Genomic DNA, 55,938 nt, shown 5'->3' with positions numbered 1-55,938 from the left:
GTAAAAACCCGTGCGGATTCGCTGCCAGCGGAATACCGCCTACATTCATGCCAAAAAATCCCGCCACAATATTAATTGGCAGTGCCAGAACGGTTATCACGGTTAACAGGTAGAGCGTGCGGTTACTCTGTTCCATCAGACGCGCTGCAATCTCTTCCTGCAACAGCCGGATGCGCTCCATCAGGCTGGCGAGATCGTTGAGCACCACGCTGAACTCTTCGGTAAACGCCCGCAGCTCGCGGAGCGTGTCGTGGTTGAGCCAGGCCGGAGGTCGGTTGAGCAAGCGAAACAGCGCCGCCGGTTCAGGTGCCAGGAGGCGCTGAATCCGCAACAGCATGCGCCGATAGTGCCCCAGCTCGCTGCGATTAGCTTTAATGGCGGGGCTTAAGAGGCGCTCTTCAATGTTATCGACCACCTGACTGATGCGCCGCACGACCTGTTCCAGTTGCGACTCCTGCTCACCAAGCAGATAAAGCAACAAAGCCTCTGCACTGGGAAAGCTATGCCGGGCTAACCTCTGCTGCATCTTTTCAATCATCACTGACGGGCGATAACGTGCGCTGACCACCAGGTTACGCCGGCACCATATCCACAGCGTCGCATTTTGCGTACTGCGGTTCTCCTGGTTAAGCGTGACGTCGTTGAGTACCGCCAGCAACGCGCTACTTTGCTCCGCCAGCCGGGTTCGCGGCGAGGCCGAGTGAATTTCATCGAAGAAGTCATCATCCACCTGAAAATGACTCTGCACCCAGTGCTGCGCGCGGGCATGGTTCAGATTGATATGCAGCCAGAGAAAGCCGTCATCAGGAAGATGCTCACCGAGTTTAACTGCTTCACGGGCATTCAGGCGAACAGGAAGGGCATCGGGAGAAAAGAGATAACCATGAATGAGTCCTGCCACATCATCATCAAAATCACGTTTTTGTGGGGTAAGAACAACGTCTGTCGCCATGGCTATCCTGTCAGCATCATTAATAAAGAGGTTCAGCCTGCTGAAGTTTTGTTACAGCAAAATGACCTCTCACGGCGCAGATCATTTTTTTGTCACAAAAAGCGGGTATCACACAGCGTGAAACAGATGTAAATCCGCATCTGCATCCGCTATGAGGTTTTGCATGAGCGAAAACAGTTTACCCTCTTCAGGCCCGACTCATGGACGACCCGATTTCAATGGCAAAGGTAGCCGCTTCACAAAACCGATTTTCTTTCTTCTGCTGATCGCCGGTCTGGCCTTTGCCGGATTTAACCTGTTTCATGACGTAGAAAAAACCAACACGCCGGTCACCAGTTACTTACCCTTCTTTTTATTGGGCCTCGCGCTGCTGATTGCGCTGGGCTTTGAGTTTGTAAACGGTTTTCACGATACCGCAAATGCGGTCGCGACGGTCATCTATACACACTCTCTGACGCCCGGTGTTGCCGTGGTCTGGTCGGGATTCTGCAATTTCCTTGGCGTGATGCTCTCCAGCGGTGTGGTGGCGTTTGGGATTATTTCGTTGCTGCCCGTCGAACTGATATTGCAGGCCAGCAGCGGCAACGGTTTTGCCATGATTTATGCCCTGCTCTTCTCGGCCATTATCTGGAACCTGGGCACCTGGTATCTTGGCCTGCCCTCTTCCTCCTCGCACACCTTGATTGGCTCGATCATCGGAGTGGGCGTTGCCAATGCCATGCTGCACGGCCGCAGCGGGCTGAGCGGTGTGGACTGGGAGCAGGCGCTCAAAGTCGGTTATGCCCTTCTGCTGTCGCCGGTGGTGGGGTTTGTCTGCGCCGCCCTGCTACTGTGGACGATGAAGCTGTTTATTCGTAACCGTCAGCTTTATCAGGCCCCGCAGAGCAACGAGCCGCCGCCCGTCTGGATCCGTGGACTGCTGATTCTGACCTGTACCGGCGTCTCTTTTGCCCATGGATCGAATGACGGACAAAAAGGCATGGGGCTCATCATGCTGATCCTGGTCGGCACCATGCCGATCGCCTATGCCCTGAACCGTTCCCTGCCGCCCGATCAGATCCCGCGCGTGGCCGCCCTGACCGACGTCACGGCGCGCCAGCTCCTGCACATTCAGCCTGCCACCACGCCCGCACCGGCCCCACGGGACGTGTTAACCGCGTTTGTCAGCAGCGAAAAAATGAATGCCAACGTGCTGCCGGCCCTGGCGATGACGCTGCACGACGTGGGCGAACAGATCCGCCGCTACGGCTCGATGGAAAATATCCCGGCGCAATCCGTGAGCAACACGCGCAATCAAATGTACCTCGCGTCGGAGTCCATTAAACATTTGCAAAGCGCCCACGTTGCCCTGCCGGACGACACTGAACGCAATTTAACCGCCGTGAAAACCGAGCTGGACAGCGCTACGCGCTTTATTCCTGTCTGGGTGAAGGTGGTCGTGGCGATTGCACTGGGGCTGGGCACAATGGTGGGCTGGCGTCGCATTGTGGTCACCGTGGGGGAACGTATCGGTAAAACCCATCTGACCTATGCGCAGGGTGCCAGCGCCGAACTGGTGGCGATGGTGACCATCGGTGCGGCCGACGCATTCGGTTTGCCTGTGTCCACCACGCACGTTCTCTCCTCCGGTGTGGCAGGCACCATGGCGGCGAACCGATCGGGCCTGCAAATGTCCACGCTGCGGAATCTGGCAGTGGCCTGGATATTGACGCTGCCGGTTTCAGTCTTACTTTCTGCCCTGCTCTACGGGCTGTTTATCCACATCTGACCAGGTGATTCGTTATGGCAACACACGATAACAGCTTCAACCGGGATACATTTAATCAGCGTCTGTTACAGGAGTTCTACGACAGCTACGATGAAGAACTGGAGATGGAACTCGACGACCTGCGTTTTGGCGAGACCACGCCTGACGGGAATGATGAGAAGGCCTGGCGTCGTCGCTATTTTCGCGAACTGCTGCACCTGCAGGGCGAACTGGTTAAGCTTCAGGACTGGGTGATGCGCACCGGCCATCGGCTGGTCATTCTGTTCGAAGGCCGCGACGCCGCCGGTAAAGGCGGTGTTATCAAACGCATCACGCAACGCCTTAACCCGCGCACCTGCCGGGTTGCCGCCCTGCCAGCGCCTAACGACCGCGAAAAAACCCAGTGGTATTTCCAGCGTTACATTGCTCATCTGCCCGCCGCCGGGGAAATGGTGCTGTTCGACCGGAGCTGGTACAACCGGGCGGGCGTGGAACGGGTGATGGGCTTTTGCAGTGAGGCTGACGTCGAGGAGTTCTATCGTAGCGTGCCGGAATTTGAAAAAATGCTGACCCGTAGCGGTATTCAAATCGTCAAATACTGGTTTTCCATTACGGACGAGGAGCAGGAACTGCGCTTTTTGAGCCGTATTCACGATCCGCTGAAGCAGTGGAAACTCAGCCCGATGGACCTGGAAAGTCGCCGCCGCTGGGAAGATTATACCGAAGCCAAAGAAGAGATGCTGAGCCGGACCCATATCCCGGATGCGCCCTGGTGGGTCGTTCAGGGCGTGGATAAAAAGCGTGCGCGACTGAACTGCATCAGCCACCTCTTGCAACAGGTGCCTTATGAAGACGCTACGCATGATGAAATTATTTTGCCACCGCGTGAACGGTCGCAGGATTACCGCCGTAATGACGTGCCGGACACGATGATCGTGCCTGAAAAGTATTAATGGCAAGCCAAGCGCGGCAGGACGCTGCGCTAACTTGTTTTCACCACACTGAAGGCTTCAGAGCTGGCCTGCTCTTGCAACCGGGCATAACGGTCGATGGCCGTGGCGATATCCTGGGATGATTTTAACGCGCGAATTTCACCGAACAGCTCACCGGCTTCAACGTAGGCTTTACGTAAATACCCGAGCCACTGTTTGATACGGGCAACATGGTACATGCCGGTATCGCCCTGTTTTTCCAGCCGGGTATATTTCTGCAACAGCGCCACCACCTCCGGCCAGGACATGGGCGCGTCATTGTATTTGATGACCCGACTCAGGTTAGGCACGTTAAGCGCGCCTCGGCCAATCATCACGGCATCACAACCGGTGGTCCGCAGGCAGTCCTGGGCCGTTTGCCAGTCCCAGATCTCGCCATTCGCGATAACCGGAATACGCAGGCGCTGACGGATGTCGCCGATGGCCTGCCAGTTGATCGCCTCGGCACGATAACCGTCTTCTTTGGTTCGACCATGCACCACCAGCTCGCTGGCGCCGGCCTGCTGTACCGCATCCGCAATTTCCATACTGCGCGCGCTGGAATCCCATCCCAGCCGCACCTTCACCGTGACGGGCAACGAAGCCGGTACCGCTGCCCGCATGGCTTTTGCCGCGCGATAGATTAAATCGGGATCTTTTAACAGCGTGGCACCGCCGCCGCTGCCGTTGACCAGCTTTGATGGACAACCACAGTTCAGATCAACGCCCCAGGAGCCCAGAGTAACCGCTCGTGCGGCGTTTTCCGCCAGCCAGTCCGGATGCTGCCCCAGCAGTTGCAGCCGGACCAGCGTACCCGAGGGCGTGCGGCTGGCATGGTGCAGTTCAGGGCAGAGTCGATAAAAGGATTTTACCGGCAAGAGTTGATCCACGACGCGCAAAAATTCTGTAATGCACAGATCGTAGTCGTTGACCTCCGTTAACAGCTGGCGCACCAGAGAATCCAGTACGCCTTCCATCGGTGCCAGTAAAACCCGCATTGTCAGGCGTTTCCGCTACGCTTAGGCGCTGGGCGACGTGGACGCGCGGCTGGCTTGTCAGACGGGCCCGCTGCCGGTCCCTGACGACGGGGCTGTGAACGCTTGTCCCCTTGCGGACGCGCAGCGCCTGCACCCTGTCCGCCCTGGCTGCGACCACGGCCGCGTGGCTGCTGTGACTGACGGCCATTCACGATAGGTTCCGCTTTGATGCTTGGATCCGGCTCATAGCCCGGTACGGCCAGACGCGGAATTTCACGCTTAAGCAGACGTTCAATATCGCGCAGCAGTTTGTGTTCATCCACGCACACCAGTGACAGTGCGACGCCGGTTGCCGCCGCACGGCCGGTACGACCAATACGATGCACATAGTCTTCCGCTACGTTTGGCAGCTCATAGTTTACGACGTGTGGGAGTTCTTCAATATCCAGGCCACGGGCCGCGATATCGGTGGCCACCAGCACGCGAATTGCGCCGGATTTAAAATCAGCCAGTGCGCGCGTACGTGCACCCTGACTCTTATTGCCGTGAATCGCCGCAGCGGTAATACCGTCTTTACCCAACTGTTCTGCAAGGTGGTTAGCCCCATGCTTGGTTCGGGTAAACACCAGCACCTGCTGCCAGTTACCTTCGCCGATCAGCTGCGACAGCAGTTCCCGTTTGCGTTTCTTATCAACAAAATGCACCTGTTGAGAAACCTGCTCCGAAGCGGTGTTGCGGCGTGCCACTTCCACCTGCTCCGGGTTATGCAGCAGTTTTTCTGCCAGGGTTTTAATCTCGTCCGAGAAGGTGGCAGAGAACAGCAGGTTCTGACGTTTGGCAGGCAGTTTTGCCAGCACACGGCGAATATCGTGGATGAAGCCCATATCGAGCATACGATCGGCCTCATCCAGAACCAGCACTTCCACCTGAGAGAGGTCAACGGCGTTCTGATGGACCAGGTCCAGTAAACGGCCCGGTGTTGCCACCAGAATATCGACCCCGCCGCGCAGCTTCATCATCTGCGGGTTAATGCTGACACCACCAAACACCACCAGCGAACGAAGCGGTAAATACTTACTGTATTCAACAACGTTTTCCCCGACCTGAGCGGCCAGTTCACGGGTAGGCGTGAGGATCAGCGCACGCACCGGACGACGTCCACGTACTGCGCCGGTATTCGCCGACAGCTTCTGTAGTAAAGGCAGCGTGAATCCGGCCGTTTTGCCGGTGCCGGTCTGCGCACTTGCCAGCAGATCGCGGCCGGACAGCACCACAGGAATCGCCTGGCGCTGGATAGGAGTCGGTTCGCTGTAGCCTTGCTCAGCAACCGCACGCAAAATATCGGCACTCAGGCCGAGAGAGTCAAAAGACATGACGAGTATTACTCCGGTCCACTCTGACCGTGTTTCACGGTGTAGTTTTCAGAGGGATAGTGACGCCAGCTGACGCTGACGCGTGAAAAGGGTGCAAACTACGATGCATAAGCGGCGGAGTGTAACAGCTTTAACGTTCCTGTGCGAGATAGCTCACAATTGATTACAAACGGCCTAAACAACAAAGCCACCTTACGGTGGCTTTGGTTATCGGACGGTTCAGTTAACTGCGTTTTTTCTCAATGCGTCGTGCAGGCTCTTTGGCCAGCAGAGAAACCAGTGCCGGGCCCAGTAGCATAACCATGCCCAGGCTGGCCAGCAGCAGATTGTTGTGGAAAATGCGAGAGACCAGGAACAGCGTCATCATCGCAGCGCCGAAGTAGTAGGTGGTCGTCGCCTCTTCGAGGTAATCACCGAGGGTACGCAAACGGGCACTACGCTGCGTGATCAGCATGGCGATAAACACCCCTGCATACGTCACCACCAGGGTACTGCACACTTCGACCAGTGCTTTGTGTTTCCAGCCCCATACCAGCGCGGCAATCACCAGCAGGTGCATAGCGATATGGGCCCAGGTTTGACCGGTAATAATTTGAAAGCGATTAGACAATTTCATTTTTTCTCCTGCAGACCTGGCGGGTTGCCTGAATGCAACCGGATCCGGCCAGGGACGGTTTCATCAATGTAAAGCAAATATCAGATAACGCCTTATTTATTCCTCTTCTTCACCCTCCATTTGTGACAAAGACTACACTTTGTGGTTGATGAAGATGAAAAGGAGCGCGTCGCGAGTATGCCACAAATCCAGCAAGGATTTTCATTTAAAGTCCTGACGATCAATACCCATAAAGGTTTTGCCCCGTTTAACCGACGCTTCATCTTGCCAGAATTGCGCGAAGCCGTACGCGCAACGTCGGCAGATATCGTCTTGTTGCAGGAGGTGATGGGAACACATGACATCCATCCTCTGCAACATGAAAACTGGCCCAATACCTCACATTACGAGTTTCTGGCTGACACCATGTGGAATGATTTTGCCTATGGGCGTAACGCAGTCTATCCGGAAGGACACCACGGCAATGCCGTGCTGTCGCGCTTTCCCATTGCCGAATATCAGAACCGCGATGTCTCGGTGGCCGGTAGTGAAAACCGGGGCATGCTGCACTGCCAGATTACGCTCCCCGCGCCCTACGGTACGCTGCACGTTATCTGCGTTCACCTGGGTCTGAAAGCGGCCCACCGTCGCGCCCAAATGGCAATGCTGAACGAGATGGTGCTGGCCCTGCCGCCGGATGCGCCCGTGGTGGTGGCTGGCGATTTTAACGACTGGCAGGGACGCGCCAATAAAATCCTGCAAAAAGGGGCCGGGCTAAAAGAGGTATTCAGCATCAAACATGGGCGACCGGCACGCACCTTCCCGGCCCGCTTTCCTCTTCTAAGACTGGATCGTATTTATGTTCGCAACGCCACGGTGAGTCATCCCTGGGCGCTGCCGCGTAAACCCTGGTCACACCTTTCCGATCACGCGCCGCTGGCGGTGGAGATCCATCTATGAATTTTGACTGGCAAAACGGCAATAAACTGCGCCTGCTGGAAAATGGGGATACGTTTTTCCCCCGGGTTTTTGGCGCAATTCAGCGTGCCGAGCGCAGTGTGCTGTTGGAAACCTTTATCCTGTTTGAAGACGATGTCGGTAACGCTTTACACCGCGAGTTGCTGGCCGCAGCACAGCGCGGCGTCAAGGTTGAAATGATGGTGGATGGTTACGGATCGTCGGAGCTGTCAGACGACTTTGTGAACAGCCTTACCCAGGCGGGCGTCCGTTTTATTTACTACGATCCGCGTCCGCTGGTGATGGGCATGCGTACCAACGTCTTTCGCCGCCTGCATCGCAAAACCGTGGTGGTTGACGGGGTTATCGCCTTTGTCGGCGGGATTAATTTCTCCGCCGAGCACTACACCGACTATGGCCCTGAAGCCAAACAGGATTACACCGTTGAGGTGAAAGGACCGGTAGTGGCGGATATTACCCGCTACCTGCAAGAGGCAATCGGCAGTCAGGCCACCACCCGCCGCTGGTGGGGACAGCGTTCACATCGTCCGGCTAAGAACGCCCTGCCCGGCGACGCGCAGGTGCTCTTCGTGTATCGCGATAATGATGATCACCGGGACGATATTGAACAGCACTATCTGGATATGCTGCGCAGTGCCAAACAGGACGTGATTATCGCGAATGCCTATTTTTTCCCCGGCTACCGACTGTTGCGGGAAATGCGCAATGCGGCACAGCGCGGGGTTCGGGTGCGTTTGATTGTGCAGGGCGAGCCCGATATGCCGATTGTGAAAGTGGGCGCAGAGCTGCTCTATAACTATCTGGTGGATGCTGGCGTGGAGGTCTACGAATACTGCCGTCGTCCGCTGCACGGTAAAGTGGCGGTGAAAGATCAGCAGTGGGCGACGGTCGGCTCCAGCAACCTCGATCCCTTAAGTTTATCGCTAAACCTCGAAGCGAACCTGATCATTCACGATCGCCACTTTAATGAGACATTACGCGACAATCTTGAGCATTTACTGGCAGAAGATTGCCAGCGCGTTCAGGAGGATAAACTGCCGCCGCGTAACTGGTGGCAGTTGTCGAAAAGCGTCGTAGTGTTCCACTTCCTGCGCCACTTTCCTGCAATCGCCGGCTGGCTGCCGGCACACACGCCAAAACTGGCCCAGGTTGACCCGCCCGTGCAGCCTGAAATGGAGACGCAAGATCGCGTCGAAGCCAACAATGAAGGAGCGAAATCCTGATGGCAAACACGCATCCGCGCTGGAAACTGGCAAAAAAAATACTCACCGGCCTGTTCTTCGTGGCCGTCATTGTGCTGCTGGTCATCTATGCACGCATGGTGAACTGGGATGACGTCTATAAAGTTATCGTCAACTACAACCGTTTTGTGGTGCTGACCGCCGCAGGCCTGGTGATCGTCAGTTACCTCGTGTATGGCTGTTACGACCTGATCGGTCGCGCCTACTGCGGTCATAAACTGGCCAGGCGCCAGGTGATGCTGGTGTCGTTTATCTGCTATGCCTTTAACCTCACCCTCAGTACCTGGGTTGGCGGCGTGGCTATGCGCTATCGGCTGTACTCACGCCTTGGCCTGGACAGCGGTACCATTACGCGCATTTTCTCACTCAGCATTGCCACCAACTGGCTGGGCTATATCCTGCTGGCGGGCGTCGTTTTCAGCGCGGGCATGGTTTCCATTCCCAGCGGCTGGTTTATTGGCGAAACCACGCTACGGCTGATCGGGGTTGTCTTGCTGGTGCTGGTCGCCTTCTACCTCTGGTCCTGTGCCTTTTCAAAACGTCGCCGCTGGACGGTCAAAGGCCAGACGTTACAGCTGCCTTCATTACGTATGGCGCTGTTTCAGTTTGCCGTTTCCTGTGCCAACTGGATGGTGATGGGCACCATTATCTGGTTGCTACTGGGCCGGGATGTGGGCTATCCGATGGTGCTGGGGGTTTTATTGATCAGCAGTATCGCTGGCGTGATTATTCATATTCCGGCGGGGATTGGCGTGCTTGAGGCGGTGTTTTTAGCGCTGTTGAGCGGCGAAGATCTTTCTCACGGTACCATTATTGCCGCCCTGCTGGCCTACCGGGTGCTCTACTTTATTTTGCCCCTGCTGCTGGCGCTGGTGCTGTACCTGGGGCTGGAGAGTCGCGCTAAGCATATGCGGCATAAAAACGAACAGAAACTGCAGAAGTCGTAACCGGGGAGCGGCTGCTCTGGCAAACCAGAGCAGCCCGTTTTTTAGCGGCGATTGCCGAAAATACGCAGCAGCATCAGGAACAGGTTGATGAAGTCAAGGTAGAGCGTCAGCGCGCCCATGATCGAGTAGCGACGCAGGTTTTCCGTGTCGCGCGCATCAATCTGCTCGCCAATGTTTTTCAGTTTCTGCGTGTCATAGGCCGTCAGGCCCACAAACACCACCACGCCAATGTAGGTAATCGCCCACATCAACGCCGGGCTTTTCAGCCAGAAGTTCACCAGCGATGCCAGCAGAATACCGATCAGCGCCATAAACAGCAGGCTGCCCAGGCGGCTCAGATCGCGCTTGGTGGTGTAGCCATAGAAGCTCATGGCACCAAACATCCCCGCCGTGACAAAGAACGTACTGGCAATGGAGGAATAGGTGTACACCAGGAAGATGCTGGCCATGGTTAACCCGGTCAGGGCCGAATAGAGCATAAATAACCCTGTCGCTACGGCACCGCTCAGGCGATGGACCATGCCAGAGAGGAAGAACACCAGCGCCAGCTGCACAATAATCAGGCCGAAGAAGGTAATGCGGTTTGCAAACACCAGCTCCATCACCGCCGGCGTGCGGGCGGCAAACCAGGAGACAAACGCGGTGAGTAATAAACCACAGGTCATCCAGCCATAAACCTGTGCCATGTAAGCCTGCAACCCGCGAGATGCAGGCTGAACTATTGAATCATTCTGTGGATATCGGTCCATGATGCACCTCTTGTTGAACAAATGGGTTATTCCCCTGACAGGGGAGCCTGGTTAAGTGTGGCACAGCTCTGTTCAACTGCGCCACAACGCCGTGCTTATTGACGTGACATGCACTGCTGATAACGACCGTCCACGCGCTGAGCAAACCACGCGGTGGTTAAATTGCGGGTGATTTTAGGACTTTCAAGCTTAATGCCCGGCAACATTTCACGGGGCAGGCGCCGTCCGGCCATTTTATCTGCCAGCGCAAAGACCTGCTTCCACACGTCGCTGTTACTGAATTCGGCCTTTTCGCCCTGCTCAAGATCGTCGCGAATTTCGCTGTTGCTCATATCCAGGCGTTTCGCCAGGGTGCGCACCGCCAGCTCCGTCGATCCCGCCTTGTCTGAGCCGTACTGAATGAGATCGCCATCCAGCGCCAGTTTCATGCCTGTCGCACGAGAGACTGCCGCCTGGAAAGCGGCATTGCGGCTGGCGTACCAGCCCGCGTTATAGTCCGCAAAGCGGTAAAGTGGCTTGCTGTAATCGGTGGGATAACCGAGCAGGTGCATCGTGCCGAAATAAACGCCGCCATGGCGGGTGAAAACCTCACGGCGGATGGAGCCGTCAACCGGCCATGGGTAGCCTTTGGCATGGGCTTCGGCAAACGCGATGCTCACCTGCATCGGCCCGCCGGTATGCACAGGGTTAAGGTTGCCAAACAACGTCTGCCCCATGGGCACCATCTCGATAAAGTCATCGAAAATATCGCTCAGATCTTTTTCACTTTTGGCTTTATCCAGCCGCGCGGCATAGCTTTCGCCGTTGCTGGATTTGATGAGCAGCGCTGTGCGCACTAAAAACGCCGGCACGTGAACCTTCGCCGCGCGGCGGTCGATCTCGTCCCAGGCAATTTTTGACATGCCGGGCACGTTACCGCTGGCGTCAAAACCCGACTCCTGTCCCGCTACGGCAATGACCGCGCACAGGTTGCTGTCGCTGGCCTCAAGCCCCTGGGTGCGGAATGAGGTATAGATATCCTCCGCCCAGCCTGATTTGTTACTGACGTTGGCAGGCAGCAGGCGTTGGATCTGCGCTTTGACATCCTCAGGCTGCTTTGCAGGCGCTTCCGGCGTTTTTTTACTGCTACAGCCCGCCAGGATCAGCACGGCAAGCAGCGTCAGGCGTTTGGGTAAAGAAGTGAATGACATACCTGTCCTCTGAGGGGAAAAAGAGTAGCTTAACACTGCCCCGCTTCGCAGAGCAGGGTGGATTATCTGAACTCAGGTTATCGCTTTTCGCGCAACTGGCGGAAAAGGGATCTGTGATGTCAACGCGCTGGACGGTGACGTGATGCCGTTGCAACGCGACGAGGGCGGCGGCGAGCACGCGTAGGGAAAGATCCGGTTTGCCCCCGCAGCGCAACGCTCGCCCCTAATCCCAGCGCTGAGCGGCCTCATGATCGCTGTTGCGCGCATCCACCCAGCGGTCGCCCTGTTCGGTGGTTTCACGTTTCCAGAACGGAGCACGGGTTTTCAGGTAGTCCATAATAAACTCCGCGGCGGCAAACGCGCTGCTGCGGTGTGCGCTGGTGACGCCAACAAACACAATTTCATCGCCGGGGAAGAGTTCACCAATGCGGTGAATCACGGAAACCCGCTGCAGCGGCCAGCGCTGGCGTGCGTCATCAATGATTTCCTGCAGCGCCTTTTCCGTCATGCCGGGATAATGCTCCAGCGTCAGGGCCGCCACATCATCTCCCAGATTATGATTGCGCACTTTGCCGGTAAAGGTCACCACAGCGCCGTCTTCTGGACATCCTGCCAGCCACTGGTACTCCTGAGCCATATCAAAGGCAGCCGGGCCCACCCGAATTTGCGTGTCCATTTATCCTCCCGTCACCGGCGGAAAAAAGGCCACTTCATCGCCGTCCTGCAGGGGATGATGCAGTGCGGTGAGCGTCTGGTTAACTGCGGCGAGTAAACGTTCGCTGTCCAAGGCCAACGCCCAGCGTTCGCCCCGCTGCGCCAGAGCAGCCCGCAGCGCCGCCACATCGGGGTAATCCGGAGCCAGGGTGAGCGAATCGGTGCCCACCAGTTCCCGCACCTGAGCAAAAAACAGCACCTTAATCATGGGCAACCGCCTGAAAATCGCCGCTTTTGCCGCCGCTTTTGTGCAGCAGGCGCAGTTGGTCGATGACAATGTCTTTTTGTACCGCCTTGCACATGTCATAGATGGTCAGCGCGGCTACGGAGGCCGCCGTCAGGGCTTCCATTTCTACCCCGGTTTTCCCGGTGAGCCGACACAGTGACGTAATGCGCACCCGGTTCCACGCTGGCTCAGCCACCAGCGCGACTTCCACTTTGCTCAGCATCAGCGGATGGCAAAGGGGGATCAGCTCCCACGTGCGTTTTGCCGCCTGAATACCGGCGATGCGCGCCGTCGCGAACACGTCACCTTTGTGGTGACTGCCCTCAATAATCATCTGTAAGGTTTCCGGCTTCATCAGCACCAGCACTTCAGCCTGTGCCTCGCGCACGGTGTCGTTTTTAGCGGAAACATCCACCATATGGGCTTCGCCAGCGGCGTTAATGTGGGTAAGTTGTGACATGCTCAAAGCTTCTTTAAATGAGTAACAAAGTTGCAGGGACGCGTACGGGCATCCAGTTGCTCGGCGATGATGCGCTCCCAGGCGCTGGTACAGGCCGATGTCGAGCCGGGAACCGCGAAAATTAACGTCTGGTTTGCCAGACCGGCGACCGCGCGGGACTGTAACGTCGAACCGCCGATGTCTTCATAGGAAATCATGCGAAACAGCTCGCCAAAGCCTTCGATTTCCCGATCGAACAGCGGCAGGAGCGCCTCAGGGGTGCTGTTTTTCAGGTTCAAGCCGGTGCCGCCGTTGACGATAACCACCTGAACGTCTTCACTGGCAATCCAGCGTGAGACAATAGCCCGAATGCGGTAAAGATTGTCGGGCACGATGGCGTGGTCGATGACGCTGTGTCCGGCTTCGGCCGCGGCCTCACGCAGATAATCCCCGGACGTATCATTACTGGCATCACGGCTGTCTGAGACCGTCAGCGTGGCAAGCTGTAACGGTTGAAACGCGCTGGCTGGTTTACCCATATTTGCTCCTGCAATTAACCGCCAATGTAAGAAAGATTCTGTGTGATACCGGTATTCCCCTGCAACAGAAAATGCGTCTGTTTTTTCTGGCCCAGGCTGCTGGCGATGCGCGCCTGCAATTCATCTTGCTGATCGTCGGACGCCAGTAAATCACGCAGCGGAATACCGCCATCGCCAAACAGACACAGGTGCAGGTTACCCTGAGCGGAAACCCGCAGGCGGTTACAGCTGGCGCAAAAATCTTTGGAATACGGCATGATCAGTCCGATTTCACCCACGTAATCCGGATGATAAAACACCTGCGCCGGGCCATCGCTGCGGCCGCTGATACGGCGCTGCCAGCCCTGCGCGAGAAGTCGATCGCGGATCACCTCGCCCGACACGTGCTGCTCGCGAAACAGCGCACCGCCCTCACCGGTTTCCATCAGCTCAATAAAACGCAGTTGAATGGGGCGCGTACGGATCCAGTCAAGAAAGGTCGTGAGATTATGGCTGTTGACGTCGCGCATCAGCACGCTGTTCACTTTGACCTGGCTGAAGCCGGCCTCAAAGGCCGCATCGATCCCGGCCATCACCTGGTGGAATTTATCCTGACCGGTTATGGCATGAAACTGGCGTGCATCAAGGCTGTCCACGCTGACGTTCAGGGCGGTGAGTCCGGCATCGCGCCACTGCTTAACGTCACGCGCCAGCCGGTAACCATTGGTGGTGACGGCGATGTGGCGGATAGCCGCGTTTTCTCTGACCGCCGCAATGATGTCGGTAAAGTCGCGACGTAATGAGGGTTCACCGCCGGTCAGGCGCACTTTCTCCGTGCCCGCCGCCGCGAAGGCGCGCGTGACCCGACGAATTTCATCCAGCGAGAGAAAACTTTTATTGCGGATACCGTTTGGCTGATAGCCATCGGGCAGGCAATAGGTACAACGGAAGTTGCATACATCCGTGACCGACAGGCGCAAATAGTAAAATTTGCGCGCAAATGCATCAGTAAATTGTGACACCAGAACACCTTTCCAATTCGGGAGATGCAGTCATTTCTTCCTGCACCCTGGTAGCGCGTAGGCTACGGCCTGAATCCCCTATCCACCGACGTAGGCATTCAGGCTTGAGTGTACGTTAACCGGCTGGTCAACGCGGTATACAGATGGTAGCGCGATTAGTGGCGATGCGCCATCCACGGCTTTTACTCTGTGTGCTTCATAACGTTAACTTTCACCGTATTTCGCTCACAGGATAAGTTAAAATACCCGGTAAGCATTGACGTAAATTACCCCCCGTCTGCATCAACCGGGCCGCTGGCCGGCGCAGACGTGAAAAGGAGAAGTATGAATCGAACACTGGCGGACCTGGATCGCGTGGTGGCCTTAGGTGGCGGACACGGATTAGGACGCGTGATGTCGGCCCTGTCCCCTCTGGGTTCACGCCTCACAGGCATTGTGACCACGACAGACAACGGTGGCTCCACGGGCCGCATTCGTCGCGCAGAAGGTGGCATCGCCTGGGGCGACCTGCGTAACTGTATTAACCAGCTGATCACGGAGCCGAGCGTGGCCTCCGCCATGTTCGAATATCGCTTTACCGGCAACGGTGAACTGGCCGGACACAATCTGGGTAACCTGATACTGAAAGCGCTGGATCACCTTAGCGTGCGGCCGCTGGAAGTGGTCAACATCATCAGAAACCTGTTGAAAGTTGACGCCTTTTTAATCCCCATGTCAGAGCATCCGGTTGATTTAGTTGCAACCGATAGCGAGGGCAACGCGGTGTATGGGGAAACCGCTATCGACGCCATGCAGCTTCCACCGCAGGAACTGATGCTGCATCCTGCCGTGCTGCCCACCCGCGAGGCGCTCGATGCTGTTGCAGAAGCCGATCTCATTCTGATTGGACCGGGCAGCTTTTACACCAGCCTGATGCCCATTCTGCTCATGAAAGAGATGGCGCAGGCATTACGCCGGACGCCCGCTAACATGGTGTTTATCGGCAACCTGGGCCGCGAGTTGAGTCCTGCGGCGGCAACGCTTACCGTGGCCGACAAACTGGCGATGATGGAGCACTACATTGGCAAGCGGGTGATCGACGCGATCGTAGTTGGCCCGTCCACGGACGTCAGCCGGGTGGAAAACCGCCTGATTATTCGTGAACCGCTGGAGGCCGCCGATATCAAGTACCGCCACGACCGCCAACTGCTGCGCGCCGCGCTGGAGCACGCCGTTCAGGGATTTAACTGAATCAGGACACCGCAATAAACAATGTGCGCAATTCCTGCAGCTGATCGCGCAGGCCCGCCGCCTGTTCGAACTCCAGGTTTTGCGCATGTTGCTGCATCTGCCCTTCCAGCTCGTGGATCTTTTTCTGCAACGCCTGGGGGGACAACGCCAGGTAATCGGCGTCTGCCTCAGCGGCATTGCGCTTAGCGGGCTTGGCTTTACCACGCGTTTTCACCACGTTATTGCCCAGTTCCAGGATATCGGTGATTTTCTTGTTCAGGCCCTGAGGCACGATGCCGTTTTCTTCGTTATGCCGCTGCTGCTTCTCACGGCGGCGTTCCGTTTCTTCAATCGCTCTGGCCATTGAAGGCGTGATCTTGTCGCCATACAGAATCGCTTTACCGTTAATATTACGTGCCGCACGACCAATGGTTTGAATCAGCGAACGCTCCGAACGCAGGAAGCCCTCTTTGTCCGCATCCAGAATGGCCACCAGCGATACCTCAGGCATGTCCAGCCCTTCTCGCAACAGGTTGATCCCAACCAGTACGTCAAATTTGCCCAGGCGCAGGTCACGAATGATTTCCATTCTTTCCACCGTGTCGATATCCGAGTGCAGATAGCGCACCTTTTCACCGTGTTCTTCAAGGTACTCTGTCAGATCTTCCGCCATGCGTTTAGTCAGGACGGTCACCAGGACGCGCTCGTTGATCGTAACGCGCTGGCGGATCTCAGACAGTAAATCATCAACCTGCGTCGCCACGGGGCGGACCTCAAGAATCGGATCCAGCAGGCCGGTTGGACGCACCACCTGATCGATGACCTCGTCGCCGGATTTCTCCAGCTCATATTTGCCCGGCGTTGCCGACACATAGATCGTCTGAGGGGCCAGCGCTTCAAACTCTTCGAACTTCATCGGACGGTTATCAAGCGCCGAAGGCAGTCGGAAACCGTACTCTACCAACGTCTCTTTACGTGCACGGTCGCCACGATACATGCCGCCAATTTGGGGAATCGTGACGTGGGACTCATCCACCACCAGCAGGCCATCTGCGGGGAGATAGTCAAACAGCGTAGGCGGCGCCTCTCCCGGCCCACGGCCCGACAGGTAACGCGAGTAGTTTTCGATGCCGGAGCAGTAGCCCAGCTCGCCCATCATCTCCAGATCAAACTGGGTGCGCTGAGTGATGCGCTGCTCTTCCAGCAGTTTGTTGTTTTCCAGCAGGGTTTTACGCCGGTCGGCCAGTTCAACCTTGATGTCTTCCATGGCCTGCAGAATGCGCTCACGCGGCGTAACGTAGTGCGTTTTCGGATAGATGGTAAAACGCGGTACAACCGATTCAACCTGCCCGGTGAGCGGATCAAACAGGGACAGGCGCTCGACCTCTTCGTCAAATAACTCCACCCGCAGTGCCATATCATCGGACTCTGCCGGAAAAATATCGATGACCTCGCCACGCACCCGGAAGGTGCCGCGCTGAAACGCCTGGTCGTTGCGCGTGTACTGCAGCTCTGACAAGCGACGCAGAATGCTGCGCTGGTCGATGATCATACCGCGCGTCAGGTGCAGCATCATTTTCAGATAAAGATCGGGATCGCCCAGACCGTAAATGGCCGACACTGAGGCAACGACGATAACATCACGCCGCTCCAGTAATGCTTTAGTGGCGGAAAGACGCATCTGCTCGATGTGTTCGTTAACCGAGGCGTCTTTTTCGATAAAGGTGTCAGAGCTTGGGACATAGGCTTCAGGCTGGTAGTAATCGTAATAGGAGACAAAAAACTCCACCGCGTTGTCCGGGAAAAACTCCTTCATCTCACCATACAGCTGGGCCGCCAGCGTTTTGTTCGGTGCCAGCACCATGGTGGGCCGGTTAAGATCGGCGATCACGTTAGCCACGGTAAAGGTTTTACCCGATCCGGTAACGCCTAATAGCGTCTGGTGCGCCAGGCCATCTTCCAGTCCGGCTTCAAGACGACGGATCGCCTCTGGCTGATCGCCGGAAGGCTTGAAAGCGGAGTTCAGTTTAAAATCTTTACTCATGAATGCGGTTCCTGCAGATGAAAGACGGCGGGCAGCCCATTATTTTACTCTGCTATGGCGATTTTGCCAGAAAATAATACTGGATATAATAACAGTGTTGATGCACAGTAACGGCAACCACTTTACGCTTGACTCTTTGACATTATCGCGCGCGCTAACCGGATTCTGTTGCGCAAGGTTATCCCCAAGCCCGATATTGATTTAACATTTGTCAAGCATGTGTCATAAAATTGCAGTTTGATGAATCGGCCCCAATCCGGCAGGCTTGTTTTTTGCTAAGTCACTGAATTAATGTCGTTACTTTAAAAAGCCCAGATTCTCATCATCGGATTACCAGGCCCCGTATTTCCTCGCTTCCAACCTGTTTTCATTACCTAATACACAAGGTTATCCACAGGAATAGTGGATAACTAATGACAGCCCTTTGCACATCGGCTGTGTATAATTTTTTTCACTCTCCTTTGGGCGATAAAAAAATATTTTTTTTCGCTTATTTTCTGACGCTAACGGGTAGTGATTTAGCTATCAGCGCAATCCGTGCCTTGATCGGCGACAAGTGCGTCTCACTTTTCTTTTTTTCATTGCCCCATTAACGAGCAGGTGCACTTCCCGGCTTCATGAACCTGCACCAACGCTGTACCGCGTAAGCGTCCTGACATGGAATTGTTAACTTTTATTTATCTTTAAACAGGGTGATTTTCGCTGGTTAGCCCCGACTCCACTCGCCGTTGAGACTCTGGCCTGGTAATTGCATGCTCTCTCATCTGAGTGTTACAGGCAGTAGCCGCGTGAAATGCGCCGCTATCTCATTAGAGCGATTTACCAGAAATGAACGGCGAAAGCATTCAGGTTAATTATCTGGAAGGAGCGCGTCAGATGCTAAGTTTACGGTCGGTGAATCAGTTTTACGGTAAAAATCATATTCTCTGGAATGTGGATCTTGATCTGCCTCCCGGCACCTGCACCGGCATACTGGGACGCCCCGGTATGGGAAAAACCACGCTGGTGAACTGCATTATGGGCAAGCTACCGATTAACAGCGGGACGATCAGCTGGCAGCAGGATGGCTCGCCGCCGGAAGACCTGCTCTCGCAGCCTGCTGAGCTGCGGGCCCGACAGGGGATCGGGTTTGTTCCGCAGGGGCGCCACATTTTTACTCAGATGAGCGTTGAGGATAATTTACTGATTGCCTTACTGGCAGGTGCACAGGCGAATGACACTTATCGGGCGATCCCGGAAATGATCTTTGATCTGTTACCCGCGCTCTATTCGCTGCGTCAGCAGCGCAGCGGCGACCTGCCGGTCTATCAGCAGCAGCAGTTGGCACTGGCCCGTGCGCTGGTGCTGCAGCCCCGCCTGTTGATTCTGGATGAGCCCGCCGACGGCATGGCGCCCTGGCTGGAAGAAGAGATGGGGAATCTGATTCGTCGCCTTAATCGTGACTACGGCCTGACGATTCTGCTGCTTGAACAGCGCGTCTCGCTGATTCGCCGCGTGGCTGACAACTTTCTCCTGCTGCATCGCGGGCGCAATGTAGCACAGGGTAACGTCGCCCAGCTGGATGACGCGACCCTGGAGAAGTGGTTAACGGTGGCCTGATCGATCCGGCAGCGTCAGATAATGTCCACAGTTTGCCTGCTGGTCTTCCTGGGTTAGCCAGGGGATCACGCCCAGGCAAGGTGCAGGAAGCCGCTGCGTTAAGGCCGCCAGGTAGGCCTGATAACGCTGGCCGGGTGGCTGTACCGTATTGGCGATCCAGCCCGCCAGGTGCAGGCCGCGTGCGCGAATCGCATCGGCAGTCAGCATGGCATGATTGATACATCCCAGCTTGACGCCCACCACCAAAATGACCGGTAGCTGCTCCTCCTCGACCCAGTCTGCATAGGTTTGCGTCTCAGAAAGCGGCGTGTACCAGCCGCCCGCACCTTCCACCAAAATCCATTCTGCCAGCGGCTCAAGTTCCCGCAGCCCCGCCGACAGCGTGGCAAACTCAATCGGTCTGCCCTCATCCGCGCTGGCGATATGAGGTGAAGTCGGCTCCATAAACGCCAGTGGATTGACCTGTTCGTAGCGCAGCGGGACGTTGCTGTAACGCTGTAAGGTCAGCGCATCACTGTTGCGCACGCCTGCTGCGGTGAGCTCGCAGCCTGAGGCCACAGGTTTATAGCCCGCACTGCGGTAGCCTGCGGCGGTGGCAGCCTGCAGCAGCGCCGCACTGGCAACCGTTTTACCGACTTCGGTGTCGGTGCCGGTAACAAACCAGCGATTCAACATTGTGTCACTCCAAACATAAGATGGTAACTGAGGCGGAAACCCTGCTCATCCCGCGGCCAGTGGGCTTCGAGCTGAGCAAGACGCTGGCGCGTTAATACGCAGCCAGACCGTCCGGTATGCAGATGCGTTGCCCCGATGCCCTTCAGGGAGCGCATTGCACTCAGCGCATCGGGAAAATGCAGGGTAAGGGTTTGCGCATGGCAGCGCAGACGCTGTGTTTCACAGGCGGCAGCAATCTCCTGTGCAGGCAAAAAGCGGTTCGCATGGAGACGGCCATCCACCTGTGACCAGGCCTGATGCACTTCGTGCAGAGAGCCCGCGCTCAGGGTGGAAAACAGCAGGCAGCCGCCAGGCCTGAGTACCCGGTTAAACTGCATCAGCGCCGCCTGAAGATTCTCGCTCCACTGCACCACCAGATTGCTCCATACGAGGTCAACAGACTGGTCTGCCAGTGGCAGAGCATCAATATCGCCAGCCAGATAGTGATGCGCGGCCCCGTTTTGCCGGGCCTGTTGCAGCATCTGCGGGGAAAGATCCAGCGCCGTGACCTCTTTACCCCGATCGCGCCATATCCGGCTGTACCAGCCGGTTCCGCATCCGGCATCCAGCAGTTGCAAACCGCTGTGCGCTGGCACCTGCGCCAGTAGCGCGTCCCCGCTCAGCCGCTGGAGTTCAGCATAGTGATCATACTGAGATGCGGCGCGGCCAAATGCCCGTGCAACCGCGCCTTTATCAACCTGCAGCGTCATACAGCGCCTCCAGCAGGGCATCAATATCCTCTGGCTCATGGACGGCGGTAAGCGTGATGCGCAGACGGGCCGTGCCCGGCGGCACGGTCGGCGGACGGATCGCACTGACCCAGCAGCCCGCCCTGGCCAGGCGCGCAGACAGCGCCAGCGCCTCGCCGTTATCCCCGACGATTAATGGCTGAATGGCGCTGGACGACGCCATAAGTTGCCAGGGCAACGAGGCCGCGCCGTGCCGGAAATGGGCGATATTACGCGCGAGACGTTGACGGCGGTCATCACCCGCCTGCACCTGTTTCAGCGACGCTAACAGCGCACTGGCCTGGGCTGGCGGCATCGCCGTGGAGTAAATCAGATGACGGGAAAATTGCACAAAGTAATCGGCGGTCGCCTCATCACACAACAGCGCGGCCCCGCTTACGCCAAAGGCTTTGCCAAAGGTCACCACCAGCAGGTCGGGTTTCATGCCCTGTGCCCAACAGCTGCCACGTCCCTGCTCGCCCGTCACCCCTATGCCGTGCGCATCATCGACCAGCAAACAGGCACCGGCATGTTTCGCCCGGTCGGCGATCGCCTGAAGGGGCGCGCTGTCGCCGTCCATACTGAAAACCCCTTCGGTTACCACCAGCGTTTGCCCTTCGCAGGGCGCATCGAGGCGCTTAGCCAGACTGAGAGGATCGTTATGGGTAAAGCGGCGCAGCTGAGCAGGGCTTTGGCTGGCGGCCTCCAGCAGCGAAGCATGCGTCAGTTTGTCGGCCAGAATGCGGTCATTTTTCTCTGCCAGCAGGTGAATCACCGCCTGATTCGCTGCAAAGCCGGAAATAAACAGCAGCGCGCGCGAATAGCCCAGCCAGTCTGCCAGCTGTGCTTCCAGCTCGGCATGTAAACGATGAAAACCGGTTACATGGCCCGATGCACCCGCACCGGCACCGGCCTCGTCCACGCCTTGTTGCCAGCCCGCCATGACGGCGGGATGCTGGCTCAGCCCAAGATAATCGTTACTGGAGAAATGGCGAAAGGTCTGACCGGCATGGCGGATCAGGCGCGTCTGATTCTCTTCTATCACGCGCCGTTCGCGCCAGCCATCTTCAGCACGGCGCTGTATCAGCGCCTGCTGGATGCGTTGCTGCCAGCTCATTACAGCGCCGCGTTATAGAATGTTTCTGTATCGGCATGAAGCAGTTGCTCACTTAACTGCTGCTGCTGAGCATTGTCGCCGTTTGCGGTCTGCGTATGCTCAGGATTCAGCCCCAGCTTACGGAACAGCAACATATCTTTGTCTTCTTCCGGGTTCGGCGTCGTCAGCAGCTTGCAACCGTAAAAAATGGAGTTTGCCCCGGCCATAAAGCACATCGCCTGGGTTTGCTCGTTCATCTGCTCACGGCCTGCGGACAGGCGAACATGCGAGGTGGGCATCATGATGCGCGCCACGGCGATGGTGCGGATAAAGTCGAACGGTTCAACGTCATCATTGTCTGCCAGCGGCGTGCCTTTCACCTTCACCAGCATGTTGATGGGCACACTTTCAGGCGGCGTCGGCAGGTTAGCCAGCTGTACCAGCAGTCCGGCACGGTCGTTTACGGTTTCACCCAGGCCCACAATCCCGCCCGAACAGACCTTGATGCCGGCATCACGCACTTTCCCCAGCGTATCCAGTCGTTCCTGATAGCTGCGCGTGGTGATGATATTGCCGTAAAACTCCGGTGAGGTGTCCAGATTGTGATTATAGAAATCCAGTCCGGCACTGCCTAAACGCTGCGCCTGACTGTCGCTCAACGTGCCAAGCGTCATGCAGGTTTCCATGCCCATCGCTTTGACGCCTTCGACCATCTTTTCCAGGTAGGGCATATCGCGATCGCTGGGGTTTTTCCATGCCGCCCCCATGCAGAAGCGGCTGGAGCCTGCGGCTTTGGCTTTTTGCGCGGAACGCAGTACCTCATCCACTTCCATCAGTCGCTCAGATTCCAGGCCCGTCTTGTAGCGGGCGCTTTGCGGGCAATATTTGCAGTCTTCCGGGCAGGCACCGGTTTTAATCGACAGCAGTGTGCTGACCTGCACCTGACGTGGATCGAAGTGCTGGCGGTGCACCTGTTGCGCTTCAAACATCAGTTCAAGAAATGGCCGATCAAACAGCGCCTGGGCCTGAGCCAGAGTCCAACGTTGTGACATTACTTACTCCAAAAAAGGTGTCATCCCGACAGTTAACGTGGTTATACTTGTAAACTAAATCTTTTTATTTTGGTTTACAACTCCGATGTTTACTTCTCAGGACGCTGAATTTGATCGCCAGCATATCTGGCATCCCTACACCTCAATGCAGCAGCCGCTGCCCTGCTATCCGGTTGTTGCGGCACAGGATTATCATCTGCAGCTGGCAGATGGTCGTACCCTGGTGGACGGAATGTCGTCCTGGTGGGCGGCGATACATGGCTATAACCATCCGCGCCTGAATCGCGCCCTGCAACAGCAGATGGGGCAGATGTCCCACGTGATGTTTGGCGGCATTACCCATCCTGCCGCGGTGGCGTTGTGTCGTCAGCTGGTCTCGATGACGCCAGACGCGCTGGAATGTGTATTTCTGGCCGATTCCGGCTCGGTCGCCGTTGAAGTCGCGATGAAAATGGCGCTGCAATACTGGCTTGGGCGAGGCGAGACGCGTCAGCAATTTTTGACGCTCAAACGCGGTTATCACGGCGATACCTTTGCCGCGATGTCGGTATGCGATCCGGATAATTCCATGCACAGCCTGTGGCGCGGCTACCTGCCGGAACACCATTTCGCCGCGGCGCCGCAGTGCGGTTTTGATGACGAGTGGGATGCGCGTGATGCAGAGGATTTTATCCGGCTGATCCAGCAGCATCGGGGGCAGCTGGCCGCGGTGATTCTGGAACCCATCGTTCAGGGTGCCGGGGGAATGCGTTTTTACCATCCGCGCTATTTGCAGTGTGTACGAGAAGCCTGTGATCGCTACGGCATTCTGCTGATCGCCGATGAGATCGCAACCGGCTTTGGCCGCACCGGTACGCTGTTCGCCTGCGAACATGCGGCGATTTCACCGGACATCATGTGCGTAGGCAAAGCCCTGACCGGCGGCACGATGAGCCTCGCCGCTACCCTCACCACCCGTGACGTGGCCGATACCATCAGCCTCAGTCCGGCGGGCTGCTTTATGCACGGCCCCACCTTTATGGGCAATCCGCTGGCGTGCGCGGTGGCGTCAGAAAGCCTGGCGATGGTGCAGGAAGGTGACTGGCGTCAGCAGGTTGCGGCGATCGAGCGTCAGCTGCGTGGCGCGCTGCTGCCCCTGCGTCACGCGCCCGCGGTGGCTGACGTGCGCGTGCTGGGAGCCATTGGCGTGGTGGAAACGCATCAACCGGTCAATATGGCGGCGCTGCAACAGTTCTTTGTCAGTCAGGGCGTCTGGATTCGCCCTTTTGGCCGCCTGATTTATCTGATGCCGCCTTATATCATCTCCCCTGAGGCGCTGGATAAGCTGGTCAATGCGATTGGGGCGGCACTGGAGCAGCCCGCTCACTTTCTTTCTTAATGTTGCAACGGCTGGACGTAAACCGGCTTTTGGTTAAGATGAAAAGGCAGTGACCATTAACGCAAGGAGATGTAATGCGAGTTTACAGCCAGGATTTACACGACGGCGACAAGATGCCGGAGAAACACGTTTTTAACGGAATGGGTTATCAGGGCGATAATCTTTCCCCTCACCTTGCCTGGGAAGATGCGCCAGAAGGTACCAAAAGTTTTGTCATCACCTGCTTCGATCCGGATGCGCCTACCGGCTCAGGCTGGTGGCACTGGGTGGTGGCGAATATTCCGGCCGAGACCACATCGCTGCCGCAAGGTGCCGGTTCGGGTAAAGCCGCACTGCCTGCCGGGGCGCTACAAACACGCACGGATTTCGGTCAGGCCGGATACGGCGGCGCAGCACCGCCTGCCGGTGAAACCCATCGTTATATTTTCAGCGTTCATGCGCTGGATGTGGACAAAATCGACGTCGATGAGGGTGCCAGCGGCGCCATGGTCGGGTTTAACGTGCATTTTCACGTGCTAGCCAGCGCATCGCTGACCGTTCATTACGTCTGATCGCCGCATAAAAATGCCGCTTCCGGCCTGTCGAACGGTTCCGGAAGCGGCAATTTGCAGGTTATCCTGCCAGCTGATGTACCACTACCCACATAGGACCCTGTCCAACGGCGTAACGGCCCACCGGCTTCAGTAAGCCCTGTGGCTGAGTGATATTGTAGACTTCGATGTGGTGTGACTTCTGCCCCGCCGCCACCAGGAACTGACCCGCGTGATCGATATTGAATCCGCGCGGCTGCGTTTCGGTCGGCTGAAACCCTTCGACTGTCAGCACGGCACCGTCTTCGCTGACGCTAAAGACCGTTAAGGTGCTGCTGGTGCGATCGCAGGCATACAGGAAACGTCCGTCTGGCGTCAGATGAATATCGGCAGCCCAGCGGGTACCGGTAAAATCAGGCGGCATCATATCCAGCGTCTGTACCGACTCAACCTTGCCCTGCGCATTGTTCAGCGCCCAGACCTCGACCGTGCTGTTCAGCTCATTGACGCTGTAGGCGTACTGTCCGTTGGCATGAAACGCCATGTGGCGAGGCCCGGCGCCTTCCGCCGTGGTAACCTGCTCCTGTGAATGCGGGGTTAACTGACCGTCTGCGCCAAGGGTAAACAGGCAAATGCGATCCTGCTTCAGGGCAGGCACGTACAGCGTCCGATCGGCATTGTCGATATTGGCGGAGTGGCATCCCGCCAGGCCGTTAATGACCTGGCTCGGTGCCTGTGGCACGCCGTCATCCCCTATTGGGCTGATACTGACGCACGCATCGTTGTAAGAGCCGCAAAACAGGAAACGGCCGGCATGATCGGTGGAAATATGGGTCGGGCTGCCCGGCAGAAGCGCCTGTCCGGCTTCGGTCAAGGTGCCGTCTGAGGCGATGCGAAACGCCAGTACACGGAAGTCGGGGCGCACGCCTACATACAAGAAATCTTTTTTTGGACTCACCACCATAGGCTGAACCTGACCGGCGACGTCCGTAACCTGCAGGAGCGTCAAGGTGCCATCTTCATTCAACTGCCAGACATGGATTTGTTGACTCTCGGGACTGGCGGTGTAGACAACCTGCTTCATGTATTCTCCTTTTTCGCTGACTCATGTTGTTCTGAGGGTCACTGTAGCGCGTTTTTTTCTGTCTCGCTGGAATGATTTGTGCCCTGATTTTTGTTTCTGTACCACGGTCAGGTGTAGACTTACTGTTCTGCTAACCCATCCCGATGAGAGGATTAATGAGCTATCGTGTAATCGCCCTCGACCTTGACGGCACGCTGTTAACCCCGACGAAAACCATTCTGCCCCAATCCGTGGAAGCGATTACTCAAGCGCGTCAGGCTGGCGTCAAGGTGATTATCGTGACCGGCCGTCATCACTGCGCTATCCATCCTTTCTACCAGACGTTAGCCTTGGATACGCCTGCAATCTGCTGTAATGGTACCTATTTGTATGACTATCCGGCCCAAAAAGTGCTGGCCGCTGACCCGCTGGACGTCGGCAGCGCGGTGCGCGTCATTGAGATGCTGGACGAGCATCAGATTCACGGCCTGCTGTATGTAGACGATGCAATGCTGTATCAAACGCCAACCGGCCATGTGATTCGCACACTGAAGTGGAGTGAGTCGCTTCCGCCGCACCAGCGTCCTGTGTTTAAGCAGGTGGACAGCCTGGCGCAGGCGGCCAGAGAGGCCGGGTCGATCTGGAAGTTTGCCCTGTCTCATGAGAACACCACCGAACTGCAGCAGTTTGCGCAGCGCGCGGAAACCGAACTCGGGCTGGCCTGTGAATGGTCATGGCACGATCAGGTCGATGTAGCCCGCGGCGGCAACAGCAAAGGCAAGCGCCTGGCGCAGTGGGTAGAATCCGTGGGGCTGAGCCTGCAGGACGTCATTGCCTTTGGTGACAACTATAACGACCTGAGCATGCTGGAAACGGTGGGGCTGGGCGTGGCAATGGGGAATGCGGATGACGTGATTAAATCCCGGGCAAAAATGGTCACTGGCACCAACCTGGAAACCAGTATCGCCGACACGCTTTACCAGTACGTCCTGTAATCCAGCCCAACCCGGCAAGGCACACGCCAACCGGGTTCAGGCCGTCACCGACACGCTTTTAATCTGGGCATACAGCCACTGTGACGGCCGGATATTGAGCTCGTCGCGCGCCCAGGGCGAGATGCGCGCCCACAGTTCGCTTACGCCAATGCGCAACCTGACCTCAACCTGATCGCCCACCTCAATGAGTTCGACGACCTGCGCAGGCAGGATATTGCGGATAGAGCTGTGCTGAGCCGGTTGCAGCGTCAGGGAGACGTCCGCCGAGGCAATACGGATCCGCAATGCCGATTTAACGGGCAAATTCACCCGACTGACCCAAATATGTTGATCGCCCAGAGACAGCGCCGACATAGGATAATCAGGATGGTGCTCCAGCACCTGCACACGCAGCACGCTGGTCAGATCGCTGGCGGGCAGCCATGGCCGCATTGCGCTGCTGCTCCAGACGCGCTCCAGCGGGCCAAAGGCTTTAACCTTACCCTGATCCAGCACCAGCACGTTATCGGCCAGCTGCAGAATCTCCTCCAGGCTATGGGAGACGTACAACACGGGAATATCAACCTGCTTCGCCAGCTTCTGCAGATAAGGCATCAGCTCACGCTTGCGCGGTAAATCCAGCGACGCCAGCGGCTCATCCATTAACAGAATATCGGGCGCACTGAGCAGGGCGCGGCCAATAGCAACACGCTGCTTTTCTCCGCCCGACAGCGACAGCGGAAAACGATCCAGCAGCGGCTCAAGGCCCAGTAACGCCACCAGCGAATCAAACTGGCCCTTCATGCTGGCCGAGAGGCCGTAACGTAAATTCCCCCGAACCCGGTAGTGCGGAAACAGCCGTGCGTCCTGGAAAACGTAGCCGATGCGGCGCTTTTCCGGCGGCAAGGCGATCTGCTGATCGGCATCAAACAGTATTCGCTCATTCAGCTGAATGCGTCCGCGCTGAGGTTGGGTTAAGCCGCCAATGGCGTTAATCAGTGAGGTTTTGCCCGCGCCCGACACGCCGAATATCGCGGTGATACCGCTGGCGGGGATCGTCACATCAACCTCAAGCTGATGCTCGCCCAGGCGTTGAGCCATGTTCAGCGTCAGCATGAAGCCCCCATCCGTTTACGCCCCCACTGCGCCAGCCATTCAGACGCCAGTAAGGAAGCCAGTGCCAGAACGATCGCGATAACGCACAGACGTGCGGCGGCCCCTTCCGCCCCGGGCGTTTCAATCAACGTATACATCGCCAGAGGAATGGTGCGGGTTTCGCCGGGAATGTTGGAAACGAAGGTAATAGTGGCACCGAACTCGCCAAGGGAACGGGCAAAGGCCAGTACGGTGCCGACAATAATACCGGGCAGCGTTAACGGCAGCGTAATGGTAAAAAAGACCCGCCAGCGTCCGGCACCTAAGGTGCGCGCAGCCTGCTCCAGCCGGCTATCCACCGCCTCCAGCGCCAGACGAATGGCCCGCACCATCAGGGGAAAGGCGATAACCGCAGAGGCCAGCGCCGCGCCGCGCCAGCTAAAGGCGAAGCTGAAGCCAAACCATTCATACAGTTTTTCACCGATCATACCGCGCCGACCCAGGCCAATCAGCAACAGGTAACCCACCACCACCGGCGGCAGTACCAGAGGCAAGTGGATCACACTGTCGAGGATGGCTTTACCGGGGAAACGGCAACGTACCAGCACCCATGCCATCAGGATACCGAATGGCAGACTGCACAGTACGGCAATGCCTGACACCTGCAGGCTGAGCAGGACCGCCTGCCATTCAACATCACTGAGTATCATTTTTTAGGCGAGAATCCGTATTGTTTGAACACTGCGGCCGCTTCAGGCCCTTTCAGGTAGTTATAGAAAGCCTTAACGGCAGCGTTGTCGCGATCGTTAACGATTGCGACAGGATATTCGACCGGCTTGTGGCTGTCTTCCGGAAAGGTGCCCACCACCTGAACTTTTTTACTGGCTACAGCATCTGAGCCGTACACAATGCCATAAGGCGTTTCATTACGTTCCACCAGCGCCAGGGCGGCGCGCACATTACTGGCACGCGCCAGCGCCGGGGACACAGAAGACCAGGCACCCAGCTTTTGCAGCGCTTCTTTAGCATAGATGCCCGCCGGCACGTGATCGGGATCGCCCACGGCCAGACGTTCGCCCTTCAACAGGCTTTTCCAGTTGGTTTGATCGTTGATCGTCACCGGTTTGGCGCTGTCGCTGCGCGGTGCAATCAGCACCAGGTCATTGCCCAACAACGTATAGCGGGTGCTGTCGATCATACTTTTTTTAGCAACGGCATCGTCCATCCACTGTTGATCGGCTGAGATAAACAGATCGGCAGGTGCGCCCTGCTCAATCTGACGCGCCAGTACCGAGGACGACGCAAAGGATGATACAACGTCAGTGCCGTGCGTTTTTTTGTACTGTGCTGCAATCTCTTCCAGCGCGTTAGTGAGTGACGCCGCCGCAAACACGGTGACCTTATCGGCCGCCAGCGCCTGGCCTGCCAGTGAAACGCTCATTACCAGCGCAATGCTCAGACGACGAAAGGGTAAACGCATGATTTTTCTCCAGCGATCGTTATATATTGAATAATACAACGCATTATCTGACAACGGCGTCAAATTAGCAAAAAAGTAAAAAGAGGCGTTCAGGGCGAGGACAACGTCCGCACTGAGGCGGACGTTGTGTGGGGATTAGTTCTGTGAGCGGGCGTTGTTGTTATCGCGGCGACCCGTTTTAGAGATGAGGTTAAACACTTCACCCAGGCCGTAGATCAGGCCTAACATAATCGCCATTACCACAGGTACCATGATCACTGCCACGGCGAGGCTTTTGATGAGTTCCAGCATGAAGAGTCCCACTTTGCGTGTAAAAAAAGAGATTGTAACGGCTTAGTAAAACTTTGCGCAGACCTTTTCGTGCTTTTACTTTGAGGCTGAAAGCTCGTTATCATCTGCCTGATTACGCGATTCATTCTTTGCAGGAGCCACCATGCAAGCCGAACTCACCCTTCACATCCGCCTGCAGCAAAAGCTGTTTGCCGATCCACGCCGCATTGAACTGTTAAAGCGCGTGCAGCAAACCGGTTCGATTAGCCAGGGCGCGAAGCTGGCGGGCATCAGTTACAAAAGCGCCTGGGATGCCATCAACGAGATGAACCAGCTGGCTGAACAGGAAATGGTGACGCGGGCAACCGGTGGCAAAGGCGGCGGTGGCGCGCAGTTAACCCGCTATGGCGAACGTCTGGTACAGCTGTTCGGCCTGATGGAAAAGATTCAACAGCACGCCTTTGATGCTCTGCAACAGGACTCGCTGCCGCTGGACAGCCTGCTGGCCGCTATCGCCCGCTCTTCATTGCAAACCAGCGCACGTAATCAACTGTTCGGCACCGTGGTGGATAACGACGCGCAGCATATCCAGCAGCACCTGACCATTCTGCTCTCGGATGGCGTAACCCGGCTCAACGTCGCCCTGACCGCGCGCAGCGCAGAACGCCTGCATCTCAAGGCAGGCAAAGAGGTGCTGGTTCTGATTAAAGCCCCGTGGATCAGCCTTCATACGCATGCAACCGGGGCGGATAATCAGCTGGCCGCCACCATAAGCGCTATCGAAACCGGTGAGCAGGTCAGTGAAGTCCTGATGCGCCTGCCGGGCGGTGAAACGCTGTGTGCCACGCTGGAAAACGCGGAAATTGCGCGTCGGCAGTGGCAACCGGGTCACGCCGTGATCGCCAGCTTTAGCGCCAGCCACGCCATCGTCGCCGCTTTGCGTTGATTTATCATTCGGGTTTGACTTCGTTCGAAGCAGTGGCTACAACAACGGTTAACGCTGCAAAAAATGGAACGAATCATGGCTTCATTGCATATTTCGCAAGGCATATTTCATCTTAATGATGCGCGAGTGTTGTCGCTGACCGATGTACACCTTCAGCCCGGCGAGCGCTGGGCATTTGTCGGTGCCAACGGCAGTGGTAAATCCTCACTGGCGCGCGCCCTCTCGGGGGAACTGGCACCGCTGTCAGGTCAGGTAACCTGTGATTTTCAACGTCCCAGCCGCCTGTCGCTGGAGCAGTTGCAGAAGCTGGTCGCCGATGAGTGGCAACGGAATAACACCGACCTGCTGAGCGAAGGTGAGGATGATACCGGCCGCACAACGGCTGAAATCATTCAGGATGAGGTTAAAGACAGGGTGCGCTGCGAGCAGCTGGCCACGCAGTTTGGTATCACCGGCCTGCTTAACCGCCGTTTTAAATACCTCTCTACCGGTGAAACGCGCAAAACATTACTGTGCCAGGCGCTGATGAAGCAGCCCGACCTGCTGATTCTGGATGAGCCTTTCGACGGCCTGGATGTCGAATCGCGCGCGAATCTGACCGCCACGCTGCACCAGTTGCCGCAGGCGGATTTTACCCTGGTGCTGGTGCTGAACCGCTTTGATGATATTCCGGACTACGTTGACCGGGTCGGCGTACTGGCAGAATGCAGCCTGACGCATGTCGGACCCCGTGAGGAGATTCTGGCGCAGGCGCTGGTGGCCCAGCTGGCGCGCAGTGAGCAACTGGCTGGCATGGCGCTGCCGGAAGCCGACGTCCCGGATGCGCTACCGCCGCTGGCAGATGACGCGCCGCGAGTGCTTCTGCGTAACGGCATCGTATCCTATAACGACCAGCGTATTATCGACGGCCTCGACTGGCAGGTTAATACCGGGGAGCACTGGCATATTCTCGGGCCAAACGGCGCGGGCAAATCCACATTACTCAGCCTGGTCACGGGCGACCATCCCCAGGGCTACAGCAACGATTTAACCCTGTTTGGCCGGCGCCGTGGCAGCGGCGAAACCATCTGGGATATCAAACAGCATATTGGCTATGTCAGCAGCAGCCTGCATCTTGATTACCGCGTAAGCGTCAACGTCCGGACCGTGATCCTGTCCGGCTTTTTTGACTCGATTGGTCTTTATCAGGCCGTCTCCGATCGCCAAATGGCGCTGGCGCGTCAGTGGCTGGCGCTGCTGGGCATGGATAGCAGAATGGGGGATATGCCCTTTCACGGTTTATCCTGGGGCCAGCAACGGCTGGTGTTGATCGCCCGGGCGCTGGTTAAGCATCCTACGCTGTTGATACTGGATGAACCCTTGCAGGGGCTTGATCCACTCAACCGCCAGCTGGTAAGACGTTTCATCGATATTTTGATTGGTGAAGACCGTACTCAACTGCTGTTCGTTTCACATCATGCTGAGGACGCGCCCCAGTGTATTACCCATCGTCTGCATTTTGTGGCCCAGCCTGACGGCGGCTATCGCTACCAACAGGACAGGATTTGAGTGCCCTGACGCCGTGCCAGCGGCGTTGTTTACCACCAGATGTAAACGCTACCATTTAAACCTGTTTTTTAGCGATGCGATGTGCGGATCCGCCTTTAAATAAGAATATTCAGCTTGTGTAAACGATACCACTTATCCAGACTGGATCACGTTTTTGACTCACCCGATGTGCTATTTTTTCTTGATGACTTTTTAATTTTGACGCTTACCAGGATGCAACATGGAAAAATTTAACCCGGCCGATCATCCTCATCGCCGTTACAATCCCCTGACCGATCAGTGGATTTTGGTTTCTCCTCATCGTGCCAAACGTCCCTGGCAGGGGGCTCAGGAAACGCCCGCAGTGAATACGCTGCCGTCACACGATCCTGACTGTTTCCTGTGCGCAGGCAACACGCGCATCACGGGCGATGTGAATCCTGATTATCAAGGCACCTACGTTTTTACGAATGATTTTGCCGCGTTGATGACGGATACGCCCGACGCGCCTGAAAGTGATGACATGTTGATGCGTTGCGAAAGCGCGCGCGGTACCAGCCGCGTCATCTGTTTTTCGCCCGACCACAGTAAAACCCTGCCCGAAATGTCACTGAGCGCGTTACAGGACGTCGTCCGCACCTGGCAAGAACAGACAGCTGAACTGGGTCAGCACTATCCCTGGGTGCAGGTCTTTGAGAACAAGGGCGCCGCGATGGGCTGCTCTAATCCTCATCCCCATGGACAAGTGTGGGCCAACAGCTTTCTGCCTAATGAAGCCCAGCGCGAAGACGATCTGCAGCGCCGCTACTTTGCCCAAAAGGGCTCGCCGATGCTGGTGGATTACCTTGCGCGTGAACAGCAGGATGGCAGCCGCACCGTTGTTGAAACCGAACACTGGCTGGCCGTGGTGCCCTGGTGGGCGGCGTGGCCGTTTGAAACCCTGCTGCTGCCAAAAACCCATGTTAAGCGCCTGACCGATTTGACCGATGCGCAGCGTGACGATCTCGCTTGTGCCATCAAGCGCCTGACCAGCCGTTACGACAACCTGTTTCAGTGCTCTTTCCCCTACTCCATGGGCTGGCACGGCGCGCCGTTCAACGGTGACGACAATGAACACTGGCAGCTGCACGCCCACTTTTATCCGCCGCTGCTGCGTTCCGCAACGGTGCGCAAATTTATGGTCGGCTACGAGATGCTGGCTGAAACCCAACGCGATTTAACCGCAGAACAGGCAGCCGAACGCCTGCGTTCCGTGAGCGATATTCATTTCCGTGAGGCACAACAATGAGCTTAAAAACCATCACGCAGCAGGTGTTTACTGAGACCTTTGGCTATGCGCCTACCCACGCGATTCAGGCCCCAGGCCGCGTTAATTTGATTGGCGAGCACACCGATTACAACGACGGTTTCGTGCTGCCTTGCGCTATTGATTATCAAACGGTTATCGCCTGTGCAAAACGCGACGACCGCCAGGTACGCGTGGTTGCCGTGGATTACGATCAGGCGCAGGACATCTTTTCACTGGATGCCCCGATTACCAGCGTAAAAGAACCCATGTGGGCGAACTATGTGCGCGGCGTCGTCAAGCACCTTCAGCAACGCGCACCGGATTTTGGCGGCGTCGATATGGTGATTAGCGGCAACGTGCCTCAGGGCGCGGGCCTTAGCTCTTCCGCCTCGCTGGAAGTGGCGGTCGGAACGGTTTTCCAGCAGCTGTTTAACCTGGCACTGGACGGCGCCGCCATCGCGGTCAACGGTCAGGAAGCAGAAAACCAGTTCGTGGGCTGTAACTGCGGCATTATGGATCAGCTGATTTCCGCGCTGGGCCAGAAAGATCATGCCATGCTGCTGGACTGCCGGACGCTGGGCACGACACCGGTTTCGATGCCGGACGATATTGCCGTGGTCATCATCAATTCCAACTTCCGTCGCAGCCTGGTGGGAAGCGAATACAACGTTCGCCGTGAGCAGTGTGAAGCCGGCGCACGCTTCTTTAACAAAAAGGCGCTGCGGGATGTCGACCTGGCCGAGTTCAACGCGGCTGAGTCTCAGTTAGATCCGCAGGTTGCCAAACGCGTACGTCACGTTATCACTGAAAACGCCCGTACGCTGGAGGCCGCCGAGGCGCTGTCTCGCGGCGATTTAGCCCGCATGGGCGAACTGATGGCGGAATCTCACGCCTCAATGCGTGATGACTTCGAAATTACCGTGCCGCCGGTGGATACCCTGGTCGAGATTGTTAAAGCCGAGATCGGCGATCGTGGCGGTGTTCGCATGACCGGCGGTGGCTTCGGTGGCTGTATTGTCGCCCTGATGCCGCTTGATCTGGTGGATCGGGTTCAGGCCGCCGTCGCCAGCCAGTATGAAGCCAAAACGGGCATCAAGGAGACCTTCTACGTGTGCAAAGCATCAGAAGGAGCGGGCCAATGCTAAACGATGTGAACTCCCATGCGCCGGACGGTCAGCCGTGGCGCATCACCGTATTACGTAATGCCAATGGCATGATTGCCACCTTTATGGACTGGGGCGCAACCTGGCTGTCGGCGCGAGTCCCACTGCAGGACGGTCACGTGCGTGAAGCCCTGCTGGGCTGTGCAACCCCTTCCGACTATCTGCATCAGGATGCCTATCTGGGTGCCACGGTAGGCCGTTATGCAAACCGTATTGCCGGCGCAAAACTGAATAAAATCAGCCGCCCGTTGAGCGCCAATCAGGGCGAACATCAGTTACACGGCGGCCCAGGAGGGTTTGATAAACGCCGCTGGCAAATTGTCAGTCAGTCAGAAACGGAAGTGCATTATCGTCTTGATTCGCCCGATGGCGATCAGGGCTACCCGGGCAACCTTATTGCTGATTTACGCTATGCGCTGGATGACGATAACTGCCTGTCCATTCACTATCAGGCGCAGTGCGACCAGCCCTGCCCGGTCGGTCTCACCAACCATGCTTACTTTAATCTTGATGCGCATCATGGTGATGCGCGCCAGCATCGGTTACAACTGCACGCCGATCGTTACCTGCCCGTGGATAGCGAGGGGATTCCCAACGGCCCACTGAAGGCCGTGGACGGCACCAGCTTCGATTTCCGTCAGGCCAAACGCATTGAGCAGGATTTTCTTGCCGATGACGATCAGAAGGCAGTTAAGGGCTATGACCATGCTTTCCTGCTGAACAGTGCAGGCGATAGCAGCCAGCCTGCCGCTGAACTCTGGTCAGAGGACGGCAAGCTCCAGTTGAGCGTGACCACGTCAGCGCCCGCGTTACAGTTCTACAGCGGTAACTATCTGGCCGGCACGCGCGCCCGGGAGCAGGAAAGCTATACTGCTTTTCAGGGGATCGCGCTGGAGAGTGAATTTTTACCGGATTCGCCTAATCATCCCGAGTGGCCACAGGATGATTGCTGGCTGCAGCCGGGAGATCGTTGGGAATCCGTCACGCGCTATCGCTTTACACCACGCTGAGCCACCGTGTGAAAAACGCGCAGTGCGTCACAGACAGACTTACGCAGTGCGCCGTTTTCCGCTATGGTAGAACGCAATTGGTCAGCCAACGGGCTGGCGACAGCAGGTTTCCATTATCTCAGAAACATCAAGTATTAAGGAGTTAAGCTATGGCTGTAACTAAGCTGGTTCTGGTGCGACACGGCGAAAGCCAGTGGAACAACGAAAACCGCTTCACCGGATGGTATGATGTAGACCTTTCTGACAAGGGCCGTACCGAAGCTAAAGCAGCCGGACAGCTGCTGAAGAAAGAAGGTTTCGTGTTTGATTTCGCCTACACCTCTGTGCTGAAACGCGCCATTCACACCCTGTGGAATGTGCTGGATGAGCTGGATCAGGCCTGGCTGCCCGTTGAGAAATCCTGGCGTCTGAACGAACGTCACTATGGCGCGCTGCAGGGCCTGGACAAAGCTGAAACCGCCGCAAAATACGGCGACGAGCAGGTTAAACAGTGGCGTCGTGGCTTCGCGGTGACTCCGCCAGAGTTGGACCGCAGCGATGAGCGTTTTCCTGGACACGACCCGCGTTATGCTTCACTGAAGCCTGAGCAGCTGCCCACCACCGAAAGCCTGGCGCTGACCATCGAACGCGTGATCCCTTACTGGAACGAATCCATTCTGCCACGTATCAAAAGTGGTGAGAAAGTGATCGTGGCGGCCCACGGTAACTCACTGCGTGCGCTGGTGAAATACCTGGACAACATGAGCGAAGAAGAGATTCTTGAACTGAATATCCCGACCGGCGTTCCGCTGGTGTACGAGTTCGATGAAAACTTCAAACCGATCAAACATTACTACCTGGGTGATGCTGACGAGATCGCAGCGAAAGCCGCGGCCGTTGCCAATCAGGGTAAAGCGAAGTAATTTTGCTTCCGTGCAAAAAGGGCCAGACAATGTCTGGCCCTTTTTTATTGCGCCCTGCTTACCTGCGACGCTGTTTAACCGCATCGGACAGCTGATGCAGCACCTTTTCGGTATCGGCCCAGCCAATACAGGCATCCGTGACGCTCTTGCCGTAAACCAGCGGCTCGCCGCTTTCCAGGCTCTGATTCCCTTCAACCAAATGGCTTTCAATCATCACGCCGATAATACCGCGCTCACCGTTGATCATCTGCTGTGCCACATCGTCCGCCACCTGCATCTGCTTCTGAAACTGCTTGCTGCTGTTAGCATGGCTAAAGTCGATCATTACCTGCTGAGCCAACCCGGCTTTTTCCAGACCGGCTTTCACCGCGCTGACATGACTGGCGCTGTAGTTCGGCTCTTTACCGCCGCGCAGGATGATGTGGCAGTCGCCGTTACCGCGGGTTTCCACAATCGCGGAGTGACCGTATTTGGTCACCGACAGGAAACAGTGCGGTGAACCGGCTGCGTTGATGGCATCAATCGCCACTTTAATGGTGCCGTCCGTACCGTTTTTAAACCCTACCGGGCAGGAAAGGCCGGAAGCCAGCTCGCGGTGAACCTGTGACTCGGTGGTACGGGCACCGATGGCACCCCAGCTCATCAAATCCGCCACGTACTGCGGCGTAATCATATCCAGGAATTCGCCAGCGGCAGGCAGGCCGGAATCGTTGATCTCCAGCAGCAGCTTACGCGCCAGGCGCAGGCCGTCGTTTAGCTGAAAGGAGCCATCCATGTAAGGGTCGTTGATCAGCCCTTTCCAGCCAACGGTGGTACGCGGTTTTTCAAAATAAACGCGCATGACCACTTCCAGCTCGCCTTTAAGCTGCTCACGCAGGGTTAACAGGCGCGCCGCATACTCTTGTGCGGCTTCCGTATCGTGAATTGAGCAAGGCCCAATGACCACCAGCAGGCGATCGTCCTGGCCGGTCAGAATCTGGTGAATGGCCTGGCGAGCCTGAGACACGGTCTGCGCTGCACGTTCGGTGGCAGGAAATTTTTCCAGTAAGGCTACGGGGGGCAGGAGCTCTTTGATCTCTTTGATGCGTAAGTCATCGTTCTGGTAATTCATACTCATTCCATATAATTTCTGGCCCGGCGCCCGCCGGACACAACCCAGCCAATGTAGCCCGAAGCGCACAGGGTGTAAATTCCTGATGAGCGCATAATGTATGCGTGAAATTTGCATAAATGGGTTATGCGTCTAGACTTTTAAAGGTAATCACTGAGGAACGGTGGCTTACTTTTATTAACACCTGTCTTTAAGCTAACCAGCGAAATTTTATTTCGCTCAGGGCGCTTTTTCTCTGAACCTTATCTGGCAGCGGTTAGAGACAGCAAATATCATTTATTAACGGGAGCATAATGATGAATAAGTTTGCAATAATTTTTCTGACGGCAGCAATGACTCTGGGCAGTGGCGCAGCAATGGCTGCCAACGGAAACTCTAACCAGGCCGCAGCAGCAGGCGCAGTCGCCGGCGGCGCGAATGAGAATCTGCCACCGAACAAAGTGGATAACAGCAAAATTAATAACACCGGCACTGAGATGTCTTCTCCAACCCGAGACAGCACCTCCAGCAGCAAACACATGACTGCCGATGAAATTGACAAGAACACGCAGTGTAAAGATGGCAAATGCCCTGACATGAATAAAAAAGTGCATACCAAAAAAGGTGGCGGTCACGTTAATACCAAAACTGACGGCACCACGCAGTAATCACTGACTGTTGAGCTGATAAGGAGAGCCTGGCTCTCCTTTATTTTATCCCGCCGCAACTTCCGCTATGCTGAGCCTGTTAACTTGACAGGGAAATGTTCATGGCCTCACTGCTTCTGATAGACGATCATCCACTGGTTGAAGTAGCACTCGAAGCTGCATTGGCTAAATCCCCCATTCCTCTTCAACTTTATTCCGCCTGCAGCGAACAGTCTGCCCGCGCGTTTCTCTCGCTTCCGCCCGATATCGTCGTGCTGGACATCGGCTTGCCCGATGGTGATGGGCTGGAGATCCTGCGTCGCCTGAAGATCCATTTACCCGACTGCCCGGTGCTGATTTATTCTGCCCAGCAAACTAGCCACTACGTCAGGCGCGCTCAGGCCCTGGGCGCGGCAGGCTATGTGGTGAAGAGCCAACGCATGGAGCAGTTACTTAGCGCGATTCTGGCGGTACTCGGTGGACACGTCGCCTTCCCCGACTGTCCTGACGAGCCGGAACTGCCGTTGACCAGTAAAGAGCGCCAGATACTGGCTTTGCTGGCCAGTGGCTTATCCAATCTGCAAATTGCCGAGCGGCTGCATATCAGTAACAAAACCGTCAGCACCCACAAAAAGAATATTCTGGAAAAAACCGGCACCCGCTCCGTCGTTGAGCTGGCTGATTTATGGAAAGCACAGCAGTGAGACGCTGGCTTCTAATGTTCCTGCTGATGTTTACCGCGCTAGCGCAGGCCGATGTGCGCCCGGTCAGCAGCATCAGTCTACCCATGATGATGCCGGTCAAAGGCGCCGAGCTGATGCAGGGCAAAGTCTTGCGGGTCGGCCTGCTGGAGGAGAATAATGCGCCCTGGACAATGCGGGTGGGTAACGATCTCTACGGCATCGATGCCGATTACCTGGCCGCGTTGCACCAGTTAACCGGGGCGCAGTTCACGCTCAGTCTGTATGCCACTCAGGCTGACTTATTAGGCGCACTAACGGACGGCCGGATTGATTTTGCTTTGGGAATGATTGCCCCGCCCCTGCCAGCCAATACGGTCGCCAGCGACAGCTGGTTTAGCAGTCCGTTGCGTATTTATCGCAATCAGCAGAACCAGCGTGCCGTGATGTTCAATAGTCATAATGCTCAGTTGGCTATCAGTCATCTCACGCTGGCACAGCTGCCCCCGGCCCTGGCGGCCCGTCATCAGTGGCGAACCTACGGCAGCGATCTTCAGGCGCTCTATACGTTGTTGAATCAGCAGAACGATTACGTTGTGGCGGATGAAACCAGCGCGGGTTTTCTGTTGAGTCAGTTGCAACAGGGACAAATCTACCAAATCGCTTCCGGCATCGATGCCGGTCAGCTCAACCTGCGCGCCGTGGCACGCGATCCGGCGCTTATCGCGTGGCTGAACGAGAGTCTGCGCCAGCTTCCCGCCGAGCTGATGAGTACCCTGCAGGCGCGCTGGAGCAGCAGTCTTCCCCGCTATCAGGACACGCAGACGCTGATGCTTAGCGCCAGCGAGCGCGAGTGGATAACGGCCCACCCGGTTGTGGCCTACGCCGCTGAAGCGGATAACTATCCCTGGAGTTACCGTGACAGCAACGGCACCGCGCGAGGCTACGGTATTGATCTGCTCAACGCGGTGGCGCAAAGCACAGGATTACGTTTTACCCCGCGCTGGGTTAGTAACCCTCAGGAGGCCGCCAGTCTGATCGCTCAGCACCAGGTGATGTTACAGCTGATGCAGCCGCTTAACGGCGAAACGCAAAGTACCAGCCTGCCGGTCTGGCGCGCGCTGTGGGGCATTTATATCCGCCAGCCAGCTAACTGGTCGCACTGGAGCGATCTGGCAGGCAAGCGCATCGGAATTCTGCAGAATGACCTGGCGCAACGCCTTATTCCTGAGAACGCGCAGGTTCAACGCTACAGCGACCGAAACAGCCTGTACGATGCGCTGGCAACCGGGCAGATTGACGCCTTAGTGGATAACGTGTTGTCCGCGCGCTGGCGGATTGCCAGCCGCAACGATCCGCAGATTCATCTGGCTTTTGCCGCCAGCGATATTGCGTGGCCCATCGCGGTGGGCATCGCGCCCGATCGGCCCGAGCTGCGTTCCCTTCTGGATCGCGCATTGCAGCAGATCCCCGCCGATACGCAAAACCAGATGCGCGATCGCTGGTCGATGCCACCGCAACCTGGCAGCGTTGCGGCGATGCGCGTCCTGCCGGTGGCCGTATTGTTGACGGGCGGCGTCGCCATCGTGATTTTGCTGGTGCTGCTTGCCCGGCGTTACTGGCAACAGCGACGTGACCGTCAACAGCGTGAGCAGGCCGAACGCGCCAACGCGATGAAAAGCCAGTTTTTAGCGACGGTCAGTCACGAACTGCGCACGCCCATGCAGGCGATACTGGGCTTGCTGGAGCTGGAAAAACAGCAGCGTTCCAGTGACAACCTGCAACTGCTGCACCGCAGCGCGCAGTCACTGATGACGCTGCTTAACGATCTGCAGGATCATGCGCGAATTGAAAACAACAGTTTTGCCCTGTCGCCCCGTCCGCTGGCGCTAGCCCCCTGGCTGGCGCAGCAGCGCCATTTCTACCACCCGTTGATGCGCCCGGAGGGGCCGCGGCTGCAGGTTGAAGCCCTGACCCCGCTGCCTGACGCAATTATGATGGATGCCGATCGCCTGCAGCAGGTCGTGAATAATCTCATCACCAACGCGTTTAAATTTACCCGGCAGGGCCTGATTCGCCTGACGCTGTCGGCCACGGACAGGTTGCAGTTAACCGTGAGCGACAACGGCAGCGGCATCCCGGCAGAGGAGCAGCGTAAACTGTTCGATCCCTGGTACCAGGCACCGTCGGGAAAAGCCGTATCGGTCCAGGGCAGCGGACTGGGGTTGTTTATCTGTCGGGAGATGGTGCAGCGGATGGGCGGCGATATTGCACTCCATTCCGTACCCGGCAAAGGCACGGATGTCACGATCGTGCTGCCACTGATCCCCTGTGATCCCGTTCCTGACAGCGACCCGACGGCCCTGCCGGGCTTTCCAGGGCTGCGCGTGGCGGTGGTTGACGATCATCCCACCAACCTGATCGTCATGGAGCAGCAGCTTGCCCGCTTTGCTGTTCAGGCTGACTGTTTTGAGCATGGCCGCGATCTGCTGCTGGCCGATGCGCGCTGCCCTTACGACCTGCTGTTTATCGATCAGATGATGCCGCGTCCTGATGGCACGCTGCTGCTGCGCCTGTTACGCCGTCGGCAACGACAGCGTGGCGGCAGGCAGCGACGGGTGCTGTGTTCCGCCGATGCGCAGTTACTTAACGTGCAGCTGGCTGCGAACGAGCGCGTGCTGATTAAACCGGTTCAGCTACAGGATATCGGCGAGATACTGGCAGACTTCCGCGACGATCCGCTGGCGTCAGTGGAGGACAATCTGTGGCAGCTGGCACAGCAAAACGAGAAATTTCTTAACCGACTGGGTAAAACATTACGTGATACCCTGGAGAAAGATCGGGCACAGCTGTATGCCGCGCACCAGACCGGTGACGCGACGCAGCTGGCCGAGTCAGCACACCGTATGAAAGGAAGCTGGCTGTTGATTGGCATTGAAGAAGGGGCAAGGCTCTGTCAGCAGCTGTCTGACAAGGCGAAGCACCAGCAGGACAGCTCAGCAGAATGGCAATTGCTGATATCATTGACCGACAGGTTATTACTCAAACTGGATACTTATGGCACACACCCACTCTCATAGCGGTCAGGACACCAACCGTAAGCGCCTGATGGCGGCCTTTGCCGTGACGGCGCTCTTTATGGTCGCGGAAGTGATTGGCGGCTGGATTTCAGGCTCACTGGCCCTGCTGGCAGATGCAGGTCATATGCTGACCGACGCCGCCGCGCTGCTGATGGCATTACTGGCCGTACAGTTTGCCAAACGTAAACCCAACGATCGTCATACCTTTGGTTTGCTGCGGCTTACCACGCTGGCCGCCTTCGTTAACGCTATTGCCCTGATCCTGATTACCTTCCTGATTGTCTGGGAAGCCATTGAACGCTTCTCCCATCCGCAGCCCATCACCGGCGGCCTGATGCTGGGCATTGCTATTGGTGGGCTGCTGGCGAATATTCTCTCATTCTGGCTGCTGCACCACGGCAGTGAAGAGAAGAACCTCAACGTGCGGGCGGCCGCCTTGCATGTGATGGGCGACCTGCTGGGTTCTGTAGGTGCCATCGTCGCGGCGGTCATCATTCTGTTGACGAACTGGACGCCTGCTGACCCTATTTTGTCGATTCTGGTGTCACTGCTGATACTGCGTAACGCCTGGGCGCTGCTGCGGGAGAGTTTTCATGAGCTACTGGAAGGCGCGCCTGATTCGCTGGATGTGACGAAGCTCAGACGCGATCTGAAGCGTAATATTGCAGAGGTGCGCGATGTTCATCATGTGCATGTCTGGCAGGTGGGCGAGAAGCCGATTTTAACGCTGCATGTCCAGGTGATCCCGCCACGCGATCACGATGGTTTACTGCGCCGCATTCACACCTATCTGCACGACCATTATCAAATTGAACACGCGACGGTGCAGATGGAGTTTCAGCCCTGTGTGGGACCGGACTGCGCGCTTAACACGCCGGTGATTGAGGGTGCTCACCACCATCACGAGCACGGTGAGCACGCACATCATCACTGAGCAGACAGCGCACGAGAACCCTGTTTTCGTGCGCTGATTATCCACATCCTTGAGCCATTGAGCGCAATCAACGTCAAAATAGCGTACTCCAGCGCCATCGCGTAAACCCCCTGACGGGCAAATATCATCACGCTGATGACGTTGATAATCACCCAAAGCAGCCAGTTCTCGACGTACTTGCGCGTCATCAGCACCATGGCCACAATCGACAGCACCATCAGGCAGGCGTCCCAGAAGGGAAACGCATCCGGCTGCAGCGTCGGCATCGCCACGGCAAAGCCCGCCGCATTCATGAGGCTCACCGCCATTTGAGTGAGAAAGGCAAAGACCGGATCGATATACACCGTCATAAACGCAATCGCGATCACGCAGCCAGCCGCCCAGCCAATGGCTTTTGCGCGCGGTAACCAGCGTATGGTTAACTCGGCCTGATGATCAGACGTTTGCCGACTCCAGGCGTACCAGCCATAAACGTTAGCCGCAAAAAAGAACAGCTGTAACAGCAGGCTGGCATAAAGCTGAATTTGAAAAAAGATCACCGCAAACAACGTGACGTTTAGCAGACCAAACGCATAGTTGACGATCTTTTCCAGACTGGCGAGCCAGATACACAGCAGGCCCGCCAGTGTCCCAATGGCTTCAATCCATGAGAGATCGTAGCCCGTGGCCCCCAGGGGGATGTGCACTAAAATATTTTGTGTGCTAAAAAAATCCATATCAGCCACCTGTCAAAGACGCGCGTTACGCGTTTCCTTTCACGTTATGTTTGAGATTTGCAGCAAAGGATAGCATACGGTTCAGCGGTACCAGTGCGGCTTCACGCAGCGCCGCGTCCACGTGAATTTCATGTGCCTGCCCACCTGACTCCAGCGCCTCGGCAATGGCTTGCAGTCCGTTCATGGCCATCCAGGGGCAGTGCGCACAGCTTCGGCAGGTCGCACCTTCGCCTGCCGTCGGCGCTTCCAGCAATATTTTGTCGGGCACCGCCTGCTGCATCTTGTAAAAGATGCCGCGATCGGTCGCCACGATCATCTGCGGATGCGGCAGGCTTTTGGCAGCCTGAATCAGCTGGCTGGTCGAGCCTACCGCATCGGCCAGATCCACAATCGCCTGGGGCGATTCGGGATGAACCAGCACCGCCGCATCCGGATAAAGCGCCTTCATCCGCTGCAGTGCCTGGGTTTTGAACTCATCATGGACGATGCAGGCGCCCTGCCAGCACAACACATCGGCCCCGCTTTTTTGACTGACGTAGCGCCCCAGATGCCGATCGGGTGCCCAGATAATCTTCTCACCCAGGCTATCCAGATGCTCGATTAATTCCACCGCGATACTGGAGGTGACCACCCAGTCGGCGCGCGCTTTCACCGCCGCCGAGGTATTCGCGTAAACCACGACTGTACGATCGGGATGGGCATCGCAAAAGGCGTTAAATTCCTCAATCGGACAGCCCAGATCCAGCGAGCATTCGGCTTCAAGCGTGGGCATCAGGACGGTTTTTTCCGGGCTGAGGATTTTGGCCGTTTCCCCCATAAACCGGACGCCGGCCACCAGCAGCGTACCGGCCGCATGCTGGCTGCCGAAGCGCGCCATTTCAAGCGAGTCAGAGACGCAGCCACCGGTTTCTTCTGCCAGGGCCTGAATCTCAGGATCGGTGTAGTAATGCGCCACCATCACGGCATTGCGAGCCTTAAGCAGCGCTTTAATTTTTTCCCGATAAAAGGTTTTTTGCTCGTCGTTCAGCCGGGCAGGCTTCGGGGGAAAAGGGTAAACAGCATTTTCTGGATCAAAGATTGCGCTCATGACACCGCTCTCGTTCTGTAAAATTAACGAAAATCGCCATTTATGGCTCAACAGGACGTAAATATCGCCATCGTGTTTTATATGCTAAACACGATAGCGGAAAAGCGGCAGAGTGTCGTGTTTTATTTGTTCGCTACGATGAAGAGAGGCCGACAAGCCCCTGCTGGGGCGCTTCCAGCTTGAGTAAAAAGGCTTTGACCGCCAGCCCGCCCGCAAAGCCGGTCAGTTTGCCATTCGTCCCAATCACCCGATGACAGGGCGCCACAATCGACAGCGGGTTTCGGCCATTCGCCGCGCCCACCGCGCGCACCGCGGCAGGATGACCAATCGCCTCGGCAATTTGTCGATAACTGCGCGTTTCGCCAAAGGGAATGGTGAGCAGTGCCTGCCACACTTTTATCTGAAAGTCGGTTCCGGCGAAATCCAGCGGTAAGGTAAAACGCTGGCGCGTCCCCGCGAAATACTCGCCCAGCTGGGTTTCGGTTTCGCGCAGCACCGGATGGTTATCGTCGCGTTCTACCGGCGATAAGCGGGGATGTCTGCGCACTTCGTCCTGCCATAAAATGGCCGCCAGACCGCGATCGCTGGCGATAAGCGTGAGTTCGCCGACCGGGGTTGTCACAGGTTTGCAGTAATACATGCTGTTCCTCCCATCATCATTCTGTCGGGCATTATCGCACTTTTTTAGCGTCAAACTGGCTGCGGTCATTACAATAAACTGATGTGCTGTCCGAAAACAGCCAGTCAATCTCATCCGCCAGCGCTACGCTGTCGCTATTTGCCGGAGAGCAACCATGTTTGATCCAGATACGGCTTACCAGGCGTTAACGTCGCGGGATACGCGTTTTGACGGCGTGTTTTTTGTTGGCGTGACCTCAACCGGCATTTATTGTCGTCCGATATGTCCGGTTAAGCCGCCGATGCAAAAAAACTGCGTGTTCTTTAGCAGTGCTGAGGCCGCGGAGAAAGCACGTTTTCGCCCCTGCCTGCGCTGTCGTCCTGAACTGGCACCTGGTAATGCGCCCGTCGACAATGCCCACAGAGTCGCTGACCGTCTGGTGCAGCGCATTGAAGAGGGGTTGCTGGAAGAGCACGCAGGGCTGGACGACATCGCCACCGAGTTTGGCATGAGTGCCCGTCAGCTGCGGCGGATTGTGCAGCAGGAGTTAGGCGTCACCCCACTGGAGCTGAAACAGACACGCCGCATGTTGCTGGCCAAGCAGTTACTGACTGAAACCACGCTCCCGGTTACCGATGTTGCCTACGCCAGCGGCTTCGGCAGTTTACGGCGCTTTAATGACGTGTTCCAGGCCCGCTATCGCATGACACCCGGCGCCTTGCGAAAAACCGCGCCGCAAGCCACACAGCAGCCAGGCGATACCATGCAACTGCAGCTCAGCTATCGCCCGCCCTATGACTGGCAGGCGATGCTGGATTTTCTGCAGTTGCGGTTGATGAAAGAGATTGAAGCCGTTGAGGGCCAAACCTACCGCAGAACCGTGGCGCTGGGTCAGTATCGCGGCTGGGTCAGCGTTTCACCGCTCCCGGCCAGGCATGCGCTCCGCGTTGAGTTCACGCTTTCCCTGACGCCGGTATTACCTGCACTCCTGCGCCGCCTGCGCGATCTGTTCGACCTGAACGCGCAGCCGCAGCGAATTGCGGCTCACCTGCAGCAGGATCCTCTGCTGGCACAAAGCCTTCATGACGCTCCCGGCCTGCGCGTGCCTGGCGCGTTTGACAGCGTTGAAATGGGCGTCCGAGCCATTCTGGGTCAGCAGGTCACCGTGAAAGCGGCGACCACCCTCAGCAGCCGTTTTGCCCAGGCGTTTGGTGAGCCCTGCTCGACGCCATTCCCGGACCTGTCCCGCTATACTGTCCAGCCACAGCGCATCGCACAGGCGACGGTCGATGAGATCGCCAGCCTTGGGATTGTCAGCGCGCGAGCCAGAGCGATTCTGGCGTTTGCAGGTGCCTGTGTTGAGGGCAGCCTGCGTTTTAACGCTACGCTCACGCCTGATGAGATCATGACGCGGCTGGTCGCGCTGCCGGGCATTGGCCCCTGGACCGCACATTACATCGCCATGCGCGCACTGCGCTGGCCTGATGCTTTTCCCAAAGAGGATATTGCTATACGCAATAAGCTGGGAGGCCTGACGCCTAAGGCCGCAGAAGTTCGTTCGCAGCAGTGGCGCCCGTGGCGCAGCTATGCCGTGATGCATATCTGGAAAAGCCTGTAAGCCTTACGCGGCGCACTCATAATTTCAGCATTATCAAAAAAATAACCGCGTTCTTACTAAACTCCTGCCCTGTGCAACCGATAACCAATTTGGCTTAACATCGTTGACATGGGCAGGAGGCAGAAGTCATGGGGTTGCGGTTAGAAAATACAAAAATTGCGCACAAACTCAGTTTAGGATTTGGACTCGTTTTGTTGTTAGTGGTGGGCTCGGGCAGTATCAGCGTATTACGCTTTAAAAATATTCGTGATGTTTATGAACAAAGCACCCTGATTTACGATATCAACATTGATGTCTTTCAGGCCAAAGTCAACCGGCTCAAACTGCTGTATGGGGATGAAAAAGCCGGCAAAGTGATGGCAGATTACATTGCCCACGCCTCTCAGCTCACTCAGGATGCTCAGCAGTTCACATGGCAGCCTGAACAGCAGGCTGAACTTCAGGCTATCGCCAGTCAACTCAGTCACTTTCAAAGCAGCATCACCACCATGACCCAGGCAGTCCAGACGTTGGCCGCCACGGGTAAACAGCTCGATCAGCGCAACATGCAAAGCCAGTCAACCCTGTACGAAGCGTTAATTAAAACGCAGATGACCGATGCCAGCGTACTGTTCCAGCAGCTTCTCGCCATCAGCCAGCTACGCGATCAGCTTCAGTTACTGCGCTACGACCCGGTTAATGCCGCTACGCTTCAGGTGCAGCTTGAACAGCAAGCCAGGACGATTCAGTCCAGCCTCTCCGCCTTATTACCGCAGTTGCCCCCGGAGGCACAGACGCAGTTGAACGCACTGTGGAGCGCAACGCTTGACGTGAAACAACTCAGTGAGCATTACGCGGCAGGCTTCCGCGAACTCAGCGTTGCGGAAAGCGCCGTTAAAACGGACGGTGATAAAAGCAGTGCCATCATTAAAATGCTTCTGCAGCAGATGAAAGTGGAAAACAGCAACCTGACCCACGGTTCAATTAATCTGACGCTGCTGACGGTGAGCATTGCGGTTCTGCTGGGTATTCTCATCGCCTGGCTGATCAGCCGTCAGATCACCGCCCCTGTCCGAAACAACCTGCTGCTGGCCGAGCGCATCGCCAGCGGGGATTTAAGTGCCGATATCAAACCGGGCGGCCGTGATGAGCTTAGCAAGCTGGCCGGTGCAATGGGCGCAATGAATCACCGCCTGCGGACGATGATTCAGGAAGTCCGCGACAGCGTCTTCACCGTCTCCCAGGCGGCGAGCAGTATTAACAGCGACAACCACAACCTTTCCTCACGGACTGAGCAACAGGCAGCGGCTGTCGTGCAGACTGCTGCCAGCATGGAGCAGCTCACCGTGACGGTGAAGCACAACGCGGATAACGCTCGCCATGCCAGCCAGATAGCGGCGGAAGCCTCTTTGCAGGCTGAGCAAGGCGGTGCTGCGGTGAGTGAAGTGGTGCAAACCATGGGCGACATCTCTGCCAGTTCCAAAAAAATTGCCGAGATCACTGCCGTCATTAACAGCATCGCGTTTCAGACCAATATCCTGGCACTGAATGCGGCGGTTGAAGCGGCACGGGCGGGCGAACAGGGGCGCGGATTTGCGGTGGTCGCCAGCGAAGTGCGTAATCTGTCTCAGCGCAGCGCTCAGGCGGCGAAAGACATTGAGCAGCTCATCAGTGCGTCCGTTGGTCAGATTGCCGAAGGCAATAACCGCGTTGCGCGTGCGGGCGAGAGAATGGGACAGGTGGTGAATGCCATTTCCCGCGTCAATCATATTGTGGGTGAGATCTCTTCAGCTTCTGACGAGCAAAGCCGCGGTATTGAGCAGATCGCCCGGGCGGTATCGGAGCTGGACAGCACCACGCAGCAAAACGCCTCGCTGGTCTCCGCCTCTGCCCTGTCCGCCAATGCCCTGGAAGATCAGGCGCTGCGGCTCGAAACGCTGCTGAAACAGTTCAATCTCGAACCGGGCCAGACCGCCGCACGCTAATCCTGCTGACGTCTCACGCCACACAAGCGCCCACAGGGCGCTTTTTTTATGGCAGATGGCTAGCAAGGAGGCGGATGATTCAGTCGGCCTGTGGCGGGCGCTTATCGCACGTTTAACCGCACTGCACGCCTGACGAAATGCCCGGTGGGCGTGCTTTTCTGAATGGGTGGGTCGTGCAGGATTGCCTCAGCGGGCGGGCCTCGCCCTCCGGGTAATGCTGACGCATCAGCCTGAATCGCTGCGCGATTCAGTCGAACCTGCTGCAGGTTCTCATCCCGCACGTTTAACTACGCGGCGCGACAAACGAAAAGAGCGCCCACTGGGCGCTCTTTTCTGAATTGGTGGGTCGTGCAGGATTGCCTCGGCCGGCAGGCCTCGCCCTCCGGGTGATGCTGACGCATCAGCCTGAATCGCTGCGCGATTCAGTCGAACCTGCGGCAGGTTCTCATCCCGCACGTTTTACGCACAGCAAAAAGGCGCCTTTAGGGCGCCTTTCAACATTGGTGGGTCGTGCAGGATTGCCTCGGCCCGGCGGGCCTCGCCCTCCGGGTAATGCTGACGCATCAGCCTGAATCGCTCTGCGATTCAGTCGAACCTGCTGCAGGTTCTCATCCCACACGTTTAACTACGCGGCGCGACAAACGAAAAGAGCGCCCGGAGGGCGCTCTTTTCTGAATTGGTGGGTCGTGCAGGATTCGAACCTGCGACCAATTGATTAAAAGTCAACTGCTCTACCAACTGAGCTAACGACCCGCTCGGGGCTGACAACCGCTCAAACACATTCACCAATAATGCCTGAGGTTAAGATGGTGGGTCGTGCAGGATTCGAACCTGCGACCAATTGATTAAAAGTCAACTGCTCTACCAACTGAGCTAACGACCCATCTTAAGGTTGTGAAGCAATACTGAAGGTTCTCTTGGGGAACAACGTCCTGCGGGAGATGGTGGGTCGTGCAGGATTCGAACCTGCGACCAATTGATTAAAAGTCAACTGCTCTACCAACTGAGCTAACGACCCATCTTCAGGCTTGCCAGACACATCTGCAATGTGTCCCGGCAACGGCGGCATATATTACTGATTTACCGAGGTAGCGCAACCCTTATTTTCTGTTAAAGGGTTCAATTGCCTACCTTTCATGCGGCAAGACCAGAAATCACTCGATATCCGGTCAAACCTGCACAAATTACATACCAGACAACCGTTTTTGCGCCTGCTTAGCAGATTCGGTATCAGGATAAAGTTTGATCACCTGTTGATAAACGGCTTTGGCTTTCGCCGTGTCGTTTTTCTCCTGCATGATCACGCCAACCTTTAACAACGCTTCAGCAGCCTTGGGGGATTTTGGATACTGCTTCACCACCGTGGCGTAATAATACGCGGCGTCGTCTTTCTTGCCTTTGTTATAAAACAGCTGCCCCAGCCAGTAATTGGCATTCGGCTGATACGTCGAATCCGGATAGCGTTTCACCCACGCCTGTAGCGCAGCGATCGCCTGGTCATACTGTTTTTTCTCCAGAATGAGCGCGACAGCAGCATTGTAATCGCTGTTGGCATCGCCACTCTGTACCGGCGCACTGCCGCCGGCTGCAGCGGCACCGGAATCCGTGCCAGAGGCTGCTGCCGCGCCCGCACCGGTGCCATCACCGGCACCTGCGGCTGGCTGGCTGGCGTTGCTGTTATTGCTGCTCAGACTGTCGATCTGCTGATAGATCTGCTTCTGGCGCTCAACAACCTGGTTCAGCTGATAGGTATTTTGCTGGATTTCCCCACGCAACGAGTCGATATCCCGCTGGTTATCACTCATCTGCTGCTGCAGTTGCTGCATCAGCTGTGCCTGGGCGTTTGAGATTCTTTCTAGACTGGTGACGCGGTCTTCGACCGAGCCGGAGCCAACGCTACTGATTGACGCTTGGGCATTAGCGGCCCAGGGGGCCGCTACGCCAATCAGTAACGACAGACTCAACAGGTGATGTCTGAAGTTACTAACCATATGATTCTCTTAGTATACCAGTACGGCACGACGGTTTTTAGCGTAAGCCGCTTCGTCGTGGCCCAGAACGGCCGGCTTCTCTTTACCGTAAGAAACGATAGACATCTGGTCAGCTGACACGCCTTTACCTTGCAGATACATCTTAACGGCGTTAGCACGACGCTCGCCCAGGGCGATGTTGTATTCTGGCGTACCGCGCTCATCCGCATGACCTTCGATGGTCACTTTGTATGATGGATTGCTACGCAGGAAGTTAGCGTGCTGATCCAGCATCTGAGCGTAGTCAGACTGAACGTCATATTTGTCCAGACCGAAGTAAACGATGTTGTTCTGTTGCAGCTGTTGCATCTGCAGACGCGCCTGCTCATCAGAAGACATGTTACCGTTGCCGTTCATGCCAGAGTTAGCACCGTAAGCGCCATCAGCACCTGCGCCAGACTGGTCATTGTTGTTATTTTTGTGTGAGCTACACGCCGCAACTGCCATGATTGGCAGAGCCAGCATTAAACCCTTCAGTACTTTGTTCAGTTGCATTTGAAAATTCCCATTATTGTTTATTTTTTTGTAATGTCAGAAAGCTCAAACATTACAGGTACGGCGACCAGGCAGGAAATTTGACCTGTCCATCAGTTGCCGGAAGACGCGCTTTGAAACGACCGTCAGTCGAGACCAACTGCAACACGGAACCCATGCCCTGAGTAGAGCTGTAGATCACCATAGTGCCGTTTGGTGCCAGGCTCGGCGTTTCATCCAGGAACGTGTCCGTTAACGTTTGAACGGCTCCCGTTACCAGATCCTGTTTGGCGACGTGTTGAGCACCGCCACTGGTGCTAATCATCACCATTGATTTACCATCGCTGGCCACATCAGCATCCTGGTTCTGAGCCCCTTCCCAGGTAATACGCTGTGGTGAACCACCATTGATACCAATCTTATAAATTTGTGGTGCGCCAGCCTGGTCAGAGGTGTAAGCCAGCGTCTGGCTGTCCGGGAACCAGGTCGGTTCAGTACTGTTATAACGGCCGTCGGTGATCTGACGAATCTGACCAGAAGCCAGGTCCATTACGTACAGATTCAGGCTACCGGTTTTCGATAAGGCGAACGCCAGTTTGGTGCCGTCAGGCGAGAACGCCGGAGCACCGTTATGACGTGGGAATGAAGCCACCTGACGCACCGCGCCGTTCGAGAGCGTCTGAATAACCAGCGCCGACTTGCCGCTTTCAAAGGTCACGTAGGCCACTTTGCTGCCGTCTGGCGACCAGGCCGGTGACATCAGTGGCTGTGGTGAACGATGCACGACGAACTGGTTATAGCCGTCGTAGTCCGCCACGCGCAGTTCGTAAGGGAACTGACCGCCGTTGGTCTGCACCACATAGGCGATACGAGTACGGAATGCCCCTTTGATGCCCGTCAGTTTCTGGAACGCTTCATCACTCACGGTATGCGCCGCGTAACGCAGCCACTGTTTCGTGATTTTGTAAGAGTTCTGCGCCAGCACGGTACCCGGAGCACCTGCCGTATCGACCAGCTGGTAAGATACCTGATAGCTGCCGTCGGCGTTAGGCTGAATCTGTCCTACGACGACAGCATCAATGCCCAGTGCACTCCATGCAGCAGGCTGAACTTCCTGCGCGCTGGTCGGCTGCTGTGGCAGGCGAGAACGATCGAGCGGATTAAACTTACCGCTGTTACGCAGGTCAGCCGCGACGATGCCACCGATATCTTCCGGTGCCGCGCCAGGGCCTGCCCACTTGAACGGAACCACACCAATGGGACGCGCGCTGTTGACGCCCTGGGTGATTTCAATGCGAACCTCTGCGTGCAGCACTGCTGCCCACAACAGGATAAAAAAGCCTAACGTTACGCGAAGAGCTTGCTTCATTTTATCTCCCTTATCTGAACCTGAGTCCGCGATAATTGGCACTGTTCCTGAAAACCACGAGTACAACTAGAGTACGGCAAGCTAACCATAGATCAACCTGCCGCCGGTTACTGCATTATTGCGGTCTGAAACGCATCGGCGCGTTTTTAAACACTTCGTACACCGCTTGTGAAGGCGGTTTCGGAATACGTGCCTGCTTCGCTGCCGCGATGGCAGCCTGACAGAGCGCCGGATCGCCCCCTTCTGATTTCACATCAATCAGCATACCGTCAGGAGCAAGTTTAATACGTAAGTCACAGCTTTTGCCGCTATACAGGTCCGCATCGTAAAAACGGCTCTGGATAGCACTGGTAATCTGGCCAAGGTACGCGTTCACATCTGCGCCAGAGGCACCCGCTTTCTTCTGGTTGCCCTGCCCTGCAGCACCGCCAGAGGCGCCGCTTTTCGGTGCATTCTTACCGGACGCTAAGCCGCCCAGCAGATCGTCGACGTCGCTGTCGTTCGCTGCCTCAGCCGCCGCTTTCGCTTTTGCTTCCGCTTTTGCCTTCGCGTCTGCTTTGGCTTTTGCGGCAGCATCGGCCTTGGCTTTTGCTGCGGCTTCGGCTTTTTCTTTTGCGGCTTTCTCTTTGGCTTCAGCCGCAGCTTTCTCTTTAGCTTCCTGCGCGGCCGCGGCTTTAGCTTCGGCGGCGGCTTTCGCTTCTGCCGCTTTGGCTTCTTTAGCGGCTTCCGCTTTAGCCTGCTTCGCGGCTTCAGCCTTGGCCTGTTTCGCAGCCTCGGCAGCCTCGGCTTTCGCCTGTTGTTCAGCCTGTTTCTTTGCTTCGGCCGCGGCGGCTTTCGCCTGTTGCTCAGCCTGCTTCTTCGCCTCGGCCGCAGCCTGCTTCGCGTCTTCCTGAGCCTTTATTTTCGCGTCAGCGGCGGCTTTGGCCTGGGCATCGGCTTCCGCTTTAGCATCCGCTTTGGCTTTCGCGGCGGCCGCCTCGGCCGCTTTCTGCTGAGATTCAGCCTGTTTCGCCGCCGCTTCGGCTGCTTTCTGCTGTTCAGCCTGGGCTTTCGCCTGCTGCTTCGCGTCTTCCTGGGCCTGCAGGCGTTCTTTTTCCAGCTCTTTCAGCCGCTGTTGTTCAGCCGCCTGCTTCTGCTGGAGCTCTTCGGCCTGCTGTTGTGACTGTTTCTGGCGCTGCTGCTCGGCACGCTGACTGTCGCTTTGCTGATTCTGCTGACGATTATATTGCTCAACCACCGCACCGGGATCGACCATAACTGCCTCGATATCGCTCCCGCCGCCGCCGCCGCTGGCTTCAATGTGCTCATTAAATGAGCTCCATATCAGCAGCGCAATCAGCACGATATGCAGAATCACCGAAATGATTATCGCGCGCTTTAATTTTTCGTTTTGCTCGGTTGCCTTCGACACACTCGGTTCCCAAAAACGGTTCGACTTTAAATCGGCTGCGTCATCAAACCGACAGATTTAACTCCAGCCTGATGCAGCAGGTTCAGCGCCTTAATGATTTCATCATAAGGGACCTCTTTGGCACCGCCGATCAGAAAGACAGTTTTCGGATTGGCTTCCAGACGACGTTGCGCTTCGCTAATCACCTGTTCAGGGGGTAGCTGCGATAAACGATCGTGATCCACCACCATGCTGTATTGGCCCACACCGGACACTTCTACAATTACAGGCGGATTATCATCACTGGAAACCGTCTTCGAATCCGTCGCATCCGGCAAATCCACTTCCACGCTTTGGGTAATGATCGGGGCCGTCGCCATAAAAATCAGCAACAGCACCAGCAAGACGTCCAGCAGTGGAACAATGTTGATTTCCGACTTTAGCTCGCGGCGACCGCGACCACGCACTCGGGCCATCATTTACCTCTGTTTACTTAGCGCTGTCGCTGGAAAAAGCCTGACGATGCAGGATAGCCGTGAACTCTTCCATGAAGTTGTCATAGCCCTGTTCCAGTTTATTGACGCGCTGGTTCAGTCGGTTATAAGCCATTACCGCAGGAATTGCCGCGAATAAACCGATAGCGGTCGCGATCAACGCTTCTGCGATACCCGGCGCAACCATCTGTAGCGTGGCCTGCTTTACGGCGCCCAGGGCAATAAAGGCATGCATAATCCCCCACACCGTACCAAACAGACCAATATACGGGCTGATGGACCCTACGGTGCCAAGGAAGGGAATGTGATTTTCCAACGCTTCCAGCTCACGATTCATGGAAATGCGCATCGCCCTGCTCGCCCCTTCCACTGCCGCCTCAGGCGCATGGTTGTTGACCCGATGCAGACGTGCGAACTCTTTGAAGCCGGCGTAAAAGATTTGCTCCGAGCCTGCCAGCTCTTCGCGACGCGCCTGACTTTCCTGATACAGGCGAGAAAGCTCAACGCCGGACCAGAATTTGTCTTCAAAGGCATCAGCTTCCCTTCCCGCCGCATTCAGAATACGCGTGCGCTGGATAATGATTGCCCATGAAGCAATCGAAAAGCCGATCAAAATCAACATGATAAGTTTGACCAGAAGGCTCGCCTTCAGGAACAAATCAAGAACGTTCATGTCAGTCACTGCTTGAACTCCGCGACAATAGACTTGGGAAGCGCAATCGGCTTCATTAGGTGTGGGTTGATGCAGGCAATCAGGACTTCTGCCTCATTGAGCACTTTGCCTTCTGCATTCACGATACGCTGGGTAAATGTCATCGTCGCCCGGGTCATTGATGTCACTTCACTCTGAATTTCCAGAAGATCGTCAAGACGCGCCGCCGAAAGATAGTCCACCGTCATGCGCCGCACCACAAAAGCAATCTGCTGTTCTAACAGCGTCTGCTGATTGAAATGATGCTGACGCAACATTTCGGTACGTGCTCGTTCATAAAAAGCGATATAGCTGGCGTGATAAACCACACCACCGGCATCGGTATCT

General features: G+C 56.5%; 54 protein-coding genes, 3 tRNA genes, 3 other RNA genes and 1 riboswitch (2 of these 61 cut by a window edge). Of the genes, 22 read left to right on the top strand and 38 right to left on the bottom strand.

Features of this window, described 5'->3' with window-relative positions; all coding sequences use genetic code 11:
• Positions 1–952: the 5' portion of a transporter gene (locus EL29_RS03745; protein ID WP_014606263.1), read on the bottom strand. 71 nt of this gene lie to the left of the window's left edge; the window shows 952 of its 1,023 coding nt (coding positions 1–952); its start codon is at positions 950–952; its stop codon lies off the left edge, out of view.
• 163 nt (positions 953–1,115) lie between these two features.
• Here EL29_RS03745 and EL29_RS03740 point away from each other — a divergent pair, with 163 nt between their 5' ends.
• Positions 1,116–2,720: an inorganic phosphate transporter gene (locus EL29_RS03740; RefSeq protein WP_014606264.1), complete on the top strand. Its 1,605-nt coding sequence runs from the start codon at positions 1,116–1,118 to the stop codon at positions 2,718–2,720.
• A gap of 14 nt (positions 2,721–2,734) precedes the next feature.
• Complete coding sequence (gene ppk2, locus EL29_RS03735) at positions 2,735–3,652, top strand: polyphosphate kinase 2 (RefSeq protein WP_013025123.1); 918 nt, start codon at positions 2,735–2,737, stop codon at positions 3,650–3,652.
• A 29-nt stretch (positions 3,653–3,681) separates the two neighbouring features.
• Here ppk2 and dusC read toward each other — a convergent pair whose 3' ends face one another.
• From dusC to EL29_RS03720, 3 genes are all read right to left on the bottom strand, one after another.
• Complete coding sequence (dusC, locus tag EL29_RS03730; RefSeq protein ID WP_028714962.1) at positions 3,682–4,668, bottom strand: tRNA dihydrouridine(16) synthase DusC; 987 nt, start codon at positions 4,666–4,668, stop codon at positions 3,682–3,684.
• A 2-nt stretch (positions 4,669–4,670) separates the two neighbouring features.
• A complete protein-coding gene (gene rhlE / locus EL29_RS03725) occupies positions 4,671–6,020 on the bottom strand; it encodes an ATP-dependent RNA helicase RhlE (protein WP_014593234.1) in 1,350 nt (449 codons plus the stop codon).
• 223 nt (positions 6,021–6,243) lie between these two features.
• Complete coding sequence (locus EL29_RS03720; RefSeq protein ID WP_013025119.1) at positions 6,244–6,636, bottom strand: YbhQ family protein; 393 nt, start codon at positions 6,634–6,636, stop codon at positions 6,244–6,246.
• A gap of 177 nt (positions 6,637–6,813) precedes the next feature.
• On the opposite strand from EL29_RS03720, the gene EL29_RS03715 reads away from it, so the two are divergent.
• The 3 genes from EL29_RS03715 to EL29_RS03705 are packed head-to-tail and all read left to right on the top strand — an operon-like array spanning position 6,814 to position 9,781.
• Complete coding sequence (locus tag EL29_RS03715) at positions 6,814–7,575, top strand: endonuclease/exonuclease/phosphatase family protein (RefSeq protein ID WP_014593233.1); 762 nt, start codon at positions 6,814–6,816, stop codon at positions 7,573–7,575.
• Positions 7,572–8,816 carry a cardiolipin synthase ClsB gene (gene clsB / locus EL29_RS03710; RefSeq protein ID WP_014606268.1) on the top strand — a complete coding sequence of 415 codons (1,245 nt, stop codon included), beginning with the start codon at positions 7,572–7,574 and terminating at the stop codon, positions 8,814–8,816. The genes EL29_RS03715 and clsB overlap by 4 nt, the downstream gene beginning before the upstream one ends.
• On the top strand, positions 8,816–9,781 hold the full coding sequence (locus EL29_RS03705) for a lysylphosphatidylglycerol synthase domain-containing protein (RefSeq protein WP_028714961.1): 966 nt from the start codon (positions 8,816–8,818) through the stop codon (positions 9,779–9,781). The genes clsB and EL29_RS03705 overlap by 1 nt, the downstream gene beginning before the upstream one ends.
• 41 nt (positions 9,782–9,822) lie before the next feature.
• On the opposite strand, the gene EL29_RS03700 is transcribed toward EL29_RS03705, so the two are convergent.
• From EL29_RS03700 to moaA, 7 genes are all read right to left on the bottom strand, one after another.
• A complete protein-coding gene (locus EL29_RS03700; protein WP_014593230.1) occupies positions 9,823–10,530 on the bottom strand; it encodes a Bax inhibitor-1/YccA family protein in 708 nt (235 codons plus the stop codon).
• Positions 10,531–10,625: 95 nt separating this feature from the next.
• Positions 10,626–11,720: a DUF1615 domain-containing protein gene (locus EL29_RS03695; protein WP_019106151.1), complete on the bottom strand. Its 1,095-nt coding sequence runs from the start codon at positions 11,718–11,720 to the stop codon at positions 10,626–10,628.
• Between the two features lie 223 nt (positions 11,721–11,943).
• Positions 11,944–12,396, bottom strand: coding sequence for a molybdopterin synthase catalytic subunit MoaE (gene moaE, locus EL29_RS03690; protein WP_013025113.1), 453 nt, complete (start codon positions 12,394–12,396; stop codon positions 11,944–11,946).
• Complete coding sequence (moaD, locus tag EL29_RS03685; protein ID WP_019106149.1) at positions 12,397–12,642, bottom strand: molybdopterin synthase sulfur carrier subunit; 246 nt, start codon at positions 12,640–12,642, stop codon at positions 12,397–12,399. It abuts the gene before it with no gap.
• The gene (gene moaC, locus EL29_RS03680) at positions 12,635–13,120 is read right to left on the bottom strand and encodes a cyclic pyranopterin monophosphate synthase MoaC (RefSeq protein WP_014593226.1); all 486 of its coding nucleotides are present in this window, start codon (positions 13,118–13,120) and stop codon (positions 12,635–12,637) included. Before moaC ends, moaD begins: the two co-directional genes overlap by 8 nt.
• Before the next feature lie 2 nt (positions 13,121–13,122).
• On the bottom strand, positions 13,123–13,638 hold the full coding sequence (moaB, locus tag EL29_RS03675) for a molybdenum cofactor biosynthesis protein B (protein ID WP_028714960.1): 516 nt from the start codon (positions 13,636–13,638) through the stop codon (positions 13,123–13,125).
• 14 nt (positions 13,639–13,652) lie between these two features.
• Positions 13,653–14,642 (bottom strand): GTP 3',8-cyclase MoaA, encoded by a 990-nt coding sequence (gene moaA / locus EL29_RS03670; RefSeq protein WP_165971849.1) that lies wholly within the window; start codon positions 14,640–14,642, stop codon positions 13,653–13,655.
• Positions 14,629–14,762, bottom strand: a riboswitch (molybdenum cofactor riboswitch). Its footprint overlaps the gene before it by 14 nt.
• 201 nt (positions 14,763–14,963) lie before the next feature.
• Between moaA and EL29_RS03665 the strand changes: the two genes are divergently transcribed.
• Positions 14,964–15,869 carry a gluconeogenesis factor YvcK family protein gene (locus EL29_RS03665; RefSeq protein ID WP_028714959.1) on the top strand — a complete coding sequence of 302 codons (906 nt, stop codon included), beginning with the start codon at positions 14,964–14,966 and terminating at the stop codon, positions 15,867–15,869.
• Position 15,870: 1 nt separating this feature from the next.
• Here the strand turns inward: EL29_RS03665 and uvrB are convergent, their stop codons facing one another.
• Positions 15,871–17,892: an excinuclease ABC subunit UvrB gene (gene uvrB / locus EL29_RS03660; RefSeq protein WP_013025107.1), complete on the bottom strand. Its 2,022-nt coding sequence runs from the start codon at positions 17,890–17,892 to the stop codon at positions 15,871–15,873.
• A gap of 876 nt (positions 17,893–18,768) precedes the next feature.
• On the opposite strand from uvrB, the gene EL29_RS03655 reads away from it, so the two are divergent.
• Positions 18,769–19,491, top strand: a complete 723-nt coding sequence (locus EL29_RS03655; protein ID WP_028714958.1) for an ABC transporter ATP-binding protein — start codon at positions 18,769–18,771, stop codon at positions 19,489–19,491.
• On the opposite strand, the gene bioD is transcribed toward EL29_RS03655, so the two are convergent.
• From bioD to bioB, 4 genes are read right to left on the bottom strand one after another with little or no spacing between them, the layout of a single operon-like run.
• A complete protein-coding gene (gene bioD, locus EL29_RS03650; protein ID WP_014593221.1) occupies positions 19,477–20,166 on the bottom strand; it encodes a dethiobiotin synthase in 690 nt (229 codons plus the stop codon). The two genes, EL29_RS03655 and bioD, sit on opposite strands and share 15 nt — an antisense overlap.
• Positions 20,160–20,915: a malonyl-ACP O-methyltransferase BioC gene (gene bioC / locus EL29_RS03645; RefSeq protein ID WP_014606273.1), complete on the bottom strand. Its 756-nt coding sequence runs from the start codon at positions 20,913–20,915 to the stop codon at positions 20,160–20,162. Before bioC ends, bioD begins: the two co-directional genes overlap by 7 nt.
• Positions 20,899–22,050 (bottom strand): 8-amino-7-oxononanoate synthase, encoded by a 1,152-nt coding sequence (gene bioF, locus EL29_RS03640; RefSeq protein ID WP_013025103.1) that lies wholly within the window; start codon positions 22,048–22,050, stop codon positions 20,899–20,901. The genes bioC and bioF overlap by 17 nt, the downstream gene beginning before the upstream one ends.
• On the bottom strand, positions 22,050–23,081 hold the full coding sequence (gene bioB / locus EL29_RS03635) for a biotin synthase BioB (RefSeq protein ID WP_013025102.1): 1,032 nt from the start codon (positions 23,079–23,081) through the stop codon (positions 22,050–22,052). The genes bioF and bioB overlap by 1 nt, the downstream gene beginning before the upstream one ends.
• Positions 23,082–23,166: 85 nt before the next feature.
• Here bioB and bioA point away from each other — a divergent pair, with 85 nt between their 5' ends.
• The gene (gene bioA, locus EL29_RS03630) at positions 23,167–24,459 is read left to right on the top strand and encodes an adenosylmethionine--8-amino-7-oxononanoate transaminase (protein WP_028714956.1); all 1,293 of its coding nucleotides are present in this window, start codon (positions 23,167–23,169) and stop codon (positions 24,457–24,459) included.
• A gap of 74 nt (positions 24,460–24,533) precedes the next feature.
• A complete protein-coding gene (locus tag EL29_RS03625; RefSeq protein ID WP_013025100.1) occupies positions 24,534–25,010 on the top strand; it encodes a kinase inhibitor in 477 nt (158 codons plus the stop codon).
• 61 nt (positions 25,011–25,071) lie between these two features.
• Here EL29_RS03625 and pgl read toward each other — a convergent pair whose 3' ends face one another.
• Complete coding sequence (gene pgl, locus EL29_RS03620) at positions 25,072–26,073, bottom strand: 6-phosphogluconolactonase (protein WP_028714955.1); 1,002 nt, start codon at positions 26,071–26,073, stop codon at positions 25,072–25,074.
• Between the two features lie 155 nt (positions 26,074–26,228).
• Here pgl and EL29_RS03615 point away from each other — a divergent pair, with 155 nt between their 5' ends.
• On the top strand, positions 26,229–27,047 hold the full coding sequence (locus tag EL29_RS03615; RefSeq protein ID WP_022623676.1) for a pyridoxal phosphatase: 819 nt from the start codon (positions 26,229–26,231) through the stop codon (positions 27,045–27,047).
• Positions 27,048–27,083: 36 nt separating this feature from the next.
• On the opposite strand, the gene modC is transcribed toward EL29_RS03615, so the two are convergent.
• The 4 genes from modC to EL29_RS03595 all read right to left on the bottom strand — a co-directional run bounded on the left by modC (position 27,084) and on the right by EL29_RS03595 (position 29,892).
• Positions 27,084–28,142: a molybdenum ABC transporter ATP-binding protein ModC gene (modC, locus tag EL29_RS03610; protein WP_014593216.1), complete on the bottom strand. Its 1,059-nt coding sequence runs from the start codon at positions 28,140–28,142 to the stop codon at positions 27,084–27,086.
• Positions 28,136–28,831, bottom strand: a complete 696-nt coding sequence (gene modB, locus EL29_RS03605) for a molybdate ABC transporter permease subunit (protein WP_013025096.1) — start codon at positions 28,829–28,831, stop codon at positions 28,136–28,138. Before modB ends, modC begins: the two co-directional genes overlap by 7 nt.
• Positions 28,828–29,601, bottom strand: a complete 774-nt coding sequence (gene modA, locus EL29_RS03600; RefSeq protein WP_028714954.1) for a molybdate ABC transporter substrate-binding protein — start codon at positions 29,599–29,601, stop codon at positions 28,828–28,830. The genes modB and modA overlap by 4 nt, the downstream gene beginning before the upstream one ends.
• Before the next feature lie 135 nt (positions 29,602–29,736).
• Positions 29,737–29,892 carry an AcrZ family multidrug efflux pump-associated protein gene (locus EL29_RS03595; RefSeq protein ID WP_014606279.1) on the bottom strand — a complete coding sequence of 52 codons (156 nt, stop codon included), beginning with the start codon at positions 29,890–29,892 and terminating at the stop codon, positions 29,737–29,739.
• A gap of 142 nt (positions 29,893–30,034) precedes the next feature.
• Here EL29_RS03595 and modE point away from each other — a divergent pair, with 142 nt between their 5' ends.
• The 6 genes from modE (at position 30,035) to gpmA (ending at position 36,707) form a co-directional block, all read left to right on the top strand.
• Complete coding sequence (gene modE / locus EL29_RS03590; RefSeq protein ID WP_028714953.1) at positions 30,035–30,817, top strand: molybdenum-dependent transcriptional regulator ModE; 783 nt, start codon at positions 30,035–30,037, stop codon at positions 30,815–30,817.
• A 75-nt stretch (positions 30,818–30,892) separates the two neighbouring features.
• Complete coding sequence (gene modF, locus EL29_RS03585; protein ID WP_028714952.1) at positions 30,893–32,365, top strand: molybdate ABC transporter ATP-binding protein ModF; 1,473 nt, start codon at positions 30,893–30,895, stop codon at positions 32,363–32,365.
• 220 nt (positions 32,366–32,585) lie between these two features.
• Positions 32,586–33,632, top strand: coding sequence for a galactose-1-phosphate uridylyltransferase (gene galT / locus EL29_RS03580; protein WP_019106140.1), 1,047 nt, complete (start codon positions 32,586–32,588; stop codon positions 33,630–33,632).
• Complete coding sequence (gene galK, locus EL29_RS03575) at positions 33,629–34,777, top strand: galactokinase (RefSeq protein ID WP_028714951.1); 1,149 nt, start codon at positions 33,629–33,631, stop codon at positions 34,775–34,777. The genes galT and galK overlap by 4 nt, the downstream gene beginning before the upstream one ends.
• A complete protein-coding gene (gene galM, locus EL29_RS03570) occupies positions 34,771–35,805 on the top strand; it encodes a galactose-1-epimerase (protein ID WP_014606284.1) in 1,035 nt (344 codons plus the stop codon). The genes galK and galM overlap by 7 nt, the downstream gene beginning before the upstream one ends.
• Before the next feature lie 149 nt (positions 35,806–35,954).
• Complete coding sequence (gene gpmA, locus EL29_RS03565; RefSeq protein ID WP_013025088.1) at positions 35,955–36,707, top strand: 2,3-diphosphoglycerate-dependent phosphoglycerate mutase; 753 nt, start codon at positions 35,955–35,957, stop codon at positions 36,705–36,707.
• 58 nt (positions 36,708–36,765) lie between these two features.
• Here the strand turns inward: gpmA and aroG are convergent, their stop codons facing one another.
• Positions 36,766–37,818 (bottom strand): 3-deoxy-7-phosphoheptulonate synthase AroG, encoded by a 1,053-nt coding sequence (gene aroG, locus EL29_RS03560; RefSeq protein ID WP_028714950.1) that lies wholly within the window; start codon positions 37,816–37,818, stop codon positions 36,766–36,768.
• Positions 37,819–38,111: 293 nt separating this feature from the next.
• On the opposite strand from aroG, the gene EL29_RS03555 reads away from it, so the two are divergent.
• From EL29_RS03555 to zitB, 4 genes are all read left to right on the top strand, one after another.
• Positions 38,112–38,465, top strand: a complete 354-nt coding sequence (locus tag EL29_RS03555) for a YbgS-like family protein (protein WP_013025086.1) — start codon at positions 38,112–38,114, stop codon at positions 38,463–38,465.
• A gap of 101 nt (positions 38,466–38,566) precedes the next feature.
• Positions 38,567–39,148, top strand: a complete 582-nt coding sequence (locus tag EL29_RS03550) for a LuxR C-terminal-related transcriptional regulator (RefSeq protein WP_028714949.1) — start codon at positions 38,567–38,569, stop codon at positions 39,146–39,148.
• Positions 39,130–42,204 (top strand): hybrid sensor histidine kinase/response regulator, encoded by a 3,075-nt coding sequence (locus EL29_RS03545; RefSeq protein WP_028714948.1) that lies wholly within the window; start codon positions 39,130–39,132, stop codon positions 42,202–42,204. The genes EL29_RS03550 and EL29_RS03545 overlap by 19 nt, the downstream gene beginning before the upstream one ends.
• Positions 42,182–43,138: a CDF family zinc transporter ZitB gene (zitB, locus tag EL29_RS03540; RefSeq protein ID WP_013025083.1), complete on the top strand. Its 957-nt coding sequence runs from the start codon at positions 42,182–42,184 to the stop codon at positions 43,136–43,138. The genes EL29_RS03545 and zitB overlap by 23 nt, the downstream gene beginning before the upstream one ends.
• Here zitB and pnuC read toward each other — a convergent pair.
• The 3 genes from pnuC to EL29_RS03525 all read right to left on the bottom strand — a co-directional run bounded on the left by pnuC (position 43,132) and on the right by EL29_RS03525 (position 45,581).
• Positions 43,132–43,854 carry a nicotinamide riboside transporter PnuC gene (gene pnuC / locus EL29_RS03535; RefSeq protein WP_028714947.1) on the bottom strand — a complete coding sequence of 241 codons (723 nt, stop codon included), beginning with the start codon at positions 43,852–43,854 and terminating at the stop codon, positions 43,132–43,134. The genes zitB and pnuC overlap by 7 nt on opposite strands.
• Positions 43,855–43,879: 25 nt before the next feature.
• Positions 43,880–44,941 (bottom strand): quinolinate synthase NadA, encoded by a 1,062-nt coding sequence (nadA, locus tag EL29_RS03530; protein ID WP_014593204.1) that lies wholly within the window; start codon positions 44,939–44,941, stop codon positions 43,880–43,882.
• A gap of 133 nt (positions 44,942–45,074) precedes the next feature.
• Complete coding sequence (locus EL29_RS03525) at positions 45,075–45,581, bottom strand: methylated-DNA--[protein]-cysteine S-methyltransferase (RefSeq protein ID WP_028714946.1); 507 nt, start codon at positions 45,579–45,581, stop codon at positions 45,075–45,077.
• A gap of 154 nt (positions 45,582–45,735) precedes the next feature.
• Between EL29_RS03525 and EL29_RS03520 the strand changes: the two genes are divergently transcribed.
• Together EL29_RS03520 and EL29_RS03515 are read left to right on the top strand one after the other, a co-directional pair.
• Entirely contained in the window at positions 45,736–47,178 is a 1,443-nt protein-coding gene (locus tag EL29_RS03520) for an AlkA N-terminal domain-containing protein (RefSeq protein WP_015700733.1), read from the top strand.
• 128 nt (positions 47,179–47,306) lie between these two features.
• On the top strand, positions 47,307–49,142 hold the full coding sequence (locus EL29_RS03515) for a methyl-accepting chemotaxis protein (RefSeq protein ID WP_028714945.1): 1,836 nt from the start codon (positions 47,307–47,309) through the stop codon (positions 49,140–49,142).
• A gap of 164 nt (positions 49,143–49,306) precedes the next feature.
• Here the strand turns inward: EL29_RS03515 and EL29_RS03510 are convergent.
• From EL29_RS03510 to ybgC, 13 genes are all read right to left on the bottom strand, one after another.
• Positions 49,307–49,437, bottom strand: a non-coding RNA gene (locus EL29_RS03510) — RtT sRNA.
• 44 nt (positions 49,438–49,481) lie between these two features.
• Positions 49,482–49,612, bottom strand: a non-coding RNA gene (locus EL29_RS03505) — RtT sRNA.
• 31 nt (positions 49,613–49,643) lie between these two features.
• A non-coding RNA gene (locus EL29_RS03500) (RtT sRNA) lies at positions 49,644–49,775 on the bottom strand.
• 44 nt (positions 49,776–49,819) lie between these two features.
• A tRNA-Lys gene (locus EL29_RS03495) sits at positions 49,820–49,895 on the bottom strand.
• Between the two features lie 54 nt (positions 49,896–49,949).
• Positions 49,950–50,025, bottom strand: a tRNA-Lys gene (locus EL29_RS03490).
• 59 nt (positions 50,026–50,084) lie between these two features.
• Positions 50,085–50,160 (bottom strand) — tRNA-Lys (locus tag EL29_RS03485).
• A gap of 166 nt (positions 50,161–50,326) precedes the next feature.
• Complete coding sequence (cpoB, locus tag EL29_RS03480; protein WP_028714944.1) at positions 50,327–51,133, bottom strand: cell division protein CpoB; 807 nt, start codon at positions 51,131–51,133, stop codon at positions 50,327–50,329.
• A gap of 9 nt (positions 51,134–51,142) precedes the next feature.
• Positions 51,143–51,667: a peptidoglycan-associated lipoprotein Pal gene (pal, locus tag EL29_RS03475; RefSeq protein WP_014593199.1), complete on the bottom strand. Its 525-nt coding sequence runs from the start codon at positions 51,665–51,667 to the stop codon at positions 51,143–51,145.
• Positions 51,668–51,719: 52 nt separating this feature from the next.
• Positions 51,720–53,015, bottom strand: coding sequence for a Tol-Pal system beta propeller repeat protein TolB (gene tolB, locus EL29_RS03470; protein WP_014593198.1), 1,296 nt, complete (start codon positions 53,013–53,015; stop codon positions 51,720–51,722).
• A 115-nt stretch (positions 53,016–53,130) separates the two neighbouring features.
• Positions 53,131–54,426: a cell envelope integrity protein TolA gene (gene tolA / locus EL29_RS03465; protein ID WP_013025074.1), complete on the bottom strand. Its 1,296-nt coding sequence runs from the start codon at positions 54,424–54,426 to the stop codon at positions 53,131–53,133.
• A 26-nt stretch (positions 54,427–54,452) separates the two neighbouring features.
• The gene (gene tolR, locus EL29_RS03460) at positions 54,453–54,881 is read right to left on the bottom strand and encodes a colicin uptake protein TolR (protein ID WP_014606291.1); all 429 of its coding nucleotides are present in this window, start codon (positions 54,879–54,881) and stop codon (positions 54,453–54,455) included.
• Between the two features lie 13 nt (positions 54,882–54,894).
• A complete protein-coding gene (gene tolQ, locus EL29_RS03455; RefSeq protein ID WP_013025072.1) occupies positions 54,895–55,581 on the bottom strand; it encodes a Tol-Pal system protein TolQ in 687 nt (228 codons plus the stop codon).
• A protein-coding gene (gene ybgC, locus EL29_RS03450) for a tol-pal system-associated acyl-CoA thioesterase (RefSeq protein WP_013025071.1) crosses the window boundary here: on the bottom strand, positions 55,578–55,938 show its 3' portion. It continues 44 nt past the right edge of the window; only the last 361 of its 405 coding nucleotides appear in the window; its start codon lies beyond the right edge, outside the window; the stop codon is at positions 55,578–55,580. The genes tolQ and ybgC overlap by 4 nt, the downstream gene beginning before the upstream one ends.

It is taken from the genome of Pantoea ananatis LMG 2665 (genome assembly GCF_000710035.2).
Lineage (GTDB): Bacteria > Pseudomonadota > Gammaproteobacteria > Enterobacterales > Enterobacteriaceae > Pantoea > Pantoea ananatis.
The sequence above is the reverse complement of the archived record's forward strand: the minus strand, read 5'-3'. Positions and strand labels throughout refer to the sequence as shown.

Excerpts from the sequence above, each read along its gene's own strand:
- EL29_RS03740 (WP_014606264.1), top strand. The coding sequence starts at position 1,116 with ATGAGCGAAAACAGTTTACCCTCTTCAGGCCCGACTCATGGACGACCC.
- ppk2 (WP_013025123.1), top strand. The coding sequence starts at position 2,735 with ATGGCAACACACGATAACAGCTTCAACCGGGATACATTTAATCAGCGT.
- dusC (WP_028714962.1), bottom strand. The coding sequence starts at position 4,668 with ATGCGGGTTTTACTGGCACCGATGGAAGGCGTACTGGATTCTCTGGTG.
- rhlE (WP_014593234.1), bottom strand. The coding sequence starts at position 6,020 with ATGTCTTTTGACTCTCTCGGCCTGAGTGCCGATATTTTGCGTGCGGTT.
- EL29_RS03720 (WP_013025119.1), bottom strand. The coding sequence starts at position 6,636 with ATGAAATTGTCTAATCGCTTTCAAATTATTACCGGTCAAACCTGGGCC.
- EL29_RS03715 (WP_014593233.1), top strand. The coding sequence starts at position 6,814 with ATGCCACAAATCCAGCAAGGATTTTCATTTAAAGTCCTGACGATCAAT.
- clsB (WP_014606268.1), top strand. The coding sequence starts at position 7,572 with ATGAATTTTGACTGGCAAAACGGCAATAAACTGCGCCTGCTGGAAAAT.
- EL29_RS03705 (WP_028714961.1), top strand. The coding sequence starts at position 8,816 with ATGGCAAACACGCATCCGCGCTGGAAACTGGCAAAAAAAATACTCACC.
- EL29_RS03700 (WP_014593230.1), bottom strand. The coding sequence starts at position 10,530 with ATGGACCGATATCCACAGAATGATTCAATAGTTCAGCCTGCATCTCGC.
- EL29_RS03695 (WP_019106151.1), bottom strand. The coding sequence starts at position 11,720 with ATGTCATTCACTTCTTTACCCAAACGCCTGACGCTGCTTGCCGTGCTG.
- moaE (WP_013025113.1), bottom strand. The coding sequence starts at position 12,396 with ATGGACACGCAAATTCGGGTGGGCCCGGCTGCCTTTGATATGGCTCAG.
- moaD (WP_019106149.1), bottom strand. The coding sequence starts at position 12,642 with ATGATTAAGGTGCTGTTTTTTGCTCAGGTGCGGGAACTGGTGGGCACC.
- moaC (WP_014593226.1), bottom strand. The coding sequence starts at position 13,120 with ATGTCACAACTTACCCACATTAACGCCGCTGGCGAAGCCCATATGGTG.
- moaB (WP_028714960.1), bottom strand. The coding sequence starts at position 13,638 with ATGGGTAAACCAGCCAGCGCGTTTCAACCGTTACAGCTTGCCACGCTG.
- EL29_RS03665 (WP_028714959.1), top strand. The coding sequence starts at position 14,964 with ATGAATCGAACACTGGCGGACCTGGATCGCGTGGTGGCCTTAGGTGGC.
- uvrB (WP_013025107.1), bottom strand. The coding sequence starts at position 17,892 with ATGAGTAAAGATTTTAAACTGAACTCCGCTTTCAAGCCTTCCGGCGAT.
- EL29_RS03655 (WP_028714958.1), top strand. The coding sequence starts at position 18,769 with ATGCTAAGTTTACGGTCGGTGAATCAGTTTTACGGTAAAAATCATATT.
- bioD (WP_014593221.1), bottom strand. The coding sequence starts at position 20,166 with ATGTTGAATCGCTGGTTTGTTACCGGCACCGACACCGAAGTCGGTAAA.
- bioC (WP_014606273.1), bottom strand. The coding sequence starts at position 20,915 with ATGACGCTGCAGGTTGATAAAGGCGCGGTTGCACGGGCATTTGGCCGC.
- bioF (WP_013025103.1), bottom strand. The coding sequence starts at position 22,050 with ATGAGCTGGCAGCAACGCATCCAGCAGGCGCTGATACAGCGCCGTGCT.
- bioB (WP_013025102.1), bottom strand. The coding sequence starts at position 23,081 with ATGTCACAACGTTGGACTCTGGCTCAGGCCCAGGCGCTGTTTGATCGG.
- bioA (WP_028714956.1), top strand. The coding sequence starts at position 23,167 with ATGTTTACTTCTCAGGACGCTGAATTTGATCGCCAGCATATCTGGCAT.
- EL29_RS03625 (WP_013025100.1), top strand. The coding sequence starts at position 24,534 with ATGCGAGTTTACAGCCAGGATTTACACGACGGCGACAAGATGCCGGAG.
- pgl (WP_028714955.1), bottom strand. The coding sequence starts at position 26,073 with ATGAAGCAGGTTGTCTACACCGCCAGTCCCGAGAGTCAACAAATCCAT.
- EL29_RS03615 (WP_022623676.1), top strand. The coding sequence starts at position 26,229 with ATGAGCTATCGTGTAATCGCCCTCGACCTTGACGGCACGCTGTTAACC.
- modC (WP_014593216.1), bottom strand. The coding sequence starts at position 28,142 with ATGCTGACGCTGAACATGGCTCAACGCCTGGGCGAGCATCAGCTTGAG.
- modB (WP_013025096.1), bottom strand. The coding sequence starts at position 28,831 with ATGATACTCAGTGATGTTGAATGGCAGGCGGTCCTGCTCAGCCTGCAG.
- modA (WP_028714954.1), bottom strand. The coding sequence starts at position 29,601 with ATGCGTTTACCCTTTCGTCGTCTGAGCATTGCGCTGGTAATGAGCGTT.
- EL29_RS03595 (WP_014606279.1), bottom strand. The coding sequence starts at position 29,892 with ATGCTGGAACTCATCAAAAGCCTCGCCGTGGCAGTGATCATGGTACCT.
- modE (WP_028714953.1), top strand. The coding sequence starts at position 30,035 with ATGCAAGCCGAACTCACCCTTCACATCCGCCTGCAGCAAAAGCTGTTT.
- modF (WP_028714952.1), top strand. The coding sequence starts at position 30,893 with ATGGCTTCATTGCATATTTCGCAAGGCATATTTCATCTTAATGATGCG.
- galT (WP_019106140.1), top strand. The coding sequence starts at position 32,586 with ATGGAAAAATTTAACCCGGCCGATCATCCTCATCGCCGTTACAATCCC.
- galK (WP_028714951.1), top strand. The coding sequence starts at position 33,629 with ATGAGCTTAAAAACCATCACGCAGCAGGTGTTTACTGAGACCTTTGGC.
- galM (WP_014606284.1), top strand. The coding sequence starts at position 34,771 with ATGCTAAACGATGTGAACTCCCATGCGCCGGACGGTCAGCCGTGGCGC.
- gpmA (WP_013025088.1), top strand. The coding sequence starts at position 35,955 with ATGGCTGTAACTAAGCTGGTTCTGGTGCGACACGGCGAAAGCCAGTGG.
- aroG (WP_028714950.1), bottom strand. The coding sequence starts at position 37,818 with ATGAATTACCAGAACGATGACTTACGCATCAAAGAGATCAAAGAGCTC.
- EL29_RS03555 (WP_013025086.1), top strand. The coding sequence starts at position 38,112 with ATGATGAATAAGTTTGCAATAATTTTTCTGACGGCAGCAATGACTCTG.
- EL29_RS03550 (WP_028714949.1), top strand. The coding sequence starts at position 38,567 with ATGGCCTCACTGCTTCTGATAGACGATCATCCACTGGTTGAAGTAGCA.
- EL29_RS03545 (WP_028714948.1), top strand. The coding sequence starts at position 39,130 with ATGGAAAGCACAGCAGTGAGACGCTGGCTTCTAATGTTCCTGCTGATG.
- zitB (WP_013025083.1), top strand. The coding sequence starts at position 42,182 with ATGGCACACACCCACTCTCATAGCGGTCAGGACACCAACCGTAAGCGC.
- pnuC (WP_028714947.1), bottom strand. The coding sequence starts at position 43,854 with ATGGATTTTTTTAGCACACAAAATATTTTAGTGCACATCCCCCTGGGG.
- nadA (WP_014593204.1), bottom strand. The coding sequence starts at position 44,941 with ATGAGCGCAATCTTTGATCCAGAAAATGCTGTTTACCCTTTTCCCCCG.
- EL29_RS03525 (WP_028714946.1), bottom strand. The coding sequence starts at position 45,581 with ATGTATTACTGCAAACCTGTGACAACCCCGGTCGGCGAACTCACGCTT.
- EL29_RS03520 (WP_015700733.1), top strand. The coding sequence starts at position 45,736 with ATGTTTGATCCAGATACGGCTTACCAGGCGTTAACGTCGCGGGATACG.
- EL29_RS03515 (WP_028714945.1), top strand. The coding sequence starts at position 47,307 with ATGGGGTTGCGGTTAGAAAATACAAAAATTGCGCACAAACTCAGTTTA.
- cpoB (WP_028714944.1), bottom strand. The coding sequence starts at position 51,133 with ATGGTTAGTAACTTCAGACATCACCTGTTGAGTCTGTCGTTACTGATT.
- pal (WP_014593199.1), bottom strand. The coding sequence starts at position 51,667 with ATGCAACTGAACAAAGTACTGAAGGGTTTAATGCTGGCTCTGCCAATC.
- tolB (WP_014593198.1), bottom strand. The coding sequence starts at position 53,015 with ATGAAGCAAGCTCTTCGCGTAACGTTAGGCTTTTTTATCCTGTTGTGG.
- tolR (WP_014606291.1), bottom strand. The coding sequence starts at position 54,881 with ATGGCCCGAGTGCGTGGTCGCGGTCGCCGCGAGCTAAAGTCGGAAATC.